Origin of the sequence: Nocardia sp. NPDC050799, assembly GCF_040654015.1 — a bacterium.
Lineage (GTDB): Bacteria > Actinomycetota > Actinomycetes > Mycobacteriales > Mycobacteriaceae > Nocardia.
In genome coordinates this window covers 1-50,356 of sequence record NZ_JBFAHF010000044.1, presented here as the reverse complement: position 1 = coordinate 50,356, position 50,356 = coordinate 1, and the positions used below count along the sequence as shown (strand labels likewise).

49 protein-coding genes, 1 tRNA gene and 2 pseudogenes are annotated in these 50,356 nt (G+C 68.6%); 28 read left to right on the top strand and 24 right to left on the bottom strand.

What is annotated here, in order from left to right; all coding sequences use genetic code 11:
* Positions 1–113: 113 nt before the first annotated feature.
* Positions 114–1,724 carry a phospholipid carrier-dependent glycosyltransferase gene (locus tag AB0H42_RS31385; protein WP_357062642.1) on the bottom strand — a complete coding sequence of 537 codons (1,611 nt, stop codon included), beginning with the start codon at positions 1,722–1,724 and terminating at the stop codon, positions 114–116.
* Between the two features lie 518 nt (positions 1,725–2,242).
* Between AB0H42_RS31385 and rsmI the strand changes: the two genes are divergently transcribed.
* A complete protein-coding gene (rsmI, locus tag AB0H42_RS31380; protein ID WP_357062627.1) occupies positions 2,243–3,088 on the top strand; it encodes a 16S rRNA (cytidine(1402)-2'-O)-methyltransferase in 846 nt (281 codons plus the stop codon).
* Positions 3,089–3,100: 12 nt separating this feature from the next.
* Here rsmI and metG read toward each other — a convergent pair whose 3' ends face one another.
* Positions 3,101–4,666: a methionine--tRNA ligase gene (metG, locus tag AB0H42_RS31375; protein WP_357062625.1), complete on the bottom strand. Its 1,566-nt coding sequence runs from the start codon at positions 4,664–4,666 to the stop codon at positions 3,101–3,103.
* A gap of 280 nt (positions 4,667–4,946) precedes the next feature.
* Here metG and AB0H42_RS31370 point away from each other — a divergent pair, with 280 nt between their 5' ends.
* The 3 genes from AB0H42_RS31370 (at position 4,947) to rsmA (ending at position 7,047) form a co-directional block, all read left to right on the top strand.
* Positions 4,947–5,783 carry a TatD family hydrolase gene (locus AB0H42_RS31370; protein WP_357062623.1) on the top strand — a complete coding sequence of 279 codons (837 nt, stop codon included), beginning with the start codon at positions 4,947–4,949 and terminating at the stop codon, positions 5,781–5,783.
* A 145-nt stretch (positions 5,784–5,928) separates the two neighbouring features.
* Positions 5,929–6,117: a hypothetical protein gene (locus tag AB0H42_RS31365; protein WP_357062621.1), complete on the top strand. Its 189-nt coding sequence runs from the start codon at positions 5,929–5,931 to the stop codon at positions 6,115–6,117.
* Positions 6,118–6,165: 48 nt separating this feature from the next.
* Entirely contained in the window at positions 6,166–7,047 is an 882-nt protein-coding gene (gene rsmA, locus AB0H42_RS31360; protein WP_357062619.1) for a 16S rRNA (adenine(1518)-N(6)/adenine(1519)-N(6))-dimethyltransferase RsmA, read from the top strand.
* Between the two features lie 28 nt (positions 7,048–7,075).
* Here the strand turns inward: rsmA and AB0H42_RS31355 are convergent, their stop codons facing one another.
* Positions 7,076–7,285, bottom strand: a complete 210-nt coding sequence (locus AB0H42_RS31355; RefSeq protein ID WP_030522301.1) for a copper ion binding protein — start codon at positions 7,283–7,285, stop codon at positions 7,076–7,078.
* 391 nt (positions 7,286–7,676) lie between these two features.
* Here AB0H42_RS31355 and AB0H42_RS31350 point away from each other — a divergent pair, with 391 nt between their 5' ends.
* Complete coding sequence (locus tag AB0H42_RS31350) at positions 7,677–8,645, top strand: 4-(cytidine 5'-diphospho)-2-C-methyl-D-erythritol kinase (protein WP_357062617.1); 969 nt, start codon at positions 7,677–7,679, stop codon at positions 8,643–8,645.
* A gap of 304 nt (positions 8,646–8,949) precedes the next feature.
* Positions 8,950–10,767, top strand: a complete 1,818-nt coding sequence (locus tag AB0H42_RS31345) for an ABC-F family ATP-binding cassette domain-containing protein (RefSeq protein WP_357062615.1) — start codon at positions 8,950–8,952, stop codon at positions 10,765–10,767.
* Between the two features lie 11 nt (positions 10,768–10,778).
* Here AB0H42_RS31345 and AB0H42_RS31340 read toward each other — a convergent pair whose 3' ends face one another.
* Both AB0H42_RS31340 and AB0H42_RS31335 read right to left on the bottom strand, forming a co-directional pair.
* The gene (locus AB0H42_RS31340; protein WP_357062613.1) at positions 10,779–11,639 is read right to left on the bottom strand and encodes an Abi-alpha family protein; all 861 of its coding nucleotides are present in this window, start codon (positions 11,637–11,639) and stop codon (positions 10,779–10,781) included.
* On the bottom strand, positions 11,630–12,952 hold the full coding sequence (locus AB0H42_RS31335; protein WP_357062612.1) for a hypothetical protein: 1,323 nt from the start codon (positions 12,950–12,952) through the stop codon (positions 11,630–11,632). The genes AB0H42_RS31340 and AB0H42_RS31335 overlap by 10 nt, the downstream gene beginning before the upstream one ends.
* Before the next feature lie 226 nt (positions 12,953–13,178).
* Between AB0H42_RS31335 and AB0H42_RS31330 the strand changes: the two genes are divergently transcribed.
* Both AB0H42_RS31330 and AB0H42_RS31325 read left to right on the top strand, forming a co-directional pair.
* Entirely contained in the window at positions 13,179–14,180 is a 1,002-nt protein-coding gene (locus AB0H42_RS31330) for a DUF4393 domain-containing protein (protein ID WP_357062610.1), read from the top strand.
* Positions 14,181–14,561: 381 nt separating this feature from the next.
* The gene (locus AB0H42_RS31325) at positions 14,562–15,149 is read left to right on the top strand and encodes a nuclear transport factor 2 family protein (RefSeq protein ID WP_357062640.1); all 588 of its coding nucleotides are present in this window, start codon (positions 14,562–14,564) and stop codon (positions 15,147–15,149) included.
* Between the two features lie 6 nt (positions 15,150–15,155).
* Here AB0H42_RS31325 and AB0H42_RS31320 read toward each other — a convergent pair whose 3' ends face one another.
* Positions 15,156–16,799, bottom strand: coding sequence for a peptide chain release factor 3 (locus AB0H42_RS31320; protein ID WP_357062608.1), 1,644 nt, complete (start codon positions 16,797–16,799; stop codon positions 15,156–15,158).
* Between the two features lie 289 nt (positions 16,800–17,088).
* Between AB0H42_RS31320 and AB0H42_RS31315 the strand changes: the two genes are divergently transcribed.
* Together AB0H42_RS31315 and pth are read left to right on the top strand one after the other, a co-directional pair.
* Positions 17,089–17,679: a 50S ribosomal protein L25/general stress protein Ctc gene (locus tag AB0H42_RS31315; RefSeq protein ID WP_357062607.1), complete on the top strand. Its 591-nt coding sequence runs from the start codon at positions 17,089–17,091 to the stop codon at positions 17,677–17,679.
* An 18-nt stretch (positions 17,680–17,697) separates the two neighbouring features.
* Entirely contained in the window at positions 17,698–18,273 is a 576-nt protein-coding gene (gene pth, locus AB0H42_RS31310) for an aminoacyl-tRNA hydrolase (protein ID WP_357062605.1), read from the top strand.
* Between the two features lie 61 nt (positions 18,274–18,334).
* On the opposite strand, the gene egtD is transcribed toward pth, so the two are convergent.
* From egtD to egtA, 4 genes are read right to left on the bottom strand one after another with little or no spacing between them, the layout of a single operon-like run.
* Complete coding sequence (egtD, locus tag AB0H42_RS31305) at positions 18,335–19,306, bottom strand: L-histidine N(alpha)-methyltransferase (protein WP_357062603.1); 972 nt, start codon at positions 19,304–19,306, stop codon at positions 18,335–18,337.
* On the bottom strand, positions 19,303–20,139 hold the full coding sequence (gene egtC, locus AB0H42_RS31300; RefSeq protein WP_357062601.1) for an ergothioneine biosynthesis protein EgtC: 837 nt from the start codon (positions 20,137–20,139) through the stop codon (positions 19,303–19,305). The genes egtD and egtC overlap by 4 nt, the downstream gene beginning before the upstream one ends.
* The gene (egtB, locus tag AB0H42_RS31295; RefSeq protein WP_357062638.1) at positions 20,139–21,449 is read right to left on the bottom strand and encodes an ergothioneine biosynthesis protein EgtB; all 1,311 of its coding nucleotides are present in this window, start codon (positions 21,447–21,449) and stop codon (positions 20,139–20,141) included. The genes egtC and egtB overlap by 1 nt, the downstream gene beginning before the upstream one ends.
* Positions 21,450–21,475: 26 nt before the next feature.
* Positions 21,476–22,852, bottom strand: coding sequence for an ergothioneine biosynthesis glutamate--cysteine ligase EgtA (gene egtA / locus AB0H42_RS31290; protein ID WP_357062600.1), 1,377 nt, complete (start codon positions 22,850–22,852; stop codon positions 21,476–21,478).
* Between the two features lie 214 nt (positions 22,853–23,066).
* Here egtA and AB0H42_RS31285 point away from each other — a divergent pair, with 214 nt between their 5' ends.
* From AB0H42_RS31285 to AB0H42_RS31275, 3 genes are all read left to right on the top strand, one after another.
* Complete coding sequence (locus tag AB0H42_RS31285) at positions 23,067–24,239, top strand: aminotransferase class V-fold PLP-dependent enzyme (protein WP_357062598.1); 1,173 nt, start codon at positions 23,067–23,069, stop codon at positions 24,237–24,239.
* A 40-nt stretch (positions 24,240–24,279) separates the two neighbouring features.
* Entirely contained in the window at positions 24,280–24,933 is a 654-nt protein-coding gene (locus AB0H42_RS31280; RefSeq protein ID WP_357062596.1) for a Uma2 family endonuclease, read from the top strand.
* Positions 24,934–25,228: 295 nt separating this feature from the next.
* Positions 25,229–26,638 carry a plasmid pRiA4b ORF-3 family protein gene (locus AB0H42_RS31275; RefSeq protein ID WP_357062595.1) on the top strand — a complete coding sequence of 470 codons (1,410 nt, stop codon included), beginning with the start codon at positions 25,229–25,231 and terminating at the stop codon, positions 26,636–26,638.
* Between the two features lie 259 nt (positions 26,639–26,897).
* Here the strand turns inward: AB0H42_RS31275 and AB0H42_RS31270 are convergent.
* The 4 genes and pseudogenes from AB0H42_RS31270 to AB0H42_RS31255 all read right to left on the bottom strand — a co-directional run.
* Positions 26,898–27,028: pseudogene (locus AB0H42_RS31270) on the bottom strand (ATP-binding protein); the annotation flags it as partial.
* 20 nt (positions 27,029–27,048) lie between these two features.
* Positions 27,049–27,798: a hypothetical protein gene (locus AB0H42_RS31265; RefSeq protein ID WP_357062594.1), complete on the bottom strand. Its 750-nt coding sequence runs from the start codon at positions 27,796–27,798 to the stop codon at positions 27,049–27,051.
* 323 nt (positions 27,799–28,121) lie between these two features.
* Positions 28,122–28,523, bottom strand: coding sequence for a hypothetical protein (locus AB0H42_RS31260; RefSeq protein ID WP_357062592.1), 402 nt, complete (start codon positions 28,521–28,523; stop codon positions 28,122–28,124).
* Positions 28,520–29,122, bottom strand: a complete 603-nt coding sequence (locus tag AB0H42_RS31255) for a hypothetical protein (RefSeq protein WP_357062590.1) — start codon at positions 29,120–29,122, stop codon at positions 28,520–28,522. The genes AB0H42_RS31260 and AB0H42_RS31255 overlap by 4 nt, the downstream gene beginning before the upstream one ends.
* A gap of 32 nt (positions 29,123–29,154) precedes the next feature.
* On the opposite strand from AB0H42_RS31255, the gene AB0H42_RS31250 reads away from it, so the two are divergent.
* The 8 genes and pseudogenes from AB0H42_RS31250 to AB0H42_RS31215 all read left to right on the top strand — a co-directional run bounded on the left by AB0H42_RS31250 (position 29,155) and on the right by AB0H42_RS31215 (position 33,858).
* Complete coding sequence (locus AB0H42_RS31250) at positions 29,155–29,745, top strand: Scr1 family TA system antitoxin-like transcriptional regulator (RefSeq protein ID WP_357062589.1); 591 nt, start codon at positions 29,155–29,157, stop codon at positions 29,743–29,745.
* Positions 29,670–30,041: a DUF5753 domain-containing protein gene (locus AB0H42_RS31245; RefSeq protein WP_357062587.1), complete on the top strand. Its 372-nt coding sequence runs from the start codon at positions 29,670–29,672 to the stop codon at positions 30,039–30,041. The genes AB0H42_RS31250 and AB0H42_RS31245 overlap by 76 nt, the downstream gene beginning before the upstream one ends.
* Positions 30,042–30,047: 6 nt before the next feature.
* Positions 30,048–30,242, top strand: coding sequence for a DUF397 domain-containing protein (locus tag AB0H42_RS31240; RefSeq protein ID WP_357062636.1), 195 nt, complete (start codon positions 30,048–30,050; stop codon positions 30,240–30,242).
* 537 nt (positions 30,243–30,779) lie between these two features.
* A complete protein-coding gene (locus AB0H42_RS31235; protein WP_357062585.1) occupies positions 30,780–31,331 on the top strand; it encodes a DUF3558 domain-containing protein in 552 nt (183 codons plus the stop codon).
* A 29-nt stretch (positions 31,332–31,360) separates the two neighbouring features.
* Positions 31,361–31,744, top strand: a complete 384-nt coding sequence (locus AB0H42_RS31230) for a hypothetical protein (protein ID WP_357062583.1) — start codon at positions 31,361–31,363, stop codon at positions 31,742–31,744.
* Positions 31,744–33,096 (top strand): hypothetical protein, encoded by a 1,353-nt coding sequence (locus AB0H42_RS31225; RefSeq protein WP_357062581.1) that lies wholly within the window; start codon positions 31,744–31,746, stop codon positions 33,094–33,096. The genes AB0H42_RS31230 and AB0H42_RS31225 overlap by 1 nt, the downstream gene beginning before the upstream one ends.
* Positions 33,097–33,149: 53 nt before the next feature.
* A pseudogene (locus AB0H42_RS31220) lies at positions 33,150–33,431 on the top strand (ESX secretion-associated protein EspG); the annotation flags it as partial.
* Between the two features lie 61 nt (positions 33,432–33,492).
* Complete coding sequence (locus AB0H42_RS31215; RefSeq protein ID WP_357062635.1) at positions 33,493–33,858, top strand: ESX secretion-associated protein EspG; 366 nt, start codon at positions 33,493–33,495, stop codon at positions 33,856–33,858.
* Positions 33,859–34,008: 150 nt separating this feature from the next.
* Here AB0H42_RS31215 and AB0H42_RS31210 read toward each other — a convergent pair whose 3' ends face one another.
* The gene (locus AB0H42_RS31210) at positions 34,009–34,812 is read right to left on the bottom strand and encodes a hypothetical protein (RefSeq protein WP_357062579.1); all 804 of its coding nucleotides are present in this window, start codon (positions 34,810–34,812) and stop codon (positions 34,009–34,011) included.
* A 112-nt stretch (positions 34,813–34,924) separates the two neighbouring features.
* Positions 34,925–35,464, bottom strand: a complete 540-nt coding sequence (locus AB0H42_RS31205; protein WP_357062578.1) for a lipoprotein LpqH — start codon at positions 35,462–35,464, stop codon at positions 34,925–34,927.
* A gap of 147 nt (positions 35,465–35,611) precedes the next feature.
* On the opposite strand from AB0H42_RS31205, the gene AB0H42_RS31200 reads away from it, so the two are divergent.
* From AB0H42_RS31200 to AB0H42_RS31185, 4 genes are read left to right on the top strand one after another with little or no spacing between them, the layout of a single operon-like run.
* On the top strand, positions 35,612–36,967 hold the full coding sequence (locus AB0H42_RS31200; protein WP_357062634.1) for a hypothetical protein: 1,356 nt from the start codon (positions 35,612–35,614) through the stop codon (positions 36,965–36,967).
* On the top strand, positions 36,967–38,115 hold the full coding sequence (locus AB0H42_RS31195; RefSeq protein WP_357062577.1) for a hypothetical protein: 1,149 nt from the start codon (positions 36,967–36,969) through the stop codon (positions 38,113–38,115). Before AB0H42_RS31200 ends, AB0H42_RS31195 begins: the two co-directional genes overlap by 1 nt.
* 1 nt (position 38,116) lies before the next feature.
* A complete protein-coding gene (locus tag AB0H42_RS31190) occupies positions 38,117–39,628 on the top strand; it encodes a tetratricopeptide repeat protein (RefSeq protein WP_357062575.1) in 1,512 nt (503 codons plus the stop codon).
* A gap of 58 nt (positions 39,629–39,686) precedes the next feature.
* On the top strand, positions 39,687–40,913 hold the full coding sequence (locus AB0H42_RS31185) for a CHAT domain-containing protein (RefSeq protein WP_357062632.1): 1,227 nt from the start codon (positions 39,687–39,689) through the stop codon (positions 40,911–40,913).
* 382 nt (positions 40,914–41,295) lie between these two features.
* On the opposite strand, the gene AB0H42_RS31180 is transcribed toward AB0H42_RS31185, so the two are convergent.
* A complete protein-coding gene (locus tag AB0H42_RS31180; RefSeq protein WP_357062630.1) occupies positions 41,296–42,204 on the bottom strand; it encodes an NADP-dependent oxidoreductase in 909 nt (302 codons plus the stop codon).
* Positions 42,205–42,319: 115 nt separating this feature from the next.
* Here AB0H42_RS31180 and AB0H42_RS31175 point away from each other — a divergent pair, with 115 nt between their 5' ends.
* Positions 42,320–42,793, top strand: a complete 474-nt coding sequence (locus AB0H42_RS31175) for a helix-turn-helix domain-containing protein (protein ID WP_357062574.1) — start codon at positions 42,320–42,322, stop codon at positions 42,791–42,793.
* A gap of 291 nt (positions 42,794–43,084) precedes the next feature.
* On the opposite strand, the gene AB0H42_RS31170 is transcribed toward AB0H42_RS31175, so the two are convergent.
* The 6 genes from AB0H42_RS31170 to AB0H42_RS31145 form a co-directional block, all read right to left on the bottom strand.
* Positions 43,085–44,002, bottom strand: a complete 918-nt coding sequence (locus AB0H42_RS31170) for a ribonuclease Z (RefSeq protein WP_357062573.1) — start codon at positions 44,000–44,002, stop codon at positions 43,085–43,087.
* 160 nt (positions 44,003–44,162) lie between these two features.
* Positions 44,163–45,287 carry a hypothetical protein gene (locus tag AB0H42_RS31165; RefSeq protein ID WP_357062571.1) on the bottom strand — a complete coding sequence of 375 codons (1,125 nt, stop codon included), beginning with the start codon at positions 45,285–45,287 and terminating at the stop codon, positions 44,163–44,165.
* Positions 45,288–45,367: 80 nt separating this feature from the next.
* On the bottom strand, positions 45,368–45,613 hold the full coding sequence (locus tag AB0H42_RS31160) for a hypothetical protein (protein WP_357062569.1): 246 nt from the start codon (positions 45,611–45,613) through the stop codon (positions 45,368–45,370).
* 120 nt (positions 45,614–45,733) lie between these two features.
* Positions 45,734–46,714, bottom strand: a complete 981-nt coding sequence (locus AB0H42_RS31155; protein WP_357062567.1) for a ribose-phosphate diphosphokinase — start codon at positions 46,712–46,714, stop codon at positions 45,734–45,736.
* Positions 46,711–48,201 carry a bifunctional UDP-N-acetylglucosamine diphosphorylase/glucosamine-1-phosphate N-acetyltransferase GlmU gene (gene glmU, locus AB0H42_RS31150; protein WP_357062565.1) on the bottom strand — a complete coding sequence of 497 codons (1,491 nt, stop codon included), beginning with the start codon at positions 48,199–48,201 and terminating at the stop codon, positions 46,711–46,713. Before glmU ends, AB0H42_RS31155 begins: the two co-directional genes overlap by 4 nt.
* Before the next feature lie 43 nt (positions 48,202–48,244).
* Positions 48,245–48,315, bottom strand: a tRNA-Gln gene (locus AB0H42_RS31145).
* Between the two features lie 299 nt (positions 48,316–48,614).
* Between AB0H42_RS31145 and AB0H42_RS31140 the strand changes: the two genes are divergently transcribed.
* Positions 48,615–49,277 carry a TetR/AcrR family transcriptional regulator gene (locus AB0H42_RS31140; RefSeq protein ID WP_357062628.1) on the top strand — a complete coding sequence of 221 codons (663 nt, stop codon included), beginning with the start codon at positions 48,615–48,617 and terminating at the stop codon, positions 49,275–49,277.
* A 162-nt stretch (positions 49,278–49,439) separates the two neighbouring features.
* Positions 49,440–50,087 (top strand): TetR/AcrR family transcriptional regulator, encoded by a 648-nt coding sequence (locus AB0H42_RS31135; RefSeq protein ID WP_357062564.1) that lies wholly within the window; start codon positions 49,440–49,442, stop codon positions 50,085–50,087.
* A 68-nt stretch (positions 50,088–50,155) separates the two neighbouring features.
* Here the strand turns inward: AB0H42_RS31135 and AB0H42_RS31130 are convergent.
* Positions 50,156–50,356, bottom strand: a 201-nt coding sequence (locus tag AB0H42_RS31130; protein WP_357062562.1) for a hypothetical protein, incomplete at its 5' end; no start/stop codon positions are given.

Here is a 50,356-nt window from a genome sequence, read left to right as displayed (position 1 = left end):
GCTCATGCGCTTTCGAGGCCGAAACGGCGAGACGGGCCTCAACCCTTCGAGGTGTCTCGTAAAACTCGACGCATGCGGGTTGCGTCGGCATTCGACGGTCCGGTCGGAGGGGGTTATCTCCAGCTGGGTAGCCACAGGTGGTCTTGCCAGTTACCTGTCGTTATCGGTAGGCCGGTGAGGATGGGCCAGAGCCAGATGAAGTTCGCTATCACGAGGGCCAGGTAGAGGCAGACCACCAAGAGGCCCAGGCTATGGCGTTCGCTGGGTTCGGCAGGTAGGAACAGGCCGTCGGGGCCCCGGGTTGCCGGGCGGCCGGCGGTGCCCAGGATGTCGCCCAGCACCAGTGCCACCGCCATCACCAGGAACGGGGCCAGGGTGACCGCGTAGAAGTAGTACATCTGGCGGTCGAGGGTCAGGAACCAGGGCAGCAGGGCGGCGCCGTAGGCGGTGAGCACGGCCGCGTACCGCCAGTCCCGGCGGACGATCCAGCGCCAGATACCCCACGCGAGGACGGGAAGCGACACCCACCACAGGGCGGGGGTGCCGACCAGCATGACGGCTTTCACGCATTCGGTCTGCCCGCAGCCGGTGACCCCGTCGTCGGCGTAGTAGTACAGCATCGGCCGCAACCCCATCGGCCAGGTCCAGGGTTTGGATTCCCACGGGTGATGGTTGCCGGCGGAGTTGGTGAGCTCGGAATGGAAGGTGAGGGTGCGGGAGTGGAAGTACCACAGCGACCGCATGGCGTCGGGTACCAGATGTGACCAGAATCCGCCGGTGCCGATCCCGTCCTCGGGCGCCGACGGATTACCCGCCATATAGCGGTAGACGGCGGTTTCGCTCCGGAACCAGGCGGCGTAGCTCGCCAGGTACACGCCCAGCGGGATCAGCACCAGGGCGTACAGCGCGGGGCCGAGATCGCGGACGGCGGTGCCGTACAGCGGTTTGCGCACACCGTAGGTGCGGCGGGCGAACAGATCGAACAGGATGCTCAGCACCCCGAACGCGGCGATGAAGTACAGCCCGGACCATTTGGTCCCGCAGGCGAGTCCCAGCAGGAGTCCGGCCCCGAACCGCCACCAGCGCACACCCAGGCGCGGACCCCACCGGGTCTCGCCGATCCGGCCCTCGGCGTCGGCGCGCGCGAGCCGGGCCCGTACCTGGTCACGGTCGACGATCAGGCATCCGAACGCGGCGGTGACGAACACCGTGATGAAGATGTCGAGCATCCCGATCCGGGACGAGACGAAGGTGGTTCCGTCCGCGATCAGCAGGACCCCGGCCAGGGCACCCAGCATCGTCGAGCGCGTCATCCGCCGCACGATCCGGATGACCAGCAGGACCAGCACCGTACCGGCCAGCGCGGCCGAGAACCGCCACCCCCAGCCGTTGTAGCCGAACAGCGCCTCGCCGATCGCGATCATCTGTTTCCCGACCGGCGGATGCACCACCAGCCCGTAACCGGGGTTGTCCTCGATACCGCCGGTGAGGAACTGCCAACCCTGCGGGGCGTAGTGCTTCTCGTCGAAGACCGGCGTTCCCGCGTCGGTCGGATAGTTGAGCATGGTGAAGCGGGTGATGGCCGCGATCACCGTCAGGAACAGGCTGACCACCCAGCCGCGCGCGGTATCGGTGGGACCGAAATCCGGCGCCGGCCGCAGCGGAGCCGGGCTCGACCAGGTGCGCTGCGGCCGCCAGGCCGCGCGGCGGCGCGGTTCGGTCAGCTGGGTCACGGGCTCGAGCTTAGGTGCTGTGTATTTCGGCGCCGCCTCCGGCGTCGCGGGGTCGAGGCCCCTGGGGGTCCCGCCACTAAGGCCTCGGGACTCGCGGCTGCGCGGCATGCACTTCCAGGCCTGAACGGCGGGACGGGCCTCGACTCTTTGTGGGCCTCGCTGAACTCGGCACCGATAAGGGCGCCGCTGTTCGTGAAGCCCGACCAGATGCCAGGCCGGCCGCGCGGTCGAGTCGGCATCCGTTCCGGACGTCGAATGCCGACATAACCGCAGGCGTCGAGTCTTGCGAGAAACCGCCAGGGGTTGAGGCCCGTCCCGCCCCTTGGCCGAAGGTGCTCAAAGGTCGCCCTCTATGGACGGCCCACCACACATCGCATGAGCGAAGCTCCCGAGGCCGAAACGGCGAGACCGAGGGGCCTCAACCCCGCGGCGGCGGAGGCGCCGCCGATAAACACCGCTAGGCTGCCGACATCGACAGGTTCGGACCGGCCGGGCCGGGTAGGAGCGGGGTGACCGAGGGCGGGTTGATTTTGGCGGCGACACCGCTGGGGGCGATCGGAGACGCGTCGCTGCGGCTGCGGGAGGCGCTCGGCAGCGCCGATATCGTGGCCGCGGAGGACACCCGGCGGACGCGGTCGCTGGCGGACGCGCTCGGGGTGGAGATCCGGGGGCGGGTGGTCAGTTTCTACGATCACGTCGAGGAGGCGCGGGTTCCGGCGCTGCTGACCGAGATCGCGGACGGCCGGACCGTTCTGCTGGTGACCGATGCCGGTATGCCGTCGGTGAGCGACCCCGGCTACCGGCTGGTGGCGGCCTGTGCCGAACGCGGCCTGCCGGTGACCTGTCTGCCCGGACCCTCGGCGGTGACGACGGCGCTGGCGTTGTCGGCGCTGCCGGTGGACCGGTTCTGTTTCGACGGTTTCGCACCCCGGAAGCCGGGCCGGCGCAAGGAGTGGCTGGGCACGCTGGTGGGGGAGAAACGGGCGTGTGTCTTCTTCGAGGCGCCGCACCGATTGGCGGATTGCCTGGCCGACGCGGTGGAGGTGCTGGGCGGCGACCGCCGGGCGGCGGTGTGCCGGGAACTCACCAAGACCTACGAGGAGGTCGTGCGCGGGACGCTGGCCGAACTCGCCGACTGGGCGGTGGACGGGGCGCGCGGTGAGATCACCGTGGTGCTCGCGGGCGCCGCGGCCACCGTGGTCGATCCCCAGAATCTGGTGGCGCAGGTGGAGGAGCGTGCCGCGGCGGGGTTGCGTCTCAAGGACGCGAGCGCGGAGATCGCCGAGGTCGCCGGGGTGTCCCGGCGGGAACTCTACGATGCCGTGCTGGCCGCCCGCCGCGCCGCGGTGGACTGATCCGGCGCCGGATCAGTCCTCGGTTTTCGGCTCCACATAGCGCGGGAACACCGGTGCGGGAGCCGGAAGCGCGACACCGGGTACCAGCGGGGTGGCGAGCGCGGCGAAATCGCGGTCCTGCTGGGCGAGCAGGTCCAGGATCCGCGCGGCCGAGCCGGGCAGGACCGGCTGGACCAGGATCGCCACGATCCGGACCACCTCGAGAGTGACGTAGAGAACCGTCGCCATCCGGGCGAGATCTTCCTCGGTACCCGATTTGCGCAGCGCCCACGGCGCCTGGGCGCTGAAGTACCGGTTGGTCTCGCCGAGGGTCAGCCAGATCTGCTCGAGCGCCAGATGCATCTGCTGGACGTCGAATTCGGCCCGGCAGCGTTCGAGTAGTCCGTTCGCGCGGTCGAGCAACGCCCGGTCCGCGGCGGTGAACTCGCCCGGGGTGGGGACGGCCGCGCCGCAGTTCTTGGCGACCATGGTCAGGCTGCGCTGCACCAGGTTGCCGAATTCGTTGGCGAGGTCGGCATTGATCCGGGAGACGATGGCCTCGTGGCTGTAGCTGCCGTCCTGACCGTAGGAGATCTCGCGCAGCAGGAAGAAGCGCACCGCGTCCAGACCGTAGGTGTCGACGAGATCCAGCGGGTCGACCACATTGCCGACCGACTTCGACATCTTCTCGCCCTTGTTGTACAGGAAGCCGTGCACGAAGACCCGGCGCGGTAGTTCGATCCCCGCCGACATCAGGAACGCCGGCCAGTACACCGTGTGGAAGCGGGTGATGTCCTTGCCGATGATGTGCACATCGGCGGGCCAGTATTTCCGGAACGCGGCCGACTCGGTGTCGGGGAAGCCGGCGCCGGTGAGGTAGTTGGTGAGCGCGTCCACCCAGACGTACATCACGTGGTCGGGGTGGCCGGGGACCGGTATGCCCCAGTCGAAGGTGGTGCGGGAGATCGACAGGTCCTTGAGACCGGCCTTCACGTAGCTCACGATCTCGTTGCGCCGGGTGGCCGGGGCGATGAACTCGGGATGCTCGTCGTAGAGGGCGAGCAGTTTGTCCTGATAGGCCGAGAGCCGGAAGAAGAAGTTGGACTCCTCGGTCCAGGTGACCGGGGTTTTCGTCTCGGTGGAGATACGGCTGCCATCGTCGAGCAGCGTGGTCTCCTCCTCGGTGTAGAACGCCTCGTCGCGCACCGAGTACCAGCCCGAGTAGTTGTCGAGGTAGATATCGCCGTTGTCCAGCATCCGCTGCCAGATGGCGGCGCTGGCGAGCTGGTGGTCGGCGTCGGTGGTGCGGATGAACCGGTCGTAGGAGACGTCGAGGGTCTTGTCCATCGACTCGAATACATCGGAGTTACGGGCGGCCAGTTCCTCCACCGGGATGTTCTCGGCGGCGGCGGTCTGCTGCATCTTCTGACCGTGCTCGTCGGTTCCGGTCATGAAGAACACGTCGTACCCGTCGAGCCGCTTGAACCGGGCGAGCGCGTCCGAGGAGATGTACTCGTAGGCGTGCCCGATATGCGGCGCACCGTTGGGGTACGCGATGGCTGTGGTGAGGTAGAAGGCGGGACGATCGACTGCGCTCATGGTGTGTCGATTCCATCATGCGGACCGCAGTGAAGCCGACTCGACTGCGTGTTCATGCCATCAGAGGGTACTTGCAGGGCTCCGCGGGCAAGGATCGATTCGGCGGTGACCGCCCTCGCGCGCGGCCGGAACCGCAGTGCGCGCTGCCCTGCGCGCGGCCGGACGGGGTCTCTAGTGTGGTGCCCGTGCCTCTTCTCGATCGTGTGCGTGAATCCCGCCCCGCCGGCGGGGCGGGCCCCGTCCGGCGTGTTCGCCCGCTTCGGCGACGGGTCGCGGACCGATGAGCGCGAAGCGTCCCGCGCCGCCGCTGCCGGAGCCGCTGACGCCGCTGGTCGACGCGCATACCCATCTGGACGCCTGCGGCGCAACCGACGCGGCATCGGTGGCGGAGATGGTGGACCGGGCGGCGGAGGTGGGTGTCGGCCGGGTGGTGACCGTCGCGGACGATCTGGATGCGGCTCGCTGGGCGGTCCGCGCCGCGAACTGGGACGACCGGGTGTACGCCGCGGTCGCGTTGCACCCGACCCGGGCGAACGCGCTCGACGACGCGGCGCGGACCGAGCTGGAGAAGCTGGCCGCCGATCCGCGGGTGGTGGCGGTCGGTGAGACCGGGCTGGATTACTACTGGCCGGGCAAGCTGGAGGGGTGCGCGGATGTCGAGACCCAGGTCGAGGGTTTCCGCTGGCATATCGATCTGGCGAAGCGCCTCGGCAAACCGCTGATGATCCACAACCGGGAAGCCGATCACGACCTGTTGACCGTGCTGCTCGACGAGGGCGCCCCGGAGACGGTGATCTTCCACTGTTTCTCCTCGGACGCGAATATGGCGGTGTCGTGTGTGGCCGAGGGCTATGTCCTGAGTTTCTCGGGGACGGCGAGTTTTAAGAACGCGCACGAATTGCGGGAGGCGGTGCGGGTGGTGCCCGACGAGCAGTTGCTGTTCGAGACCGACGCGCCGTATCTGACCCCGCATCCGTATCGGGGCGCGCCCAACGAGCCGTACTGCCTGCCGTACACCGTGCGCGCGGTGGCCGGGATCCGTGGCCAGGATCCGGGTGAACTGGCCGAGATCAGCACGGCGAACGCGCGCCGGATCTATCGATTCGGCCGCGGCTGAGCCCCGTTGATCTTGAGTGATCTGAATCACAAGTCGGCCTACTGGGATTTCGTCTACCTGGGGCGCGAGGGTCCGCCGTGGATGTGAAGAATCAGTGGGTCGGTTCGCGGCGGTTGTCGGGGGCCACCGGCTTCGTTATCGTCTCGTGACCGTGTCACCCTTTGCGAGGATCAACTCCTCACGCTCGCCCCTGCTGTATCTGGTCATCGCCGCTGTGCTGCTGACCTTGATCGCCGGCGCCGGTGCGGCCATCGCCACCCACGACTCCGGTGCCGAACGGGCGCATTCCGCTCCGGTGGGCGTGTCGTACTCGCCGGTCCTCGACGCGGCCTGAGCTTCCCGCCCGCGAAGGCGGCCGGACCGGGGTTGGTAGGTTCTCCCGGTGTCCGATGCCGAGATGATGGTGCGTGGTCAGGCCGAACTACTGGGCCCCGCGCAGGTGCGCGAACTGGCGGAGCGGCTGGGTGTGCGCCCGACCAAACAGCTCGGCCAGAACTTCGTGCACGACGCCAACACCGTCCGGCGCATCGTGACCGCGGCCGGTGTCGGGCGGGCGGACACCGTACTGGAGGTCGGACCCGGCCTCGGTTCCCTGACCTTGGCGCTACTGGATGTGGTGGATACCGTCCTCGCGGTGGAGATCGATCCGGTGCTGGCCGGGCAACTGCCCGCGACGGTGCGGGAGCGAGCGGCCACGCTGGCCGAGCGGCTGACGGTGATCCCGGGTGACGCACTGCGGATCGGGTCGGCGGCGCTGGCGGTGGCGCCGACCGCGCTGGTCGCGAATCTTCCCTACAACGTGGCCGTGCCGGTGCTGTTGCACCTGCTCGCCGAGTTCCCGAGTATCACCACCACGCTGGTGATGGTGCAGGCCGAGGTGGCCGACCGGCTCGCCGCGAAACCGGGCGGCCGGGTCTACGGGGTGCCCAGTGTGAAGGCGGGGTTCTACGGGACCGTGCGCAAAGCGGGCGCGGTGGGCCGTCAGGTGTTCTGGCCGGTGCCGCAGGTCGAATCGGGTCTGGTGCGTATCGATCGGTTCGCCGAATCGCCCTGGCCGGTCGACGAGGCGCACCGGCGCCGGGTCTTCGAGGTGGTCGATCTGGCGTTCGCGCAGCGCCGCAAAACGCTGCGTGCCGCGCTGGCGGGGTGGGCGGGTGGCCCCGCGGAAGCCGAGCGGCGGCTGCTCGCCGCCGGGATCGCGCCGACTGCCCGCGGGGAAACCCTGGACACCGCGGCGTTCGTCCGCCTCGCCGCGCAGTCCTGATCCGTTCGGATCGACCCCGGTCGCCCGATTACCTGGCGATCTCGTAACCGGCTTCGTCCACCGCCGCGGCGATATCGGCCTCGGCGATGGGAGCGCTGCCCTCGACGACGACCCGGCCGGACGCGAGGTCCACGTCGACGCCGGTGACACCGTCGATCTTGCCGATCTCGGTCTGTACCGACTGGACGCAGTGCCCGCAGGTCATACCGGTGACGGTGTAGGTGCTGGTTGTGGCCATGACATCTCCTTCGTGCTCGTTCCCGGTCGGGATATCCCGCCGTCGAATATACCCCCGGGGGGTAGTTGCGGCAACATGTGTTGTGCACCGGGCCCGTTCAATCCACCCGCCCCGAACGGGATCCTCGGTGCCGAGAACCGCTTTCGCGATGCCCCGGACCGGGATGGACATCAGACGAACTTTCGCCGATACCGGGGCCGTGCGCGGGAAGTCGTCGGCCGCCGCCCAGCCGCCGCGCCCATCAGACGTACTTTCGCCTTCGCTGCGGCCGTGCGCGGACTGTGGATGGCCGCCGCCCAGCCGCGCCCATCAGACGTACCTTCGCCTTGCTGCGGCCGTGCGCGGGCTATCGATGGGCTCCGCCCAACTGCGCCTATTAGGCTGGGTCACCGTGCTGTCCGTTGTGCCCAGTCCCGTCACCGTGCGGGCCCCTTCGAAGGTGAACCTCCATCTGGGAGTTGGTGACCTGCGCGCCGACGGCTACCACGAGCTCACCACCGTGTTCCAGGCCCTGTCGCTCGCCGACGACCTGGAGATCACTCCCGCCAACTCGCTCACCCTGCGGGTCACCGGCGAGGGCGCCGCCGAAGTGCCCACCGACCGGACGAATCTGGTGTGGAAGGCGGCGGTCCGGCTCGCCCAGGTGGCCGGACGCGCGCCCCTGGTGGAGATCGCCATCGACAAAGGCATCCCGGTCGCCGGCGGTATGGCCGGCGGCAGCGCCGACGCGGCCGCCGCGCTGGTCGGCCTGAACGAGCTGTGGGAACTGGGGATGAACCGGGACGAACTCGCCGCGGTGGGCGCCGAACTGGGCAGCGATGTGCCCTTCGCCCTGCACGGTGGTACCGCACTGGGCACCGGGCGCGGGGAACGCCTGCTTCCCGTGCTGTCCCGCAATGCCTTCCACTGGGTGCTGGCGCTGGCCAAGGGCGGGCTGTCCACCCCGGAAGTGTTCACCGAACTCGACCGGCTGCGGGTCCAGGGCGCACCGCCCCGGCTCGGCGAACCCCAGGAGATCATGCAGGCGCTGGCCTCCGGTGACGCACACCAGCTCGCGCCACTGCTCGGTAACGATCTGCAGGCCGCGGCGGTCTCGCTGCGCCCCGACCTGCGCCGCACACTGCGGGCGGGCGTGGAGGTCGGCGCCCTGGCCGGACTGGTCTCCGGCTCCGGCCCGACCTGCGCGTTCCTGTGTGAATCGGCGGAATCGGCGGTGGCGGTCGCCGCGGAACTGTCCGGCGCGGGAGTGGCCCGCAGCGTGCGCACCGCCACCGGCCCGGTACCCGGCGCACGGGTGATCGGTCACGACGAACCGCACCCGCCGGCACCCGAACCCGGACCGGGCCCGCGCCGCGCCTGATCGCCGGGCCCCGGACCGCTGCCGGGCACCCTCGGGGCGGCTCGACAGGCGTACCTCCGCATTCGCTCCGGCCGTGCGCGGGCTGTGGGTGGGCTGCGCCCAGCGGTGCCTATCAGGCGTACCTCCGCATTCGCTCCGGCCGTGCGCGGGCTGTGGGTGGGCTGCGCCCAGCGGTGCCTATCAGGCGTACCTCCGCATTCGCTGCGGCCGTGCGCGGGCTGCGGGTGGGCTGCGCCCAGCGGTGCCTATTAGGCTGATCGGGGCCCCGTAGAGGCGTGGCCGGCAGCCGGAGGCGGAAGGATCCATGTCCAACCTGATCAACCTCGAACAGGTCAGCAAGAGTTTCGGGATCACACCGCTGCTCGACGGAGTATCGCTCGGTGTGCACGCCGGTGACCGGATCGGGGTGGTGGGCCTCAACGGCGGCGGGAAGACCACGCTGCTGGAGGTGCTGACCGGTATCGAGGAGCCCGACAGCGGCCGGGTGAGCCGGCTCGGCGGGCTGCGCCTGGCGGTGGTCACGCAGCGGGGTGTCCTGCCCGAGGGCGCCACCATCGGTGAGGTGGTGCTGGCCGGACTGGCCGACGACGCGCCCACCGGCGATATCGCCGAACACGAATGGGCCGCGGATCCCCGCATCCGGTCGGTGCTGGACGGTATCGGTATCGCGGATCTCGGCCTGGATACGTCGGTCACCAACCTGTCCGGTGGCGAACGCCGCCGGGTCGCGCTGGCGGCCGCGCTGGTGCGGGAACTGGATCTGCTGGTCCTCGATGAACCGACCAACCATCTCGACGTGGAAGGGGTGGAATGGCTGGCCGGGCACCTGCTGGCCCGGCGTAGCGCGCTCGTCGTCGTCACCCACGACCGCTGGTTCCTGGACACGGTCGCCACCCGCACCTGGGAGGTGGTGGGTGGCCGGGTGGAAACCTACGAGGGCGGCTACGGCGACTGGATCTTCGCGCGGGCCGAACGCGCCCGCCAGGCCGACGCGACCGAGGCCCGCCGCCGTAACCTCGCACGCAAGGAACTGGCCTGGTTGCGGCGTGGGCCGCAGGCCCGTACCTCGAAACCGCGTTATCGGGTGGAGGCCGCCGAGGCGTTGATCGCCGATGTGCCGCCGCCGCGCGATTCGGTCTCGCTCGCCGCGTTCGCCAAGAAGCGCCTGGGCCGGGTGGTGGTCGAACTCGAGGACGCCACCCTCGCCACCCCGGACGGCCGGGAACTGGTACGCGATCTCACCTGGCAGCTCGCCCCCGGCGAACGGGTCGGTCTGGTTGGGGTGAACGGGTCGGGCAAGACCACACTGTTGCGCACGCTCGCCGGTGACATCGACCCGGTGTCCGGGAAACGGATCCAGGGCCAGACCGTCCGGATCGGCTGGTTGCGCCAGGAACTCGACGATCTGCCCACCGATATGCGGGTGCTCGAGGCGGTGCAGGAGATCGCCATGCGCATCACGCTCGGGGAAGGCGGTAAAGCGCTGGAGCTCTCGGCCGGGCAACTCGCCGAACGGCTCGGTTTCACCCCGGCCCGCCAGCGCACCCCGGTGCGCGACCTGTCCGGTGGCGAGCGGCGCCGTCTGCAACTCACGCGCATTCTGATGTCCGAACCCAATGTGCTGTTGCTGGACGAACCGACCAACGACCTCGATATCGACACCCTGCAGCAGCTCGAGGATCTACTGGACAACTGGGCGGGAACCCTGGTGGTGATCAGCCACGACCGCTACCTGGTCGAGCGGATCTGTGACAGCACCTGGGCGCTGTTCGGCGACGGCGCGCTCACCAACCTGCCCGGTGGGATCACGCAGTACCTGCGCCGCCGCGCCGAACTCGCGGCGGGCGGTTCCGGTTCCACCCGGGCGACGGCGCAGTCCGCTCCGCAGCCGGTGGCGGCGCAGACCGATTCCGCGGCCTACCGTGCGGCCCGTAAGGAACTGACCCGGCTGGAACGGGCCATCGACAAACTGGGCGAGCGGGAGAAGACCCTGCACGCGGCGCTGGCCGAGGCCGCCACCGAACCCGGCAAACTGGTAACACTGGGCGCCGAACTCAAGGACGTCCAGGCCCAGAAGGAAACGGCCGAAGAGCGCTGGATGGAACTCGCCGACCAGGCGTGAGCGGCCCGGGTTCAGTGGTTCCCGGCCGCCGGGCCGCTCTCCCCGGTGATCGGGAGGCTCGCCTGGACGAACTCGCCGCCGAATGAAGTGAGCGCGATGCCACGGTGCTGGAGTTTGCCGCGGCCACCGGCCTGTTTCAGCAGTTCGATCGCGGGAGCCTGGGCCTCCAGCAGTTGGTAGCGCTCGGGTGTGCCCACCGGTTCGGGCAGCAACTCGATGAGCCCGATCCGGCGCAGATTGGCCAGGTAACGCTGGACCCGGTCGGGATGGCGCAGCCCGGCGTGCTCGCCGATCATGCTGACCCCGATCTCGGCCGTACCCGACGCCTGTTCCGCCTTGCGGGTAACGCGCCGGGTACGGCGGCCGCCGCGGACGGTCACGGCCGGTTGTGGCCCGTCGAGACGTAGCAGGCGCAGGATGCGGGCCTCGTCGGAGGTGAGTTCGGCCAGAATGCGGGCAAAGGCCGGATGGCCCTCGTCTGCGGCCCGGGGGCTGGCGGCCAGGCGCAACAGCGCGGCTCCCTGTTCGCGCAGTGACCGTTCCGTCGGGTTGTCGAGAGCCGACGGTTCCGCCGCCGCGACACCCAGCGCCCGGCGTAGCGCCTCCTGGGCCTGCGCGACCGCCTCGGTGCGGATCTCGGCCGGGGGAAGCCCGGCCATACTGCCCCGCACCACCGTCTCGGTGATATCGAGAGCGGTGTGTACACCCCACCGGGTGGTGCCCGATACCGCCGCGGCCGCGACCCGCGCGACCCCGCTCACCGCCCGGACGGTCGCGGCCGGGCCGCCGGACCGCCCGCTCTCGCCGGCCCGACCGCTACCGTCGCGCCGCTCGGGCTCACCGCTGTCCCGCGTTTCCCGTTTCACAGCCATGTCGTCGCCACCCCCGTTCCGAAGACCAGGATATGCGCGTATCCGGCGAACAGTCCCAGCACGCCGCCGTGCACGAACAGCAACCACTCGTCCTGTTTGATCGCCGCCCGCAGCATATCGACGAAATCGTTGGGCGACAGTTCGGACATCTGCTTGGAGATATAGGCGCCGATCTGTTTGCCCTGGCGCACGTTGAAGTCCTCGTCGGCGAAGGCGAGCGGCGCGATGGCCATCGCCTCGGTGGTCAGGGTCTCGGTCAGCGTGCGGTAGTCACGGCTGCCGAGTACCAGTTTCACCGCCCCGCGGGCCGGTCCCAGCGCCCGGTCGGCGGCGGGTCGCAGGGTGTCCTCCAGCATCTGCAGGGTGCGGTCGGATTTGGGGCCGTTCAGCAGTTCGTCGCCGATATTGGCCACCGTCATCACCTGGGTCGAGACCAGTTCCGCGTATCCGGTCGTGATCTCGTTCTGGCGTTTGATCAGCAGGCCCTGCCGCCATGGGCACCACCATTTCGGCTCGGCGGGCGCGAAGATCATGTTCAGGCCGACCCAGTTGACGACCCAGCCGATGATCACCCCGCCGATCGGCAGCACCGCCAGCGTGGGCCAGCCGGTGAGATGCAGTATCGCGACCAGCACCACGCCCATCGGGGCACCGAAGTAGAGGCCGAAATTCTGCATGAACCGCAATTCCTTGGCGCCGAGCACCTGGAACAACTGATTGAGCAGTTGCGGCCGCGCCTGGAAATAACGAATGACCATCTGTTTGACATCGAGCAGCTGATCGATGTTCGCGCCGAGTTCGGTGGTGAGTTCGCGCAGAATATCCGGCAGTTGCTGGCGCACTCTTTCGTGCACCATCTCCCGTACCTGGGTGGGCAGGTTGTACCAGAGCTGTGGATGTTCGCGGCGCAGGATCGTCTCGACGATATCGCGGATCTGGGTCTCGGCCGTCCCCGCCAGATGCTCGGCGAGGACGTCGGGTTCCAGTTCCCGGTAGAAGTCGGTGACACTGCCCAGTTTCGAAAGACCTTTGTCCACCGCGATACTGGCCATCTTGTCGGCCCGCGAGGGAACGATGCCCTGCCAGCCGAGGCGGCCGTCATGGCTGAGCAGCGGCAGGATCTGTATCCGTTTGGGCAGGTACGGGTACAGATACCGCAGGCCGGGTAGCCGGACACCGTGAAACGCGATCGGCCGGAAGAGCATCAGCACACCGGTCCAGTTGGTGACGTAGCCGATGACTCCGGTGAACAGAGGGATGGTCAGCAATTCCAGGAGGATCGTCGGGTGCACCCCGAATACACTCTCCAACACGACACACCCTCCTGCTCCGGTGATCGCCGCCTCACCGGGACCCTCAAATTAGCACCACTGCCGAACGACGACCGCGCCGCGGCGGACGTCCCGGCGGCAGCGCGTTCGGGCCCGGCACATCAGTGTCCCAGACGAGAGCCGGATTCATGGTCCGGCGGCGAGTGAGCGCGGCGAATGGGCAATAATCGGTGAGCGGATTCGTTCATCTGGCGATATCGGAGTAGACGTGGCAGACGACAGGCCCGGACAGGAGATCCCCCGGACCGGTTCCCGTGCCGTGCAGCGCAGCGGGTCCCCGGGGGCCGTGCGGGCGCCGGGAATCGCACGCGGTGCGTCGCCGAACGGCGCGCGCCCGTCCGCCCCGGATATCGAACGCCGGCCCCCGTCGAGTGTGGAACGCAGCGCCGATGCCGAACAGCGTCAGATCAGCAACGAGGCCCGTCTCATCCGCGGTGTGTTCCGGGCGGCCGGTCTGGCGGCGGGCAGTGTGGTGCGCGGCGGCCAGTGGGCGGTCAACACCTCCTACGAGGTGACCCGGGAGATCACCCAGGCCGCCCTGGACGGGGAATCCTCGGCCGAGATCGCCGAGCGGACCGGTAACGCGCTGCGCTCCATCGCGCGCAGTGCCCTCGGCGTCACCGAGGGGTCGGTGCGCGAGATCGTCAGCTACGTCCCCACCGGGCAGACTCCGCCCCAGCAGACCGTGGCGGTCGGTTCCTATCTGCGCTCGGCCAGCGTCGCCGAACTGCGCCGCCGCGGGGACGCCCTGCTGGCCCGGTCGGCGGATGTGTACTTCACCGAAGAGGTGCATCCGGCCTATGACCGGATCCTGGACGAACTGGCGCCCGACGAGGCCCGCATCCTGCGCTACATGGCCCTCAACGGGCCGCAGCCGACGGTCGATGTGCGAACCAACCGTCCGCTGGGTATCGGATCGGAGTTGATCGCCGGGGGGCTGACCTCGGTACCGGAGCAGGCCGGGGTGCGGTACATGGACCGCGCACGCTCGTACCTGATCAACCTGAGCCGGTTGGGCCTGACCCATAATTCCGACGATCCGGTGGTGCTGAGTCGCTATATGGTGCTGGAGGTCCAGCCGATCGTGGAGGCCGCACTGAAAAAAGCGGGACGCGCACCGAAAATCGTCCGCAAAAGCTTGCGTCTCACCGAGTTCGGAGAGGATTTCTGCCGGACCTGCTTCACCATCGGCAACGGCGAACGGCCCTGATATCGGCCCGTGGAAACAGATCCCCGGCGGATCTACCTGGTCCTTTTCGTAATCGTTGATCTGTGCCCGCGGTCCGTGATATCGCCGACGCAGGATAGCAATCCGATGCAGATCTGAATTACCTCCCAAATTGTCCATTTCAGGTGGGATGGTGGAGAGATGGACCAGGGCGAAGAGCGCAACGATCCCGGGCCGCGCCCGGGTGGTTTTCCGCGGCGGCCGGGCCAGAGCAGCGACACCATGGCCTTCTCCGGCGCCGCGCTGGCGGCCGCGTTGGGGGCCGGAATCGATGTCTCGCTGCCCCCGCGGCTCGAGCCCGAGGGCGATGTGCCGCTGACGATGGGGCCGATGCGGCCCGATGAAGGACCTGGGGTGACCGCTGTGGCGACCGACGATCTGCTGGCGATACACCGCCTGAAATACCGGTACCTGCGCACCCTGGATACCAAACTCTGGGACGATCTCGCGGATACGCTGATACCGGAGGCCACGGCCACCTACAGCGAATACCTGCAGTTCGAATCCCGGGAAGCATTTCTCACATTTCTGCGCAATACGCTCGGGCCGCACGTCATCACCGAACATCATTGCGATCACCCCGAGATCGATATCGACGGGGACCGGGCGACCGGAGTCTGGTATCTGTCCGATACCGCGCTGATTCCGGAGAACAATATGCTGATGCGCGGTTCCGCCTTCTACAACGATGAATACGTCCGTTGTGACGACGGCCGCTGGCGCATCGCGCACACCGGATACGAACGCACCTACGAGGTGGTGCTCTCCCTCGGCGATCTGCCCAGCCTGCGGCTGACCGCCAATCGCTGGGGTCTGATCCAGCAGGCCACCGGGGTCGAAGCGGTCGAGCGTGTCCCGCGCGACTACCCGGAGGCGGGGGCGCGGACGGGTAACGGCGAGGTCGACACCGACCGCGAGTACCCCGGCCCGGAGAGCCGGGCGGCCGGTTGAGCCCGGTCAGTCGGCGGCGGCGACCAGCGGTTCCAGCGTGAGGTCGGACATCTCCTTCTGGATGTACTGCAACCGCCATTTATCGCTGAACACGGCCAGGATCGCGCCGTCGCTGCGGGTGAACACCTCCACCCCGCGCTGACGGTCGAGTTCGGGCGCTGATTCGGCGTCGGTACGCCGGGCGATCGTATAGGCGAGGTGGTCGAGCTGGGTCTCGACACCGAACTCACCCTGCATCCGCGCCGTCACCACTTCGAATTGCATGGGGCCGACCGCCGCGAGGACCGGGGAGGCGTCACCGCGCGAATCGTTGCGCAGGACCTGCACCACTCCTTCGGAATCGAGCTGGTCGATGGCCTTGCGGAACTGCTTGTACTTGCCCGCGCTCCGCGCCCGCAGGGCGGCGAAATGTTCCGGCGCGAACGACGGGATGGGCGGGAACTCGACCTTCTTGTCCACGAACAGCGTGTGACCGGGGGCCAGCGCGGTCGCGTTCACCAGGCCCACCACGTCACCGGGGTAGGCGGTATCCACGGTGGCGCGTTCCCGGCCGAACACGGTGAGCGCGTATTTGGTCGCGAACGGACGACCGGTCTGGGCGTGGGTGACGACCATGCCGCGTTCGAACTCCCCGGACACGATCCGCATGAACGCCAGCCGGTCGCGGTGGGCGGTATCCATCCCGGCCTGCACCTTGAACACCACCGCGCTGAACGGATCCGCGGGCCGTCGCGAGGTGCCGTCCACCGCGGCCCGGGAGCCGGGGGCGGGCGCGAGCGTCACCAGTGTTTCCAGCAGCTGCCGGACCCCGAAGTTGAGCATGGCCGAGGCGTAGATCACCGGGGAGGTCTGCCCGGCGAGGAAGAGTTCCTGGTCGTGGTCCTGGCCGGTGGCCGAAAGCAGTTCGCTCTCCTCCGCGGCGGTACTCCACGGCTCACCCTCCCGGGCCTCGGCGGCCTCAGGGGCCAGCGACTCCTCGGGCGCGATCGTGGCACCGCCGGCGGTACGGGTGAAGTGGATGTATTCGGCGGGGGCGCCCTCGGGCCCGCGCCGCAGCAGACCGCGGAAATCGCCCGCGATACCGACCGGGAGGAACAGCGGGGTCGGCGTGAGGCCGATCCGCTCATCGATCTCGTCGAGCAGTTCCAGCGGGGCGCGGCCCGGCCGGTCCCATTTGTTGATGACGGTGATCACCGGGATACCGCGGTGCCGGCACACCTGGAACAGTTTCAACGTCTGCGGTTCCAGGCCCTTGGCGGCGTCGATCAGCATCACCGCGGCATCGACCGCGGTCAGCACGCGGTAGGTGTCCTCGGAGAAATCGGAGTGACCGGGGGTGTCGACGAGGTTGATCACATTGTCGATCTCGGAACCGGCGGCTCGATAGTTGAACTGCAGCGCGGTGGAGCTCACCGAGATACCGCGCGCCTTCTCCATCTCCATCCAGTCCGATACCGTCGATTTACGTCCGGCCTTGCCGTGGATGGCGCCCGCCTCGGCGATCTTGCGCGCGTGCAGCGCGAGAGCTTCGGTGAGCGTCGATTTACCCGCGTCGGGGTGGGAGATCACGGCGAAAGTGCGGCGCCGCGACACCTCGGCGGCCAATCCGCGCGCCGCGGGTGCGACGGAGCCCTCGGTGGAGGCGGTCAACGAAAACAACCTTTCGGACGATCGGGACAACCTGTCCAGGCTACGTGACGGTGCTGACCAGGCGTCGACGTGCCGCCCCACTACCCGATTCAGGAGTTATGCGGCGGCTGAGTTACAGTATTCGGGTTGTCTCGGCGAGGGTCCGCATTTCTGCGGCACCGTGATCGACGCGGCGCGGCTTCCGGCCGCCTCCGATCGGTCTTCGCCTGACGAGCAGACCAACCGACCAGGGGCGCGATTACCCTGGCACCGCCCACCAGCCCGGTAGAGCCGTAGGAGTTATCCAGTCATGTCCGACGTCAACCTTCTCGAAGCGCAGATCCGCACCGAGTTCGGCAAGGGCGCCGCGCGCCGCACCCGCCGGGCGGGCAACGTGCCGGCCGTGCTGTACGGGCACCAGTCGGACCCCCAGCATCTGTCGCTGGACGCGCTGTCGTTCGCGGCCATCCTGCGTCAGCACGGCACCAACGCGGTGCTGAATCTGAACATCGAGGGCAAGAAGCAGCTCGCGCTGACCAAGTCGGTCGTGGTGCACCCCATCCACCGCTACATCGAGCACGCCGACCTGCTGATCGTGCAGCGGGGCGAAGCGGTCACCGCCGATGTCCCGGTCACCCTCACCGGTGAGGCCGGCCCCGGCACCCTGGTCACCCAGGAGGCCACCACCATCTCGGTATCGGCCGATGCCTTCAACATTCCCGAGTCGATCGAGGTCTCCATCGCCGGCGCCGAGGTCGGCACCCAGATCACCGCGGGCGCCATCGAGCTGCCCAAGGGCGTCGGCCTGGCCGGTGACCCCGAGGCCCTCATCGTGAACATCGTCGAGCCCCGCACCGCCGAGCCCGAGACCGAGGCCGCCGAGGGCGAGAGCGCCGAATAAAGAACCGGCCCCCTCTCGATGGCCGATACCGCGCCGGCGCTCGTCGTCGGCCTGGGTAATCCGGGTCCCGCCTATGAGCGCACCCGGCACAATGTGGGCTTCCTGGTCGCCGACTCGCTCGCGCAGCGGGTCGGCGGCCGGTTCACCGCCCACAAGAAATCGGGTGCCGATCTGCTGCAGGCCCGTTTGGACGGGCGGCAGGTGCTGATCGCGAAACCGCGGTCGTACATGAACCTGTCCGGCCGGTCGGTGGCGGCGCTGGCCCGGTTCTTCTCGGTCCCGCCCACCGAGGTCGTGGTGATCCACGACGAGCTGGATATCCCGTTCGGTGAGATCCGGCTCAAACGTGGCGGTGGTGAGGGCGGGCACAACGGCCTGCGGTCGGTGTCGGGGGCCCTCACCAGCAAAGATTATCTGCGGACCCGTATCGGTATCGGGCGACCGCCCGGTCGGCAGGACCCGGCCGATTACGTGCTGAAGCCCTTTTCGTCGGTCGAGCGCAAAGAACTCCCGATCGTGGTGGAGCAGGCCGCCGACGCCGTGGAACTGCTGCTGCGGGTCGGGCTGGAAGCCGCGCAGAACCAACTGCACTGAGTTTCCGGCGCCCACCTGCCCTGACCGCGAATATCGACCATTCGATCCTGTGGTCCCGGCCTCAGATCCGGGCCGCGAGAACGAGGGTGAATCTGTTGTCCGGATCGGTCCATGCGTGTTCGGTGGCGAATCCGGCGCGGCGCAGTTCGCCGTCGAGCGCGGGCAGCCGGAACTTCGCGGAGATCTCGGTACGTATCTGCTCGCCCCGGGTGAAACGTGCGGTGAAACCGAGATCGGCGACCGTGACCTCCATCTCCCGGGTGGCTTCCAGCCGCATTTCGATCCATTCGTTGCCGGCGTCCCAGTGCGCGATATGACGGAAGGCCGCCGGGTCGAAATCGGCGTGCAGCCGGGAATTGAGGACCCGGAGTACATTGCGGTTGAAATCCGCCGTGATGCCGGCGGCATCGTCGTAGGCGGGAACCATGATTTCCGGATCCACCACCAGGCCCGCGCCCAGCAGCAGTTGTTCGCCCGGCTCGAGGACATCGTGGATGCCGGTGAGGAATTCGGCGCGTTCCTCGGGAACCATATTGCCGATGGTCCCGCCGAGGAATGCGATCATCCGGCGTCCGCCGCGCGGCAGCGTCCCCAGGGTGTCGGTGAAATCACTGACCACCCCGTGGACCGCCAGGCCGGGGAACTCCGCGGCCACCTCGTCCGTGGAAGCCCGGAGGGCGGTGGCCGAGACATCCTGTGGGACATATGTTTTCAGTGGCCCCTCCGAGGTGAGGGCGTTCAACAGGATGCGGGTCTTGGCCGCCGACCCCGACCCCAGTTCGACCAGGACCTCCGCCTGCGCGGTACGGGCGATCGCCGGAGCGACCGATTCCAGCAGGGTGCGTTCGGTGCGGGTGGGGTAGTACTCGGGCAGCGCGGTGATCTGTTCGAACAGTTCGCTGCCGCGGGCATCGTAGAACCATTTCGGCGGCAGCCATTTCGGGCTCGCGGTGAGGCCGCGCCGCGCGTCGGCGCGCAGCGCCTCGGTCAGGTCGGCGTCGGTGAGATGGACTTCCACGATCGGCTGGGTCATAGGGGCAGGCTTTCGGTCGCGGGGGATCGGCCGAGGTCGAGGGTTTCGACACTCAGCTCGCCGGGTTCGGCACAGACGAGACTCCGATCCGGCAGTTGCTGCCACCGGGCGTCGTCGTCGTAGGGTTCGGAGGACAGCACGGCGAATTCGTCGCCGATCAGCGCGTACAGCGAGTGGTAACAGGTGGTGGCCCACAGCGCGGTGCCGTTGCCGAGCAACAGGTTCACCCGGGCGTCGGGCGCGTGGTGCAGTACCCCGGTGACCAGCAGGCGCAGTGCCGTGGCGGGAGTTTCGGCCAGGCCGGCCGGGGGTTCGGGGTCGAGCAACCGGCGCAGTAGTACCCAGAGCGCGGCGGAATCGGTCAGCGCCTCGGCTTCGAGGAGATGACTGGTCTCGTAGCGGCGGGTCATCCCGGCACGGGTCGCCGCCGTATCGAGATCGGACAGAACCGCGGTGAGCACCGAACGCCACCCCGGCACCACCCCGTTGTGGCTGAACGCCCAGTTCTCCCAGAGAAACGGCGCGCACGCCGCGCGCTCCACCGGCATACCGACCGTGGCCGAGCGGACCGATCCGAGAACAGCGTGCGAGGTCAGTTGCGGCAGCACCTCGTCCACCGCGGGATCGGTCCATATGGGATCGGCATTGCGGTAGCGGGTCACCGAAGCCGCGTCCGGACCCCACCAGGCGACGCCGAAGCCGTCGGCGTTGATCGAGCCGCCGCCGCGCATCTCACGGGGCGCCCAGGCCTGGGTGCGCAGCGAATGCGGGCCGCGGGTGAGCACTTCGCCCACCGGCACCGGTGCGCCCACATAGCCGATGTGCCGGCACATCAGGCCTCTTCCGGGCCCACGGTGCGGGCCAGCCGGAAACCGGAGAAGATCTGCCGGCGGATCGGATGATCCCAGTTGCGGAAGGTGCCGCGGCAGGCCACCGGGTCGGTACCGAAGGAACCGCCGCGCAGCACCCGGTAGTCGCCGCCGTAGAACACTTCCGAATACTCCCGGTACGGGAAGGCGTGGAAGCCGGGGTAGGGCTGGAAGCCGGAGGAGGTCCACTCCCAGACATCGCCGATCAGCTGGTGTACCCCGGCGGGTGAGGCGCCCGCGGGATAGGCGCCGATATCGGCCGGCTCCAGATGCCGCTGGCCGAGATTGGCGTAGGTGGAACCCGGTTCCACATCACCCCACGGGTAGGTGCGGGTGCGTCCGGTGTCCGGGTCGTAGCGGGCCGCTTTCTCCCATTCCGCCTCGGTGGGCAGCCGTTTACCGGCCCAGTTCGCATAGGCCTCGGCCTCGAACCAGCACACGTGCACCACCGGCTGCTCCGGGCGCAGCGGCCGCAGCGCCCCGAACACCCGCCGCCACCACCGGCCGTCGGTATCGCGTTCCCAGAACTGCGGTGCCGTGAGCTCGGCCTCGTGCCGATGCGTCCAGCCGCGCTCGGACCACAGCTCCCGCCGCTCGTAGCCGCCGTCGGCGACGAACGCGAGATATTGCGCATTGCTGACGGGTGCCGCGTCGATCGCGAACGCGGGGACGTGCACGGGATGCGCGGGCCGTTCGTTGTCCAGTGCCCAGGGGTCGGTCGAGGTGCCCATCACGAACTCACCGGCCGGGATCACCACCTCACCGCGCACCGCCGTGCGGGCGGTGGGCGGGGCGGGCGCGGCCAGGGCGGGTGCGCCGGTGCGCAGCTGGTGCGTGGCGAGCATGGTCTCGTCGTGCTGCTGTTCGTGCTGGGCGATCATCCCGAACGCGAAACCGCCCGTGACCAGCCGGTTGCCCTGGAGCGGGCTGCGGTCCAGCACATCCCACACCTTGTCGCGTACCGTGCCGACATAGCGGCGGGCCTCGTCGGGGCCCAGCAGCGGTAGCCGCGGCCGGTTCGGGCGCGCGTGCTTGAACGCGTCGTACAGTTCGTCGATATCGGGCCGCACCGGGTCCCGGCCGCCGACATCACGGACCAGCCACAACTCTTCCTGGCTGCCGATATGGGCCAGATCCCAGACCAGTGGGCTCATCAGCGGCGAATGCTGGGCGCGCAATTCGGCTTCGTCCACGCAGTCGGTGAGGGCGGCGGTCCGTCGCCTGGCCCGGATGAGGGTCGCCGCGATGTGCTCGCGCAGGCGCTCGGTCTCCATAGGCTCGGCGTTCGGCTGGGTGAGGGTCACGATGCTGCTCCGCTCGTCGACGGGGGATCGGTGGGGCGCGCCGGTGCACCACGGCCGGACTCGTCCTGTGGTGGCCGCCCGGCGGCGCATCGGCGGATCGCGGCGTACAGCCGGGGCTCCGGCCGGGTGCTGTGGGCGGCGGCGGCCTCCAGGACGGCGACGGCCGCGGCCCGCAGTTCCGGCTCGGCGAGGCCGTGCCGGGCGGCGTCGTGCCAGCGTCCGGCCGTGGCGCCCGCCGCGGCCGTCGCGTCCGTGACCGCGGCCGGGCCGGAAAGCAGGGCGTCGACGACGGTGATCGGGACCGTCCAGCCGTCGCCGGGCTGCGCGTCGAGATAGCGGACCTCGAAGTATCCGGCGGGCCGGACCGGCGGAAACAGCGTGGTCAGGTGGTATTCGAGGTCGCCGATATCGGGGCGGCGGCCGATCACCTCGTCCAAGGCGCCGGACAACCAGTCGGCGAAGCTCACGTCCGGCGGCGCTGCCCAGGCGACCCGTTCGGCCGACTCGGACCGGCGGACACACAGCAGCGGGGCGTCCAGCGCCCAGCGGGCATAGCCGGTGACCGGATCGGGCCAGTCGGCGACCGGCGGGCAGGCGCGGGCCGGATCCAGGTGCAGCCAGGTGCGCATGCGCTGGGAGGCCCACTCGCCGGTGGGTGCCCCGCGCAGTACCGGCGAGCACGCGAAAGCGGCGATGAGGGCGGGACCGACGGCGTGCAGGGCGGTCCAGCGGGCGGTGAGGTCGGCGTGGTCGGCGCCGATATCGACGCTGACCTGGGCGGCCGCCGTATTGCTCATCATCAGCCGCCCGTAGGGGCCGATGCGGGTGAAATAGTGCTCCATCGCCTGGTACCGCGGTAGCCCCAGCTGACAGCGTGGGGTGCGGGCCGGATCGGCGGCGGCGGCGACCATCCGGATGGACCGGGTGCCGAGGAGTTCGCGTAGCCGCTGCTCGTCGGCGCGGAGCCGGGCACAGAGATCGGCGGCGTCGGGGACGGCGATGCTGGAGAGTTCGATCTGCCCGCCGGGTTCGACGGTGACCCGGCTGCCGCCGGGTAGCGGGCGGACGGGGGAATCGGGCGCGATGGCGCGGGGTGCGTAGGGGCCCAGAGCCTGGGCCAGCAATTCGGTCGTGGGACGGGGCCCGGTCAACAGATGGTGGGTCTCGTCCGGCTCCGGCCGTCGTGCGCCGCGGCGTGCCGTACGACCGGTACGGCAGACGGTGAACCATTCGAGTTCGGCGCCGATGAGCCCGGGTGGGCCCACTTTGAAACAGACGCCCCCGAGAAAGGCCTCGGCCGCCGCGCGGCTGGACAGGGCCGGATGTGCTGATAGGTCGCTGGTCGATTCCGGATGTTCGAGCGTGACCGCCATACCAACCTCCGTGCGGCTTCTCGCTGGTTCGTATCTCGTGTTCGGTGCGGGCGCTGCCCGAGCAGGTGTTCGATTGTCGGTTCGTCTTCGATCGACGGCGGGGCACCGGTCGGACCGGAGGGCCGGTCGGGCCTCGCGTGGAATCCAGAGTAGCGACGGGGGCGGACACGTTTGCGCCGCGAAGGGGTCACAGATCCGGCATAGGCTCGGGTGCATGGTCGATGAGCAGCGAGTACGTGACGATACGCCCGGGGTCGGGGCCGGATCGGTTTTCCTGGACAGCGCGGGGTCCTCGCTACCGCCGCGGGTGGTCACCGAGACGGTGATCGCTCATCTGCGGCGTGAGGCCGAGATCGGCGGGTACCGGGCCGCGAACGAACGCCTCGCCGATCTCGCCGGGGTCAAGGACGCGATAGCGACCCTGCTGAACACCACCCCCGACACCATCGCCCTCAGCGACAGCGCCACCCGCGGCTGGTCGGACTTCTTCTACGCCGTTCCGCTACATCCCGGCGACCGGATCCTGCTCTCCGGAGCCGACTACGCCAGTAATGCCATCGCCGCTCTGCAACGCGCGCGGGCCACCGGCGCCCGGATGGAACAGATCCCCGGCGACGAGGCGGGCCGGATCGATCTCGACGCACTGGCCGCCATGATGGACGACCGGGTGCGGCTGGTCTCGCTTTTGCATGTGCCCACCAACGGTGGGCTGGTGAACCCGGTGGCCGCCGCGGCGCGGATCGCACGGCAGGCGGGCGCGTTCGTCCTGCTCGATGCCTGCCAGTCCGCCGGGCAACTGCCGCTGGATGTCGCCGAACTGGGGGTGGACGCGCTGTCGGCCACCGGACGCAAATGGCTGCGCGGACCCCGGGGCACCGGGTTCCTCTACCTGCGGCCCGAGTTGGCGGCCGCGCTGGAACCGGGCCGGCTCGATCTGCACAGCGCCCGGTGGACCGGTCCGCAGGAGTATGAAATGGCTCCGGACGCGTCTCGGTTCGAGTTCTGGGAGCACGATGTCGCGGCCCGGCTCGGGCTCGGTGCGGCGGTGCGCTACCTGCTCGAACTCGGTCCGGAGGAGGTGTACGCGGCCGTCGCCGAACGCGCCGAGTACCTGCGCGGTGCGCTCGGTGATCTGCCCGGGGTGACGGTCCGTGATCTGGGGGTGGAACACAGCGGCATCGTCTCGTTCACGGTGGCCGGAACGGCGCCGGTGGAAGTCCGGGATCGACTGCTGGGCAAAGACATCACAGTAACGGTCAGCCATCGCGGATCCACGCTGCTCGATATGTCCGCGCGGGGACTGGATTCGGTGGTGCGGGCGTCCCCGCACTGTTTCGTCAGCCAGGACGAACTCGACCGGTTCGTCGCGGCAGTGGCCGTCTTGTGATCGCGGCATCCGGCATTCGGCACCGGGTAGCATGAGCAACATGTCCATGCCGGAGATCGAACGGCCTGACCTGCCCGAATACCTCACCTGGGAGGAACTGGAACGCCTCCCGGAAGAGATTGCCGCCCAGATCGAACTCTGGGAGGGTCGAGTGGTGTGGGTTCGGCGTGGACCGGCCGAGCATCAGGAGTACACAAATCTGTTGTGGGCCGCTCTCCGCCGCTGCGCTCGCGCCACCATGACACAGCGACCGGAACGCTGCTGGCGGGTTTCCACCGAAACGAATATCTTCCTGGGCCCCGCCGGCAAATCGGACTTCGTCACCCCCGACTTCCTGATATATCGCTGTCTAACGGAAGAGTTTCAGGACATTCGTGCGAAAGATGTCCTGATGGCCGGTGAAGTGCTGTCTCCCTCGAATACGCAAACCGATATCGAAGCGAAGAAGGCCCGCTACGCTACCAACGGCATCCCCTGGTACTGGGAGGTCCATTTGGCGCGTAGCCCGCGTCGCATCGCCACCGTCCGTGCTTTTGTACTCGAAACCGCGCCGGGACAGATACATGACGGTATACGGCCACTGCACCGAGCCAATTACCTCCTCGCCGAGGAATGGGCGCCTACGAATACCGCGGCGATCGAGACAGATCACCCATTCCCCGTTCATATTCCCTGGGCCGAACTGGAATTCTGACCCGGCGGATGTGGTGGTTACAGTCGGCCCACCCGACGAACTTCTCCACCAACTCCAGGGCCGCCTCAACGCCACCGCGAGATGATCTTCCCGCGTGCGCGGGCGCGCCGTGGCCAACTGTCGTCGGCGATCACGCGGGATCCGTAGTTGGCGGACCGGATGGCGGTATGCGAGAGTCTGCGGTGTGAGCACCCGTCGGCGTGGCCAGCACTCAACCTTGGTCCCTGTCACCGACCCGCCGCCAGCACCCGTCGAGTTGGACCCCCATGCCGCGACCGAGGCGCTACTCGATGGTTTGAACGATTTGTCCGATGCCTTCGACGCCGAAATCGCCGGTGCCGCATTGCTGTCCGGTATCGCCGTTATGGTTGGTGACGGAGCCGAGGACGCGCTGCGGGAACATCTTGTGCCCGGTATCGAAAGCGTCGGCACGGTCGACGCCGCCGGGATGCTGGCGGTGATCGCTACCTTGGCCGAACCGGGGGTGGCCGATATCGCCGCCGCCGGTATGGACCGGCTCCGTGGCGCCGGGATCACCGGACCGGCGTGGGTCGGCGAGTTGTGCCTGCCGTCCACTGTCTGCGAGTGCCGGGCACTGCGTGACCGGGCCGGTGACACATTCGTCCTGGCCGCTCGTTTCGATCGAGTGGGGACATCGGTCGGCGTGCTCGTGTTGATCGAACCGGACCACTGCGGTGCGGCCGCCGAAATCGCGTTCACGGACGCGTTCTCGCTGTCCGAGGCATTGGTTGAGGTCGCCGCAATGGCCAGGGCCGATGGTATCGACCTGGTCGAGTACGCGCTGGACGCGGCGGAGTTCAGGTGGGAGGCGGAGGTCGCCCTGGATGCGCGCGATGTGCACGAACGCGACGATCGGGAGCTAGCGGGTCCGGACGAGCTGCCGGCCGATCCGGACGACGGTTCCGGGCCGCTTCCGTACCGGCTCGCCGCACCGATCCTGCGTGCTCGCCTCCGAGCACTGCCACAGCTGGACAAACCGAAACCGCCGCACGCCGAGCGTTCACCGGACGATGTCCTGACAGTATTGTCGGAGTTGGCGGCAGCGGACCGTGGGGCCGGGTTCGATTTTCTGCCGTCCCGCCGCAGGCCCCGGCCTGCCAAGTTGCCGCCCAAACGCAAAACCCGGAACGGTCGCGCACCCATCCTGCGATTGCGAGTGGACTTGCGCGGCGCCCGCCCGCCGATCTGGCGTCGGCTGGAAGTGCCCGGTGACATCACGTTGCGTGCCTTGCACAACGTCATTCAGGTCGCATTCGGATGGCAGGACAGCCATCTGTACATGTTCGAGACCGACTACGGAACCTTCGGGCGACCGGATCCCGAGCTCGGTACCCGGTCCGACAAGAAGGTGACACTCGAACAGGTGGCGTATGTTCCCGGCGACAGGGTCACCTACCTCTACGACTTCGGCGACAACTGGCAGCACACCATCGCGGTGGAGAAGTCTCTGCCTGCCGACGCATCGGTCACCTACCCTCGGTGCACCGGAGGCCGCCGAGCCGCACCACCGGAGGACTGTGGGGGTATGGGCGGCTACGAATACTCCCTCGAGGTTCTCGCCGACCCGAACCACGAAGATCACCAGGACCAACTGGAGTGGCTGGGACTCGACAGCCCCGATGACTTCGATCCCGTCGCCTTCGACAAGGACACCGTCAATGTAGCGCTCGCCCAGCTGCGCTGACCCATACGGGTGCGGGTCGCCTGTCGAGTGGTAGCGGTGGCGCTGATCGTGTGTGCTCAGGATGCCCGTGGCCACTGGAAACGAATCGCCGTGTTCGCCCGCCCGGCTTCGGTCGTGAAAAAGGGAGTCAGCTGATCGCGAATGTGGGCATCGGTTGGACCGGTTGCAGCCAGTTTCTGATCGCGAAATTCGGCACCACCCGACCGGTGTGTCGGTCGGGTGGTGCCGGTGGGTTGTGGTGGTTCAGCTTTGGGCGGCTCGTGTGCGCGAGCCGGTATGAGTCGGTGCCGGTTCGAGGATGTGGCCGCCGAAGGTGAGGCGGTCGACGATGGCGGCGCAGAGCCGGGGGTCGGTGAAGGTTTTGGTCCAGCCGGAGTAGCTGTCGTTAGAGGTTGATGTCTATCGACAGGTCAGAAATCGGGGCTGGTCCGTAGCCCGGCCAGGGCGGCGGGCGCATGATCGGGATCGAACGACCAACCTGGCATCCCACCCCATGAAATGGAAAGCCGCAGGTAGTCGACCAGCGAAATGTCCGGCCGTCCGTCTACTCCCCAGATGACGGGATCGGCGACACGCTCAGTCAACGTGATTTGATGGGTGGCTCCGCTGATGTTTGCCTTGTGGAGCTCGTCGGGTGCGAAGTCGAAGTCGAATCCGTCCAAGATGAGCGCGGGATCCTCCTCCCGTTGCTCGCGGTACTCATCCCAGGCCCATTTCAGGCACATAACCGGCCGGATGACCAGCGGATCGGGGGTCTTGTCGGCACCGGCTCCGGGGGAACCACAGTTCTGCCCCGGAGCCGGAGAGTCCTCATACCACAGGTCCAACGCCGGACAGTCACCCATGAACGAGACCGCACCGACGTATCGGAGGCAGGCGTCGAGGGCTATCGGAAGTGTGCCGATTTCGCCAGCGAGCAGGTCGAGCTCCGCGTGATCCCCAGAGGTGGGTGGCTCCAGAAGGGGGCCGTCCGAAACCAGCCCGAGATCGGTTAGTTGCTCAGCAAGACGTGAAACGTGTCTCGCGACCCGTTGCATAGTCTCCCTCTCGACAGCCGTGCAGTCTTCGAACAGGCCGTTAGGAATCGAGCCGAGGCCTCGAAGATCTTCCCATACGCCCTCGTAGTCGCCACCGACGTATCGCTGCACATAAGAAACCACGCGGATAGCGTGCCCAACTCCGGTCACGGACCGTAGTCCCACCGGCGAGAACCAACGCCGAGCACCGCACTCACCTCCGTCATCTCCGGCGAAAGGGCAGGTCAGACACGGCACAGAACAACGGTGGTGTCCAAATTCGCGATCACAAACATCCCCTCCCGCAGACGGTGCCGAGATTCGCGACCAACCGGCGCCGAGATTCGCGATCGGAACCAGCCCGCCGGTCCACAGCGATGCGGGAGTATGCCGCGGCGGCGGTTATGGGACCGGTCCCACACTGTTTCGCCGGCCCCGGCGAACTCGACCGGTTCATCGGGGCCGTCTCAGCGTTGTAGCAGATAACGGCCGAGAAGTGAGCGCAGCCGAGCGAGGAACTCGTGTGTCCGGGGCAGCACGGGGGTATCCACGATTACCGGTGTGATGGTGCGCAAGGCGTGCAGCTGTCTGCCGGGTAGGTGCGTCGTCGCCGCGACGATCACCATGTCGGCGCCGGTCCGGTCCAGCATGACGCAGAGTGTCGTGAGATGGTCCGGATTGGAATCGGCCGGGAGTTCGACCAGCCAGCGGAGGCGGTAGCCGTGGGCGATGGCGGCCAACCGCAGTCGCGCGGTGACGAATCCGCGATCCCCGCACAAATCGGTGCGCAGGTAACCGATGGCTGTCGGCTGCCCGCCGGTTGCAGGAATGAAATCGTTCGCGTCCCCGCCGGGTTCGTGATCGGTCACCGATAGATCTCGGCGGTCGCCGGTATCCATCGGTCCACATCGCCGTGGCGGTACCACCCGTAAGGGTGGACGACCATCAGCCCGCAGCATTCGAGCACCACCGGCGCGCGATACCCGATATGTTCCACGGTCGGTGTCACAATCACGCCGCCACCGAGCAATTCCAATTTTCGTAATGTCCATGGCAGCACATCCACTCCGGATTCCACCACCACCCGAGCGACGGCGCATCCGTGTGCGCGAGCGGAATCGCGGCATTCGGCTTCGAGATCCTCTTGCTTTGTGCCACAAAGCCTTTTGCTCAGGTATACGATCGCGATGGGCATGGCTCCGCCCTTCCTCCAGAGGCGATGGGGTGCAGCCCGGCGCAGGGTTCGATTGGGAGTAGCGGCCGCGATCGGACCATCGGTGACACCACACTCCAGGTGGTGGAACCGATGTTTCCCAATGGGTTTCGGGGGATTTCCTGCGCCGGGCGCGAAATCAGTAGACCGGAACGGCACGTTATGTGGAACCGCCTCGGTGGAGATTCTTGCCCGATCGGCCCGGCATTCGTGCCGGGCCACTTCCGGCATTGTGTTCCGGCCGGATTGTTCCACAGCGGAATTCGATAATTAGGAAAGGTAATAAAATGGCGGGTGGATCCACACTCCCGAAACGAGCACTCGGCCGCGAACTGCGCCGGCTGCGGGAACGCAGCGGCACCAACCAGGCGGCGGCGGCCCGCGCGATCGAAGTGAGTCCCCAGACGATCGGCCGCATGGAAGACGGGCATGCGTCGCGGCCCACGACGTTGCAGATCAACGGTCTGTGCGACCGGTACGGCGCCTCGGACGAGGAACGCCGGTTCCTGCTGGACCTGCTGGAGGATTCACGGACGGCGAAACAGAGCGGGGGTGGGTGGTGGCGGGCCTACGCCGACGAGATCCCCCGGGACTTCAACCACTATCTCGGACTGGAGGAGGCCGCCTGTCGCATGACCAGCTGGCAGGTAACACTCGTGCCCGGTTTGCTGCAAACGACGGAATATCGCCGCGCGATCATCTGGGCAGCCTATCCGGACTGGCCGACCGCGGATGTGGAGCAGCGGCTAGAGCTTGCGGCGCATAGGCGGAGAAGTTCGGGGACAGTACCTTCCGGCTGGACGTGCTGCTCTCCGAAGCCGCACTGCGGCATCATGTCGGCGGCCCAGGTGTCATGGCAGACCAACTACTGCAGCTGATCGAAGCGAGTGCCTGGCCGAATGTGTCCCTGCGTGTCGTGCCGTTCGATGCGCGAAGCGCAATCGGGCTGGTTGTCCGTTCCTTCGTATTCCTCGAGTTCCCGGTGCCGTCGAACACCCGGATCGCGGAGCCACCCATCGCCTATGTCGAGGGTTACACCGGAGACCTCCATCTCGAGCGCGCAGGCGAAATCTCGCAGTACACGGAAGCAATACGGCGTATCACCCGCGTAGCTTTGGACGAGCAGGAGACCAGGGATCTGGTCGCGCGTATCGCGAAGGACTACCAGCGGTGACCGGCAATCCAGCAGGCACCTGATGGTTCAAGGGCCCGCGCAGACTCGGACCGAGAAGGTGTCGAGGCTCCTCATCTTGCGAGAGGTGCGGTCGGAGTTCGCCACGGTAAGAATCGATCCGGTTCCATCCTCGTATACGGCCCAGAGGTTTGGGACGCGTTCCTGAATGCCGCGCAGCGAGGTATGCCCGTTCGTCCATGACATGCGTGGTCTCGGCTGCCGTTCAGCGGCCGGGACCACGATCGCAGCAAGTCCCATGAACCGCGGGTCTTGCGATGGAGTTCGGGGATGATGATCTATCAACTGGCGCTGAGTGTTCGAGCGCTCGTACAGTGGTCCGGCCCGGGGTTGCGTCGAGGTCGCTCGTCCTAGTGAGGTGCTGCCAGAGCCCGGGATTGCAAACTCCGAACGGGTCGGCGCTGTTTGCGACGCCGAGACGTCGGATGAGTTCCCGACCTCGGTACGGATCGACCGATCGTGACCCATCCGGGGCTCTTCGCTGGCCGAAGGGCTCAGATGCACAGTGGGGTATTCCGATTGACAGTGCAGCGGTCATTGCAGCGGCCGAGCTCACGGGCGTGCCGATACGGCTGGTTCTCGGACGGGAGAGCCTGTTGAGCTTCTGATCGCGGTGTGGCGAGACCGGGTGATGTCCGGAATCCGGCGGAACCTCGGAGGCTGGGCGTGCGTCCTATAGTGATGGCGGGGTAACCCACCGCGCCGACACAGGGGAGATCCATGCGAACCGCCGACTATGTCCGCGCCACGCTCGCCACAGCGGCCGCAGCAGCCTTGGTCACCGGGTGCACATCGAACACCGGGGGATCCGCGACCGGGACAGCGGCACCGACGACCACGGGACCAATCGCGATCTTCAATCCCTGTACCGAACTGCCGGACCAGCTTTTGACCGAAATCGGATTGGATGCCTCCACGGAGCGGGTGGTGACCGATGCGCCGGAAGGGGCCACCAGTTGGCGAGTGTGTGCCTGGCGGCAACCCGACGCATTGATCCGGGTCACCGTCATGTCGACATCGCACACCCTGGACGACACGCGCGCCAACGACAACCTGATCGACAAGGTCGATACCACAGTCGGCCCCCGGGCTGCACTTCAGTCCAAGGATAGGGACGAAATTCCCGGCAAGTCGTGCTACACCTCCTTCGACGCCGAGCAGGGCATGTTCGAGATCAAAGCGTCCTGGTTCGAAGAAGACGGCTGGACCAGGGATATCTGCCAGATCTCCGCCGAATACGCTGCGGCCTTCGAACCGCATCTACCGAAATAACAGCCCGGCCGACCAGGAAGACCCGGCACATGAGCGACCAACTGGCACAATGGCAGAGCCTGAAGCAGCAAGCGATCGACGGCACGATGAGTATCGAATACGAGCTCGGATCGGACCTGTGCCGCGAATGCGAGACTCTCCTGACAGCCTTGCGGGACTACCGCGATGACGCGAGGAGCCTCGGACGCTTGGCGGGCTACGGTGGGCTGCCGTCCGCGCTGGATATGCAGAAGAAGTTCGAGCTCAAGGCCGTCGGCGGTGAGAACGGCGATTCTTCGGTGGCGCGACTCGACGGGCTGATCGCGATCGCCGAAACCATGCGCGACACTTACGCTGCGATGATCGGTGAACTCCGGGAGACCGACCAGCAGAACTCCTCCCAGACCGCCGCTGCCGGGGAGGGACTCCGCTGATGCCCGCGCCTTTGCTGGTCGCTGCCGCAGTCGTCGCCGCTGTCGCCACCGTCGATTCCGCGGTCGATCAAGTCACCGGCAACTACGACGAATCCGACGGCAACCGCACTCGCGCTTCCGATGCCGCCGGCGTCGGCGAGCAGGAGTGGAGCGGCGACCGGACCCATATCAACAACGAACTGGCCCGGGCCAGCGAGGGTTTCGACGGCGAGTACGCCCCGGCCACGGCGACCAAGGAAGCGTTCAAAACCTGGACACATCAGCAGATCTGGGAAGCACTCAACGGCAACTCCGAGCATCCGGCCGTGGCATCCGCCGATATCAATGCCGGTGCGGATGGCTGGCGGCGGCTCACCGGGGATCTTTCCGTCGCGCTCGACACCTTCGGTAAGAATGTCGACACGGCGATCACCGAGAAATGGGGCGGTCAGTCCGCGAACGCGGCGGTCGAGGGCACCCGCACGTTCACGACCGAGGCTCAGAAGCTGGTCAAGAGTTTCGAGATGGTCGCCAACGGTATCGACCTCATGCAGGGCTACCTGGCCCAGGCGAAGATGTCGATCGTGCCGCCGGTCGAGGTGTCCGGGTTCGACGAGTTCGTCGGCCATATTCCCGGCAACGGTGTCGTCAAGGCCGCCAAACATCGCGCCAACGAGGCGCAGGCGCAGGCGCAGGATCTGATGATCGAGTTCTACCAGCCCGGAGTCACGGCCGTCGACACCAAGACCCCGGTGCTGCCCGTGACGAAAAGCCCGGTGGGTGCGGGTCCCGGAGCGCAGCAGCCGGTGGGGCCCGGCGGCACTCAGAACCCCGCCGGTACCAACCCGAGTAGCGCCAACCCGACCGGGACGAACCCGGCCGGCACGAACCCGGAGGATGCGGCCACTCCCGGCCAGGAGACACCGCAGGATTCGGCGACCGACCCCGCCGGCACCGAAACTCCGGCGTCGACCACCCCGTCGACAACCACGACACCGGCGACCACTGTGCCGCTCGAGGAACAGGTGGGTCGCCCGAACACCACCACCCCCGGTTCGCCGAGTACCACCACCGGCGCACCGATGGTCGCCGCTCCGGGTGGCCAACAGCCTGCGGGCGCCCCGGGCCGCACCGTCGGCGGAGCCCCCGGTAGCCCGAATCAGACTGCCGGGCCCGCGACCCGTTCCGGTAGCCCGGCCGCGACCCGTGGAATGTCCGGGATGCCCGGCGCGATGGGCGCCGGTGGCCAACGCGGTCGCGGGGAGGACGACGACGAACACAAGACACCCGACTATCTCGTCCAGGACCGCGCCACCGAACTGCTCGGCGAACAGCCACGGGTGCTTCCGCCGGGCGGGGTCATCGGCGCGTGAACGGTTCTCGCTGGCAGTTGGACGGTTACGATTTCACGCTGGCCCTCGAGGCCATGGGACGCGACCGGTTACCGTATCCGCTGGAATACCAGCCGCACCGGATGGCGCACGACGACGATTTCCGGCGTTACCGGCAGCAGTGCGCACGCCGGCTGCAGCCGGTGTTCGACGAGCGGCTCTACCGGGCGCTCACCGTGCTGCTGGAACCGGAAATCCGCGTGGAGGTCTACGGGGTCCATGGCCCCCAGCAGCACACCGCGGTACGGATGCACGCCGGCGTCATCGGCCGAGTCGCTGTGCTGGCCACGCAGTCACCCGGACCGGTCCGGATTTCCGGCGGCGATATCGTCCTCACCCAGCTTCGCACCGACCAGCTGGCTGCCCAGCTGGTAGCGCCTGCCACAGGTCGCGACCGGCCGCCATCAACCCATCCGCGCCCGACGCAGCGACCTGAACGCACCGGTGTACTCCCGGCACCCGACGCGCCTGTCCCCGGAGGAGGATTTGCAGCGGTTCGTCCGCCGCCCCCGCACCGGCACCGGCGAGATCACCGTCTATCCGGGCTACACCGTCGACACGCGACCCACCGGCGACGGGTACGCCTTCCTCTGGCTCGACTATCCGGACGACGGCCGCTACCTGCTGCACAACCACAACACCGACGATTTCACCCTCACCCCCGGCCCACCCGACGAAATCCTGCACCAACTCCGCAGCCGCCTGGAAGCTGCCCACCGAGTCCGGACCCGCACCCATCAGTGACGAACGGGACTGCGCGAAGGGGCAGTGGTACGGGCTGTCGAGGCTGTCGGGATCACCTGAGTCGAGTCGTCGACTCGACCAGGGTTTTCCGGTCCGCGCACGCAGGTGAGCCCGCTCCCGAGCAGGGAACGGGCGCACCGGTCCGGCGGTTCATGCGTTGACCGGGATCGACAGCACGACCTCCTTCTCGTTCTCGGGCAGATAGTGCGCCGTGACGATCCGGCCCACCTGCACGTTCCCGATCGCGGTCGGTGGCAGAAACTTTTCGGAGCAGGTGGTGAAGGTGCTGCCGTCGGGGCGGGTGACCACCAGCCCCACCGCGACTTTGGAGTATCCGTCGCGGATCTCGCCCGGGACGGTGAGCGACTGGACCACCGCCTGCGCCGCGATACCGCGGGCGGCGATATCCACCTTGGCCCGGGTGGTGAACCCCTTGCGGATCAAGGATTCGTTCATCACCCGCTGCGCCGCGGAGGCGTCACCGGACAGATCCAGTTCGACGATCCCGGGCCGGTCCGGCCGGTAGCGGACGGGCAGCACCACACCGGGGGCCAGCAGCGCGAGTTCGGTGAGGGGGACGACGGTTTTCGCCGTGGCGTCGAAACGTTCGCCCTGCGCGCCCTCGACGCCGAACTCGATTCGGATCTGCGGCTGGTCGTTCAGGGTGACCCCGGTGGGGGCGAACGATCGCACGGTGCCCAGACCCAGCGGGGCGTCGCGGAACTCGCCGGTGTTGCGGCCGGTGAGCGCGGTGACGATGCCCGCGCCGGTGAACGCGAAGACCATGACGACCAGGGTGGACGCGATGATCGGCAGGGCCAGGAATCCGTTGAGCCAGGCCATGGCGGCCGGTTCGTAGACGCTGCCGGGTTCGTAGGTCAGGCCGTGCCAGAGGTAGAAGGTGATCGCGAGAGCTCCGACGGTGAGGGCGGCAGCACGCAGGGTGCGGATCATGGTTTTCTCCGTAAGGGTTGTGGTGGTCCGGATACCTGGCCACCTCGTCGCCCCGGACGTTCGGCCGCGGGGCCGAGGTGCGGGGCGACGGGGAGCCGGATGTCCGGGCCGATCAGCCGCCGACGACGGTCGAGCAGGCGAAGGTGATCTCGAAGGCCGCGGTGGCGGGCCCGGCCAGCGGGTTCGCCATATCGGGGGCGCTGATGCCCTCGCCGGTCACGGTGAAGGTGTCGCCGTCCTTGGTCACCTGGGCGGACCCGCCGGGCTGGCCGTTGCCGTAACCGATCGCGTAGGGCATCCCGGAGGAGCCACCCTGGCTGCCGGCGATGGCCACCGCCTGCACGGTCTTGTCGTCGATGATGCCGGCGCTCACACTCAGCTGCCCGTACTGGGCGTTGTTGTTGTCCGTGAGGGCCAGTGCCAGAGTGTTGCCCTGCTTCGCGCACGTGGTCTCGAAATCGCCCGCCAGCGCCTTTCCGTCGACCAGGGCGGCCGATTCGCCACCGGCGGAGTCCCCCGCGGGGGCCGCGGGCGACGAGGTCGGGGCCGCCGGGGCGGCGGTGGTGCTCGCGTCGTCGCCGCAGGCGGACAGCAGCAGGGTGGCGGAGGCGGCGAGGGCGACGGCGCCGAGGCGGAAGATCGTGGTGCTCATGGTGTGTCCTGTTCTCTCGGTGTTCCGGCCGGTGTGCTGGCCGTTACGAGAAAAGTAGGAATCGCTGCGCGCCTACCGATCCCAACTTTCGGCACCGCCACACCGGCGAAACTCCGATAACCTGGGCACATGCGACGACCGCGGGCCATGGTGCTCGATGAGGTGTGGCGCGGTCTCGAGGGCGTCGAGGCGTTGAGCGGCCCGCAGGGCGGGCCGCTGCGCCGGACCGTGAAATTGATCCTCGACCCGCTGGTCATCCGGCCGGTGCAGTACCCGAGCTGCGGGGGTGCGGTGCTGACGGCCGACGGCGCGACCCTGCTCGCCGCTCGCGTCTACGCGCACGCCGATGCGTTGCGCGCGACCGCGGCCTGGTTCACGCTGCTCAAACAGGTGCGCCGCCGGTTGCGGATCACCGAGGGCACCGCGCAGGATCTCTACTTCCAGCGATGTTTCGAGCTGGCCGCCACCCGGGGCCATCCCGATCCCCACCGGGACCGGGTGCGTGCCGAGGCGGTGCTACGCGAGATCCACGGTTTCGCGGCCGGGCGCACCACCCAGGCGCTGAAGGATCATCTGACCGATCCCGCCCGGGCCGCGCTGCTCGACGGCCTGCTCACCACGGCCTGGGGCCGCCGTCCGCCGCCGCCCGCGGTACCGGTCGAGCACGGCGCACAGCTGCGGCAACTGCTGGACTGTGCGGTCGCCTCCCGCACCGATACCGACACCCGCGCCGGTCGGCGCCTGCTCGACACGTTGACCACCGCGAACGCGGGGACACATACCGGGATCGCGTTGTGGCACGCGGCAACCCGCGCCGCGGCCACCGATCTCGCGCGGTACCGGGCGCACGAACTCGGCCTGACCACCCATTCCGTTCCGCGCCGCCCGGAGGTGGGGGATTCGGCATCCACCGCGACGCTGGGGTTGCCGTTCGATCGCACCGTGCACGAACGGGTTTTCACGGTGCTCCAGGTCTCCACCGAACGCGCCGAACTGCCACCGATCCCGGATCTGGTCACCACGGAGATCGCCCGCAGTTGCGCACCGTGGGCACTGCTCGGCGAATCACTGCGCGTCACCGCGGCCGCCGGGGTCGAGCTGGCACTCGGCCTGGCGCCGATCGCGCCGCCGGACCCGCGCCGCTCCCGGTCGGATACCGGCGCGTCGGCCGCGCATCGGATGGTGAACGGCCGCTGGCAGCGCGAAGCCTATGTGCTGCAGGCCCGGCGGCTGGCCGTCCATCCGCTGCCCGAGGACGGTAACCCGCTCGTCGCCATCGCCGCCGAACTGCGGACCCCGTGGCGTTCGTACCTGCGGCGCCTGTGGGTGCGGTTGCACGGCCGCGATGTCCGCGAGCTGCCGGTCACCGAGCCCGGCGAGCTGTGGGATCTGCTCGACGGGGTGGCCCGCTCGGTGGTGCTCGATCACCGCACCCGCGTCCGGAAAGCCCTCAGCGCGCAAGCGGCGCGGGAACCGGATACGGCCGAACCGAGGGCGGTCTGATGGCCGACAGTGTGCGTATCCAGCGAATCGGGCCGGGGCTGTGGCGTATCGCGCCATCTGGTGCGCCGACGCCGGCCGATGCCGATCCCGGTCTGGACACCGCCGTACTGGAGGTCGGCGGCGGCCACCTGAGCTGGAGTGTATTGGCGGGCCGGCAGGTTCCAGCGGCGATCCTGCACGATCTGGACACCGCGCAGGAATGGTTGTGGGCGCTCTACGGCGCCGAGGTCGCGGTGGCGGCCGACGCGTACACCGAGCCCGTGGAGCTGCCGGCCCGGCCGGAGCGGCCCGAACTGGCGGCCGCGGTGCGCCGGCTCGGTTACGCGCACTGGGCGGCGCGCTGGTGGCCTGCTTCGACGGTGGACGGTATCCCGGCCCTCGACGCGGCCGAACTCGAGCGCGAGATCGCGGAGCTGAGTGAATTCTGCGAGAGCGTCGTCGCCGGTGCCGATGCGGCGGTACCGGCCGAATCCGAGGAGGTCACCGAGGTGGCGGACCGCCTCGGTGCCGAGGATTCCGGCCGCGCCGCCGACTATGCGCTGGCTGCGGGCGGGCAGCGCGATCCACAGGCGGCGCTGGTTCTCGAACGGGGCACCGCGGGCTGGGACTGGCGGTACTGCCCGCCCGGCGTGGTCGATGCCTCCGAACGCGCGGTCTCGTGGGAACTCGTGCGGGTCGCGGGCGTCAATTCGCTGCGGATCCGGGTCGTCGCCGCGCCGGGGCTGCGCGGGGAACCGCCCGAATATCTGCGTCCGCACGTGCTGGTCCGCACCCCGGCGGGCGACCACGGTGCCGCGCTGGTGCTGGCCGGGGACGACTGGACGGCCGCGATCGCCGGAACGGCCGGCACGGTATCGGAGGTGGCGGTCTATGTGCCGGGGGTCGGCCCGGCGGCACCGGCGGGGGCCGGCTCGTCCGAGTCGGCGGTCGGCGCACCCGAACCCGGACCCGGACCGCGCGACCCCGCGCCCCCGGCAGCGGATCGGCGGCAGCGCGAGCGGATCAGGGAACTCGCGCACGTCCGGCTGCGCCGCGCGGTATCCGGGCCCGGTCCGGCGCCCGGTGACGGGCGACCGGCCGGGAGACTCGCCGACATCACACCCTTGCGGGCCGAGATCACGGCCGCCGAGACAGATTCGGATTTCTGAGATGAGCGCGGAAGAACCGCCCGGACTGGAACTGTTGTACGAGGGCGCGGCCGCCTATCAGCGCGGCGATATCGCCGAGGCGCTGCGAATATTCGAGCACGCGGTGGACACCACCACCGACGGTGTCCGCACCAGCGCGCTGATCAATGTCGCGAGTATGTACGACGAACTCGGTGACCACCACGGCGCCGCGGTCCGGTACCGCGCGGCGCTGGAACGAATTCCGGCGGACGCCCGCGAGAAACGGGCCTCCACACTGATCAACTATTCGCAGGCCCTGCAGCATCTCGGCATGCTCGACGAAGCCCAATCGGCGCTGGAACAGGCGCGGGATCTGCTCGCCGACGCCCCGGATCTGGGTGTGCTGCGGGTGTCGTGCCTGCTCTCGCTCAGTGCCGTCGCGACCCATCGCAGTCAGTGGATCCGGGTCATCGAAACGGCCACCGAATCCCTCGACGCGGCCATGCGTTTCGCACCCCACCTGGCCGGACACCCTCTGATGAATCTGGCCGGGGCGTATTTCGAAACCGGTCGCCGGGAGCTCGGTGTGGACTTCGCGCAGCAGGCGCTGGCGGCGTTCACCGCGGCGGGGGACCGCAACGCCGTCGCCGATACCCAGCAGAACCTGGCCCAGCTCTTCAGCCGGCTCGACCGGCTCGACGAAGCGGAGGAACTGGTGGTGGCCAGTCAGGACTACTACGAGCGGGCCGGACTCGGGTACCGGGCGGGAATCGGCTGGAAGATCCGCGGTTTCCTGGCCGAATGCCGCGGGGAGGTCGATCGGGCCGACGAATGGTATCGGCGCGGCCTCGACTGCTTCCGGGACTCCGGGGCGGTACTCGACGCCGCCGCCGTGCAGTGCCGACTCGCCACCGTGGCCTATGCGCGCGGGCTGGTCGGGGAAGGGCAGCGGCTGCTCGACGCCGCGTTCACCGTCTACGCCGAACGCGGTCTCGGCCTGCAGTGCGCGCAACTCGACTACTGGCACGCGGTGCTGGTGCAGATGGTGGTCGACGATATGGACTCCCCGTCCGCCGAACTCCTGGCGCTGGGCCGCGCCCTGGCGGTGCCCGCCGCGATCGCCATCGACGCGGTGCGTTACACGCTGCCGGGCGGCAGTCAGCGCGATCAGTGGAACCGCGAGGTCGCCGACCCCGCCGTCCGACTGGCCTTCCGATTCGCCTACCTCTGCGGCGACGGCCGGCTGCTCGCCGACCTCATCGAGACACAGTGCGCGGGGACGACACTGGACGCGACCCCGGGTGCGCGAGCCGAACGCCCGCAGTTCCCGCTGGACAGTCCCGTACCGCCGGCCGCTGGCGAACCCGGAACCGGCCCACTGCATCTGGGCGCCACCCTGGCCCGGGTCGCGGCGGCGGCCGGTCTACCGGTGGCGCCGCCCGCGCGGCTGGCCGTGGGGCCCGACGCGCGTATCGCGCTCGGGGACTACATCGCGGCCGCCGAACAGCGGTACGGGCAGCGCGTCCGGGAGGATCGGGTGATCGCGATATGAGCGGTGATCGGAGTACGGGGGAGTTGTGCTGAACGATCAGCCCACCGTGGTGGTGCGGATGGCCGACGCCGGCGATGTGTACATGTCCTGGCGCTGGCTCGGAGACGTCGCCGCACCCGGTGTGGCGGCGCTACCCGGCGCCGATATCTACGCGGTGGTGCGGGAACTGGCGGCCGCGCTCCCGGATCCGACTGTGCCCGGCGGTCTGGAGCGCACCCTGACCACCGCCGCCTTCGCCGCGCCCGATACCGAATACCTGCTTGCCCGCGACCTTTCCCGCGCGCTGCTGCCCTATGACCTGGCCGGCCAGCTGCATACGCTCTACCGGCAGGGGGTCCGGCCGCTCATCCGGCTGCAGCCCTCGCCCCGGGTCGCCCAGGTGCCGTGGGAGATCCTGGCCCCGGCGCCGGAACTGCGGTTGATCGATATCGCCGATATCGGGTTGCTCGCACCCGCCGGTGTCGTGCACGGGCCCACGCGTATCGCGCGCAGCTGGACCGAAACCCGGGAACTGCCGGTGGTGGCCGTACTCGACCCGCGGATACCCGGCTTCCGCGCCGATTCCGAACTCGGTTCGGTCCTGGGCCGGATGACCCATCCGACACCGCTGACCCGGCGCATCGCCGGCCATATCGATTCCCGCCGCCTCCGCCCGGAGGTCACCACGCCCGCCGAGATCTTCCGCCGTACCGATCTCGACCGCGACTGGCTCTCCCGCACCCTGCGCGCCGGGGCCGCCCGTCTGCTCTACGTCGGTCACGTGACCGCGGCGCCGCCGGAATCCGGTCAGAGCGAGAACACCGAACTCCATCTGGCCTGCACCGCCGAAACGGCCGGTTTCGCCGAACCGCAGCGCACGCATCGGCCGCTCTCGGCCAAGGATCTGCTGCTCGGGACCCATACGCTGGCCGCCGACCCCGTATCGGGCCAGGAGTTGTGGCCGGTGCCGAGCCGGGTCGCGCTCATCGCCTGTGAAAGCGGCGGCGATCTGCGGTTCACCGAGGCGCTGGGCCTGGTCGCGGCCATGATCACCGGTGGCGCCGAACTCGTCACCGCCACCCGCTGGCCGCTACCCACCGACCTGGCCTTCCAGCGCTGGGGTGCGGCGGCGGACGCGACTCCACTGCAAGAAGTCGTGCGCGCGGTCGATACGGCCCATGAGGCGGCCGATCCGGTGGTGGAACTGGCCGAATGGCAACGCGGACGGTTGTGCGCCTGGCGCGCGACCGGCGCTGTCGAGGACTCTCCGGTGCTGTGGTCGGCCTTCGCCACCTTCGCGACCTGACGCCGGTGAACTGGGCCGTGTCGCACTCGAGTAATCGCCGACCCGCCGCACTGTCCGGAGCAGTGCATCTCGGCGGTATTCCGCCACTACAGGGCGGTTTCGCCGCCGCGCCCGACGGGCAGGGCGCCGGAAGGCGGATCGTTGGTGCCTCTCACATTGCGCCGCAGGAGATTTTGTTCGGGTATACGATCGCATCGGGTATGGATTCCGCCTTTTCGGGGGATCGGATACATCCCGACGCAGGGTCCGATGTGCTGTGGCGGCCGTGATCGGACCACCGGTGGCGCGGCTTCCCGCCGTGCCGCCGGTGTCCCCGAAGGGTCCGGGGGCCTCCTGCGCCGCCCTGCTCTCCGGTCGCGCGCCGAGCCCGAATCGAAACGATTCAGGGTTGCAGTACGTATTTCCCGCGCACCCCGCCCCGGGCGAGTTCCCGGTGGGCGTCGGCGGCCCGGTCGAGCGGTAGGACCGCGTGCACCCGGGCCGGAAGACGGCCGCTCGCGGTATCGGCCAGGAACCCGGCGAGTCGTTCTCGGTCGGGCTGTACCGCGACGGCACGGACGGTGATACCGCGTTCGGCCGGCGGTTCGGCGCCGGGCCGTACTCCGACGAACAGCCCGCCGTCGCGGACCAGCGGCAGACCCGCTTCCTGAAGGGCGGCGGGATCGGCCACCGCGTCCCAGCCCGGGGTGGCGGCGGCGGTGAAACCGGCGCCGAGACCGCGCACGAACTCCTCGTCGGTGGCGCGGGCCAACCCGGTGACCCGCCAGCCGCGCTCCTGCGCGAACCGGATCACATAGCCGCCGACCGCCCCCGCGGCGCCCGTGACCAGCAGGTCGCGACCGGCACCGGCGCCGAGCAGATCCACCAGCTGGGCCGCGGTGAGACTGTTGAGCGGGACGGTCGCCGCGGTGGCCAGATCGAGTTCGTCGGGTACGCGGGCGATATCGCTCACCGGGACGGTCACCTGCTCGGCATAGGTGCCGAAATCGCGATCGAATCCCCCGATCAGGCCCGCCACGCGGGTGCCGACCGGCAACTCGGCGCCGGGCCCGGCCGCGGTCACGGTCCCGGCGAAATCCGTGCCGATTCCGGTGTACTCCGACCGGGTGATCAGGCCGAGAGCGTGGAAAACACCCGCGGTCAGCGCGAGGTCGACGGGGTTGACGGTGGCGCCCGCTATCGCGACCCGCACCTGTCCCACGCCGGGGTCGGTGACGGGTACGTCGATGATCTCGATGGAATCGGGTCCGCCCGGGGTACGGACGATCGCACTGCGGAAAGTACTGGCCACGGTGACCTCCTGTGGTGATTTCTGTGCCATGCCTCCACAATGGAGTGGTAACTCTCCATCGGGAAGTAGGCACCTGAAAGTGCGTATCCCACCGCCGGGTAGGAAGGAACGGGCCATGGCGACGACGACGGCGGCCCAGCAGCGGGCGCTGCGCAAGGTGGACTACGACGCGTTCTTCGCGGGCTGTCCCAGTCGGCAGCTGCTGGAACGGATCTCCGGGAAGTGGGTGGCGCTGGTGCTGTCCGCCCTGGGCAGCGGCGGTCCGCATCCGGGCGCGGAGTGCGGCGGCGAGCCGCAACCGCTGCGCTACTCCGAGCTGGCCCGCCGGCTGGCCGGGGTCAGCCAGAAGATGCTCACCCAGACGCTGCGCACCCTGGAACGTGACGGCCTGGTTCTCCGCACGGTCACGCCGACCGTACCGGTGACCGTCACCTACGAACTGACCGAACTCGGGCTCTCGCTGCACGGGATCATGCGCGGTATCAAGACGTGGGCGGAGGTCCATATGGACGAGGTGCAGGCCAATCGCGAAACGTACGACCTCGGCTCATCCGTGCGCGAAACCGTCGGTGTGAACGATCCGTCCTAGCCCGGCTCCGGCCCGACCAGGCCGCTGATCAGGGCCCGGAGCCCGAACAGGTAGGTGTCCTCGGCCGTGAGCCCGACCCGGCGCGGGCCGCTATCAGCCCGGACGGCAGCTTTCTCACCGATGTCCTGGGACCGTCGATCGTCACCGGCCTGGGTATCGGACTTAGTCCGGCCCCGGCCGCCGTGGCGGCGACGGCGGGAATGGACGCCCGGGCGGCCGGGTTGCGGGACGGGACGCGGACCGAGCCGGTCGCCGGACCGTGACGGCCGGTCTCCGCTCTACCGGAGTGGGTCAGCGGCGGGACGGGAACGGGATACGGTCCAGATCCGCGGCGATCACTATCTCGCCCCCGAACTCCCGCCGCGCCTCGGCCAGATGCTGGTCGAGGCCGGGATACCGCTGCGAGAAATGGGTCAGGACCAGGGTCCGCGCCCCGGCCTCGGCGGCGATCCGGGCAGCCTGCCCGGCGGTGAGGTGACCGTGTTCGGCGGCCAGCCGGGCATCGGCTTCGACGAAGGTCGCTTCGATCACCAGCATGTCCACTCCCGCGGCGAGTTCCCGCGCGCCGGGGCAGAGGCGGGTGTCCATGACGAACGCGAAACTCTGGCCGCGCCGCAGCGTACTCACCTCGTCGAGGGTCACGGTCCGGCCCTGCCAGGCGATTTCGCCCGCGCGTTGCAGACGGCCCACCATCGGGCCGTGCAGGCCGAGCTCGGCCAGCGCCTCCGGCCGGATGGTCCGGTAATCGGGTTCGGTGAGCCGGTAACCGAACGCCTCCACCGGATGGTCGAGCCGGGCGGCGGTGATCTCGAAGGGGGCGCCGGGGGCCGGTAGTGCGCCCGGTCCGGCGATCGGCCGCTGCCGGAGTTCGACCGTCCGGTGGTAGGCGGTCGCGTCGCAGAGGTTGTCGAAGAATCGCAGGCCCGACGCCGGGAAGTAGGTGTCGATCGGGTGCGGGACCCGATCCAGGTTGATCCGCTGCACCACCCCGGCCAGACCCAGACTGTGGTCACCGTGGAAGTGGGTGATCGCGATCCGGGTCAGGTCGGTCGCGGAGATCCCGGCGCGGATCATCTGCCGCTGGGTACCCTCGCCGGGATCGAACAGTACGACCTCACCGCCCCAGCGCAATGCGTATCCGTTGTGATTGCGCTGGGTCGTCGGCACCTGGCTGGCGGTGCCCAGTACGACCAGTTCCCGCTGTGACATCTATCCGCACCACGGCGGCGCGGCCGCCCCTGTCGCCGCCGCGAATCCACCGGCGCCTCGTTCCTCGGGCATGGGCCGAACGATATCCGCCGCCGGGGTGCCGGGTGGTACGTGGGCGCAAGTGCGACCGGACCGGGCCCGCGGCGACGCCCCGAACCGGTCAGCCGAATGATTCGTTGGGCACGATCTCGGTCCCGGTGAGGAGCAAGCCGATCACCACGCCCACCACGAGACATATCGCGGCCGCGATGGCCGCCCATTTGCCCAGGGGCTCGCCGCGGATATGCCCGATGACGCCGAGCACGATGCCGGCGGCGCCGAACACGAGCGGGCAGAACAGCAGCGAGACCGCGGCGCAGACGAAACCGATGATGGACAGCACCTGCGGTCCCGAGCGTTCCGGCGGCCGGTCGGCGCCATAGGGCTGGTACTGCTGTTGTTCGGGGTAGGCGGGATAACCACCGGCACCGGGCGTCCCGCCCGGCCGGCCGCTCTGCTGTCCGCCCGGCGCGCCGCCGCCGGACCATCCGGGAGCGCCACCCCAGCCCGCCTGGTCCTGCGGACCCCAGCCGGTCTGTCCCTCGGCGCCCCAGCCGGTCTGTCCCTGGGCGCCCCACCCGGACTGTTCCGGGGCGCCCCACCCGGACTGTTCCTGGGCACCCCAGCCGCCCGGACCGCCGTATCCGCCACCCGGCTGTCCGCCGTACCCGCCCTGTGGCGGATACTGCCCACCGCCCTGCGGCGGATAGGGCGACCCGCCCTGCGGCTGCCCGGAACCCGGGTACCCGCCGGGTGACTGCTGCTGCCAGGCCTGCCCGGGGGACTGTTCCTCGGGACGGGCCGACCACGCCTGTGGGGGCACTTCACCGCCGGGCGGCCGCTGCTCCGGGGTGCCGGGGTGCCGGCCGTGCTCGTAGGCTCCGGCACCTTCGCCGGGCTGTTCCGGTCCGGACGCGGGCCGGGGTCCACGGCCGAGCAGTTTCGGCAGGTACTCGGTGGGTGGGTCGTCGGACCGTGCCGCCGGCGCATCGTACGGTGCGCCGGCCTCCGGCGGTTGCGGGGCGCCGGACCCCGTATCACCCGCCGGGGGTGCCGGAGCGTTACCCGGGGTCTGCGTGTCGTCGGGAGGTTGCGGGGCGCCGGGGGTGACGTACGGCTCGTCCGGGGTTTCCCGCGGGCGGTCCGCCGCAGGCCCGCCGGTGGCGCCGGAATCGGATTCCGGCCGGTCTGTGCTCCAGTCCTCCGGCCTGTCGCCGGAGTCGCGCGGGTCCTGCGGTGTGCTCATCACGTCTCCTCGTTCGTATCGTCGAGGGCTCGTAGGCCGGTACCGCGGTGCGGGCGCAGCGTCAGCTGCCGGGGCGTCCCCTATTCGGGTTCTTCCTCGATATGGATGGCGGCGGCCTCGGCAGGCCGGTTGTCGTCGGCGGCGCGGTCGCGCCGGTCCGGTTCTTGCCGCAGCTCCTCGGCTATGCCGAGACGGCCGTCGTCGTCGCCCTCCCGATCGCGAATGCGCAGGTCCGCGGGCGGGTCCTCGATATAGCGTTCGTAGGCGCGGACCTCGTCCTCCTGGTCGTCGTCACCCATATCGGGCTCTCGTGGTTCGCGATCCATACCAACCAGTATGCGCCGCCGCGAGGCCACTCGGCGGGACCGTGACCAGCGGTGTCGGCTCCCCGCCCGGAACGCCGAACGGCCCCGGACCAGTGGGTCCGGGGCCGTTCGGGAAAAGGGTCAGGCGTTGCCGTTGAACAGTCCGGTCACCGAACCGTTCTCGAACACCTCACGGATGGTGCGGGCCAGCAGCGGAGCGATGGACAGCACGGTGAGCTGCGGGAACTTCTTGTCCTCGGTGATCGGCAGGGTGTTGGTCACCACGACCTCCCGGGCGCCGCAGGACGCGAGCCGCTCGGCGGCCGGGGCGCTCAGCACGCCGTGCGTCGCGGCGATGACCACATCGCCGGCACCGGCCTCACGCAGCACGTTCACCGCGCCGGCGATGGTGCCGCCGGTGTCGATCATATCGTCGATGAGGATGCAGGTGCGGCCCTCGACGGAGCCGACCACCCGGTTCGACTTCACCTGGTTCGGGACCAGCGGATCACGGGTCTTGTGGATGAACGCCAGCGGCGCGCCGTCCAGCGAATCCGCCCACTTCTCCGCCACCCGGACGCGGCCGGAATCGGGGGAGACCACGGTGATGTTGTCGAGGCTGTAGTTGGTGCGCACGTACTCGGCGAGCTGCAGCTGGGCGTGCATATGGTCGACCGGGCCGTCGAAGAAGCCCTGGATCTGGTCGGTGTGCAGGTCGACGGTGACGATCCGGTCGGCACCCGCGGTCTTGAGCAGATCGGCGACCAGGCGGGCCGAGATGGGCTCGCGGCCGCGGTGCTTCTTGTCCTGGCGGGCGTAGGGGTAGAACGGCAGGATGGCGGTGATCCGCTTGGCCGAACCGCGCTTGAGCGCGTCGATCATGATCAGCTGTTCCATCAGCCACTGGTTGAGCGGCCCCGGAAAGCTCTGCAGGACGAAGGCGTCGGAACCACGAACCGACTCCTCGAACCGGACGAAGATCTCCCCGTTCGCGAAATCACGCGCGGTCTGCGGGGTGACGTGAACGTCGAGTTCCTTGGCGACCTGCTCGGCTAATTCCGGGTGCGACCGTCCGGCGAAGAACATCAGGTTCTTCTGGTTGTCGATCCATGACGCGGTCACTGCTGGTTGCCATCCTTAAGCTTTGTTGCCCGACCTGGTGTCTCTTCGGCCGCGAGAGCTTTCGCCGCCGCGTCTGCTGCAGCGGTTCCCGGTCGTTTCCGCTGCACCCAATTCTCGATATTGCGCTGTGGCCCGCCGGACACTGCCAACGCGCCCGGTGGAACGTCTTCCCGCAGTACAGTACCTGCCCCGGTATAGGCGCCGTCACCCACGGTCACCGGGGCGATGAACATCGTATCGCTGCCGGTACGCACATGTGAGCCCACGACGGTGCGGTGCTTGCGCACCCCGTCGTAGTTGACGAACACACTGGATGCTCCGATGTTGCTGTGCTCGCCGATGGTGGCGTCGCCGATATAGGTCAGATGCGGGACCTTGGTGTGCCGGCCGATCTCGACGTTCTTGGTCTCCACGAAGGCGCCGATCTTGCCGGACTCGCCCAGTACCGTGCCCGGCCGCAGGTAGCTGAACGGTCCGACAGTCGCCCCCGCGGCGACCACCGCGGCCTCGCCGTGGGTGCGGATCACCCGGGCGCCGTCGCCGACCACCGTATTGGTGAGGGTGGAGTCCGGGCCGATCTCGGCGTCCTCGCCGATCACCGTGGTGCCCAGCAGCTGCACCCCCGGGCGCACCACGGTGTCGCGGCCGATCCGGACATCGGTATCGATCCAGGTGGTGGCGGGATCCATGATGGTCACGCCGGCGCGCATATGGCGTTCCAGAATGTAGCGGTTGAGCGTATGGGCCGCGGCGGCCAGCTGCACGCGGTCGTTCACGCCGGTGACCTTGGCCGAATCGACCAGGCGGGCGCCCTGCACGGGGTAGCCGGCCTCGCGGGCGAGTCGCAGGACATCGGTCAGATACAGCTCGTGCTGGGCGTTGGCGGTGGACAGCCGGCCCAGCATGGTGCGCAGCACTCCGGCGTCGAAGGCGTACACACCGGAATTGACCTCGCGGATCGCGGCCTGTTCCGGAGTCGCGTCGGCGTGCTCGACGATCTCGGCGACCTCACCGTCGGCGTCACGCACGATCCGGCCGTAGCCGTTGGGGTCCTCGGGTACGAAGGTGAGGACCGTGACGGCGGGACGCTCGGCATAGCTGCGATGCTCGTCGAGCAGGGCGACGAGGGTGTGCCCGTCCAGCAGCGGGACATCCCCGGACGTGACGATGACATCGCCGGAGAAATCGGCGGGCAGTCCGGAGAGCCCCACCTGAACGGCGTGCCCGGTACCGAGCTGCTGCTCCTGCACCACCGGCACGATCTCCCGGTCGAGTTCGGTGGCCACCGCGGCCGCGGCCGCCCCCACCTGCTCCCGGTCGTGCCCCACCACCGTCACCAGATGGCGCGGGTCGATGGCATGGGCCGCGTACAGCGCGTGCGCGAGCATGCTGCGCCCGGCGAGCGGGTGCAGCACCTTGGGCGTCTTCGACCGCATTCTCGTACCGGCACCTGCGGCTAGCACGATGACGGCGGTCTGCTCCTGCATGAATCTCCCTCGGGCCGACGATGGTCATCGTGCACGCGAGCTGCTCCGCCGCCAGGACTCGAACCTGAACTATCTGAACCAAAATCAGAGGTGCTGCCATTACACTACGGCGGACTGTCACACCGGCAGGTACCCGAAACCCGCCGCTGTGCCCCGGCACGGGAACGATACTCGCATGCCACCCCGGGATACGTCGAACCGTGGTGGTGGCGACACGCCAGCGGCCCCGGCACCGCCCGGGTGTCGCCGGCCGCCACGGGTCTGGGACAGTTGATCTCGATGGTTCTGGTCGCAGGTCCGGCTCCGGCACCCGCGGCCCCGATAACCAGGGAGGCGGGAACGTGGCGTCGGGAGAACCGAGAACAACCGAGGAGTTGCGGGCCGCCGAGCAGGGGCCGGTGGGCCGGCAGCGGATGACGGGTACCCAGCGGCGCCAGCAGTTGATCGAGATCGGCCGCGCCCTGTTCGCCGAACGCGGCTACGACGCCACATCCATCGAGGAGATCGCGCAACGCGCCCTGGTGTCCAAACCGGTCGTCTACGAGCATTTCGGCGGTAAAGAGGGGCTCTACGCGGTCGTGGTCGACCGGGAGATGTCGATGTTGCTGGACATGATCACCTCTTCGCTCACCAACAACAGGTCGAGGGTGCGGCTCGAACAGGTGGCGCTGGCCCTGCTCACCTATATCGAGCAACGCACCGACGGGTTCCGCATCCTGGTCCGCGATCAGCCGGTGTCCTCCACCGACGGCCGCTACTCGAGTCTGCTCAACGAGGCGGTCAATCAGGTGGCGCATCTGCTCGGTGGTGATTTCGAACGCCGCGGGTTCGATATCAGCCTGGCCGGTCTGTACGCACAGGCACTGGTCGGGATGGTGGCCACCACCGCCACCTGGTGGCTGGATGTCCGCAGCCCGTCCAAAGAAGTCGTCGCGGCACATCTGGTCAACCTGTGCTGGAACGGTTTGAGTCATCTGGAGGCCGACCCCCAGCTCAGCTCGGAATGGCCCGCTCTGCCCGGGCAGCCTCCGGCGAACTCGCCGGGCGTGCAGCGCAGTTCGGGCAACCATCGATGAACTACCGGCGAACTCGGGCGGGTCGGCGAATCGAGAGACGTAGCGAACACGGATGGTACGGTTCACCCATCCTTTGGGTGCTGTTCGGGCGGTAAGTCGGTCTACTTCGACAATGTCGGTCTACTTCAGGATGGCTGGTTATTGGGATGACAGGCGGAGCTGATGGCTAGGCAAGCGCGCGCGGAGATCACTCGCGATTCCGTTCTCGCCGGCGCTGCCGATGTCTTTCTGCGCTTGGGCTACGCCAATGCGAGCCTCAGCGAGATCATCGCGCAGTCCAACGTGACCAAGGGCGCCTTGTACTTTCACTTCGGGTCCAAAGAGGAACTGGCCCGTGCCGTGGTCGACCAGGGCAACGAACGCCTCATCGCGTCCTGCAAAGGATTCTTCGACTCCCGGGTCCCCGCCCTCGAGGCCGCCATCGGCATCACCTACGTGGTGGCCGATCTGTCGATGAACGATCCGATGGTCGGCGCCATGCTCAAGCTGACCCACCAGATCGGCGACTACCGCGGCGCCAACGGCGACAATATCGCCAAGACCTGGGGCGAGACCTATCGTCTCCTCGCCGAACGAGCGATCACCCAGGGTGACCTGCTCCCCGACCTCGACCCGGAGACCGTCGGCCTGCTGCTGTACGGGCTCACCACCGGAATCCACATCGTGGCGGTCGGCACGGAATCGGTGGATCAGATGGCCTCGCGCATGGAACGGGCCTGGTACTTCCTGCTCCCATCCATCGTCCCCGACGACAAGGTGTCGTACTTCCGCGAGTTCGCGACCCGCCGCCTCCGCCGCTACGTGCCGTAAGTCGGCCCTTCGAGGGCCTCGCTGAGCTCGGCACCGGGCCGCGCGGCACTCCATGGATGGAACAGACGTCAGGTCAGCAGTGCGGCCGGGTCAGCATTGACCTGACCATCGAATGCCGACGTAACCGTATGCGTCGAGATCCGGACATCGATGCCGACGCAACCCAATGCGTCGAGTTTTACGAGACACCTCCAAGGGTTGAGGCCCGTCTCGCCGTTTCGGCCTCGAAGCGCATGCGGCGCAGCCGCTTGTCTATAGGCCGAAACGGC

What these genes read in the sequence shown, in the direction of transcription:
- egtB (WP_357062638.1), bottom strand. Translation starts at nt 21,449, where the DNA reads ATGGAGACCGAGCGCCTGCGCGAGCACATCGCGGCGACCCTCATCCGG.
- metG (WP_357062625.1), bottom strand. Translation starts at nt 4,666, where the DNA reads ATGAGCGCAGTCGATCGTCCCGCCTTCTACCTCACCACAGCCATCGCG.
- egtA (WP_357062600.1), bottom strand. Translation starts at nt 22,852, where the DNA reads ATGGCGGTCACGCTCGAACATCCGGAATCGACCAGCGACCTATCAGCA.
- AB0H42_RS31235 (WP_357062585.1), top strand. Translation starts at nt 30,780, where the DNA reads ATGCGAACCGCCGACTATGTCCGCGCCACGCTCGCCACAGCGGCCGCA.
- AB0H42_RS31250 (WP_357062589.1), top strand. Translation starts at nt 29,155, where the DNA reads ATGGCGGGTGGATCCACACTCCCGAAACGAGCACTCGGCCGCGAACTG.
- AB0H42_RS31160 (WP_357062569.1), bottom strand. Translation starts at nt 45,613, where the DNA reads ATGGATCGCGAACCACGAGAGCCCGATATGGGTGACGACGACCAGGAG.
- egtC (WP_357062601.1), bottom strand. Translation starts at nt 20,139, where the DNA reads ATGTGCCGGCACATCGGCTATGTGGGCGCACCGGTGCCGGTGGGCGAA.
- AB0H42_RS31315 (WP_357062607.1), top strand. Translation starts at nt 17,089, where the DNA reads ATGTCCGACGTCAACCTTCTCGAAGCGCAGATCCGCACCGAGTTCGGC.
- AB0H42_RS31170 (WP_357062573.1), bottom strand. Translation starts at nt 44,002, where the DNA reads ATGTCACAGCGGGAACTGGTCGTACTGGGCACCGCCAGCCAGGTGCCG.
- pth (WP_357062605.1), top strand. Translation starts at nt 17,698, where the DNA reads ATGGCCGATACCGCGCCGGCGCTCGTCGTCGGCCTGGGTAATCCGGGT.
- AB0H42_RS31280 (WP_357062596.1), top strand. Translation starts at nt 24,280, where the DNA reads ATGTCCATGCCGGAGATCGAACGGCCTGACCTGCCCGAATACCTCACC.
- AB0H42_RS31135 (WP_357062564.1), top strand. Translation starts at nt 49,440, where the DNA reads ATGGCTAGGCAAGCGCGCGCGGAGATCACTCGCGATTCCGTTCTCGCC.
- AB0H42_RS31140 (WP_357062628.1), top strand. Translation starts at nt 48,615, where the DNA reads ATGACGGGTACCCAGCGGCGCCAGCAGTTGATCGAGATCGGCCGCGCC.
- AB0H42_RS31185 (WP_357062632.1), top strand. Translation starts at nt 39,687, where the DNA reads ATGGCCGACGCCGGCGATGTGTACATGTCCTGGCGCTGGCTCGGAGAC.
- AB0H42_RS31210 (WP_357062579.1), bottom strand. Translation starts at nt 34,812, where the DNA reads ATGATCCGCACCCTGCGTGCTGCCGCCCTCACCGTCGGAGCTCTCGCG.
- glmU (WP_357062565.1), bottom strand. Translation starts at nt 48,201, where the DNA reads ATGCAGGAGCAGACCGCCGTCATCGTGCTAGCCGCAGGTGCCGGTACG.
- AB0H42_RS31370 (WP_357062623.1), top strand. Translation starts at nt 4,947, where the DNA reads ATGAGCGCGAAGCGTCCCGCGCCGCCGCTGCCGGAGCCGCTGACGCCG.
- AB0H42_RS31195 (WP_357062577.1), top strand. Translation starts at nt 36,967, where the DNA reads ATGGCCGACAGTGTGCGTATCCAGCGAATCGGGCCGGGGCTGTGGCGT.
- AB0H42_RS31200 (WP_357062634.1), top strand. Translation starts at nt 35,612, where the DNA reads ATGGTGCTCGATGAGGTGTGGCGCGGTCTCGAGGGCGTCGAGGCGTTG.
- AB0H42_RS31165 (WP_357062571.1), bottom strand. Translation starts at nt 45,287, where the DNA reads ATGAGCACACCGCAGGACCCGCGCGACTCCGGCGACAGGCCGGAGGAC.
- AB0H42_RS31205 (WP_357062578.1), bottom strand. Translation starts at nt 35,464, where the DNA reads ATGAGCACCACGATCTTCCGCCTCGGCGCCGTCGCCCTCGCCGCCTCC.
- AB0H42_RS31285 (WP_357062598.1), top strand. Translation starts at nt 23,067, where the DNA reads ATGGTCGATGAGCAGCGAGTACGTGACGATACGCCCGGGGTCGGGGCC.
- AB0H42_RS31345 (WP_357062615.1), top strand. Translation starts at nt 8,950, where the DNA reads ATGTCCAACCTGATCAACCTCGAACAGGTCAGCAAGAGTTTCGGGATC.
- AB0H42_RS31225 (WP_357062581.1), top strand. Translation starts at nt 31,744, where the DNA reads ATGCCCGCGCCTTTGCTGGTCGCTGCCGCAGTCGTCGCCGCTGTCGCC.
- AB0H42_RS31175 (WP_357062574.1), top strand. Translation starts at nt 42,320, where the DNA reads ATGGCGACGACGACGGCGGCCCAGCAGCGGGCGCTGCGCAAGGTGGAC.
- AB0H42_RS31230 (WP_357062583.1), top strand. Translation starts at nt 31,361, where the DNA reads ATGAGCGACCAACTGGCACAATGGCAGAGCCTGAAGCAGCAAGCGATC.
- AB0H42_RS31190 (WP_357062575.1), top strand. Translation starts at nt 38,117, where the DNA reads ATGAGCGCGGAAGAACCGCCCGGACTGGAACTGTTGTACGAGGGCGCG.
- AB0H42_RS31355 (WP_030522301.1), bottom strand. Translation starts at nt 7,285, where the DNA reads ATGGCCACAACCAGCACCTACACCGTCACCGGTATGACCTGCGGGCAC.
- egtD (WP_357062603.1), bottom strand. Translation starts at nt 19,306, where the DNA reads ATGACCCAGCCGATCGTGGAAGTCCATCTCACCGACGCCGACCTGACC.
- AB0H42_RS31340 (WP_357062613.1), bottom strand. Translation starts at nt 11,639, where the DNA reads ATGGCTGTGAAACGGGAAACGCGGGACAGCGGTGAGCCCGAGCGGCGC.